The organism is Marinobacter guineae, assembly GCF_002744735.1.
Lineage (GTDB): Bacteria > Pseudomonadota > Gammaproteobacteria > Pseudomonadales > Oleiphilaceae > Marinobacter > Marinobacter guineae.
On the sequence record NZ_KZ319341.1, the window covers coordinates 576,715 to 634,385 of the forward strand.

Consider the following 57,671-nt stretch of genomic DNA (forward strand, 5'->3'; position numbering starts at 1 on the left):
TGCAGTGGTGGCCGATGAAGTGCGAAATCTTGCGCAAAGGGTTCAGGACTCCACCGATCAGATTCAGGGCACTATCGATCGGTTGCTCAATGCCATGAATACCGCTGTGAACCAGATGACCGGCAGCTCCGAGGATGCCGGCCGCTGCGTCGAGGAATCCGAGCAAGGCCGCCGCGCCCTGGAGGCCATTAACGAGGTGGTCAGCCGGATTGATCAGACTAATCAGGAGATCGCGAATGTGTCGGCGGATCAGGCCGCCGGCACCGACGATGTCCTGGCCAATGTTCAGGGCATTCGCGAAACCACCCAGAACATGGTGACCCAGCTTGCCGAGAGCGCCGAAATGAGCAAGCGCCTGAAACGGCTGATTGATTCCCTGGAAGAAGCGTCCTCAAAGGTCACGGTTTACTGAGGTTTATGGCACACTCTGCACTCGTTTGAACCGGCAGAGTAGTAGTCCATGAATCGTCTCCGCATCCTCTATGACCGCCTGATTTTTCCGCACCCGTTCATTATCCTCGCGGCCTTTGGCCTGTTACTGGCCCTCGCTGCCTTCAAATTCGGCGAGTTCCGCCTGGATGCCTCAGCCGAATCCCTGGTCCTGGAAAACGACCGCTCCCTCGAACAGTACCGTCAGGTAAACCGCCGGTTCACCACCTCCGACGACTTCCTGATCGTGACCTACACTCCGGAGGATGAACTCTTCTCCAAGGACGGCCTGGCCAGCCTGGCTTCATTGCGGGACGAACTGCAAAGTCTGGAAGCGGTGGGCTCCACCAACAGCATCCTGAACGTGCCCCTGCTCCACAGCCCGGAGCTGACCCTGGATACCGTGGACAGCCAGATCAAGACTCTCGACCAAAACGATGTGCCGCCGGAAACCGCCCGTAAGGCACTGCTGAACAACCCGCTCTACCCTAACCTGCTGATCAGTGAAGATGGCCGCACTACTGCCATCCAGGTGAACCTGCCCACACCGGATCGTTACTTTGAACTGCTGAGAAAACGTAACGACCTGCGAGACAAGGCCGACGCCGGCAAAGCCTCCGAAGCAGAACTTTCGGAGCTGGAACAGGTAAAACAGGAATTCATCGCCTTCACCGAAACCCTTGGCGTCGAGCGCGATGCCACCATACGGACCGTCCGCTCGATTCTCGATGACTACCGGGACGGCGCGGAAATTCACCTCGGTGGCGTGCCAATGATTGTGGCGGACATGATCCGATTCATTGAGAACGACCTCTCCACCTTCGGACTGGGGGTGCTTGCCTTCCTGCTGCTGACCCTGGCCATCATCTTCCGCCAGTGGCGCTGGGTGATAGTGCCACTTCTGTGTTGCGGGTTTACCGTGTGGCTGATGATCGGCTTCCTGGGCTGGGCCCAGTGGCCGGTCACGGTGATTTCCTCCAACTTCATTTCTCTGTTGCTGATCATGACCCTGTCGCTCACCATCCACCTGATCGTGCGCTACCGGGAATTCCAGCACGACGATCCCGGAGCCGGCCCCAGAGATATCCTTCGCAATACGGTAATGGCGATGATCAAGCCCTGCTTCTACATGGCCATTACCACCATCGTTGCTTTCGGCTCCCTCACCTTCAGCGGTATTCGCCCCGTGATCGACTTCGGCTGGATGATGACCCTGGGCCTGACCGTCGCCTTCCTGATTACCTTTATCGTGTTCCCGGCCCTGCTGACGCTGCTGCCACCTCCCCTGGACAGCCGGGTAACGTCCGATCGGATTCCCTTTACCGATGCCTTTGCCCGGTTCACCGAGCATTTCGGCAAAACGGTGCTGGTGGGTTCCGGGGTGATTGCGGTGCTTTGTGTGGTCGGCCTCAGCAAGCTGACCGTGGAAAACAGCTTTATCGACTACTTCAAATCCTCGACCGAAATTCACCAGGGCATGATCACCATCGACAACCGCCTGGGCGGCACCACACCGCTTGACGTCGTAATCACCGACGACCCGCCCCCGGAAGGCGCGGGCACAGGCGACCCGTTCGCCAGTGACTGCGACCCGTTCGTGGAAGACTGCGGCGAGACAGAGGAGTACCGCGACACCTGGTATACCTACCAGAAAATGGAAGAGCTGGAGGCTGTTCATACCTACCTGGAAGGTCTGCCGGAGACCGGCAAGGTTCTGTCCATCAACACCACCCTGGATATTCTGGCGAAAATCAATCAGGGCGAGCCCCTGGATGCCCTGGAACTGGCCTTCGTGCCGGCAGCGGTGCCGGATGACCTACAGGATGTGCTGCTAACCCCCTACATCTCCGAGGAACACGACCAGGCCCGCTTCAGCGTCCGCCTCCTGGAAACCATGCCCGACCTCCGCCGACAGGAACTGCTGGACCGCATCCGCAGCCACCTGACAACGGACCTGGGTTACAACGACGACCAGATTCTCTTCGCCGGCATGACGGTAATGTACAACAACATGCTGCAAAGCCTGTTCGATTCCCAGATCAAAACCATCGGCGTGGTCTTCGCCGCCATTATGGCGATGTTCCTGCTGCTGTTTCGTTCCCTGAAACTGGCATTGATCGGCATCGCCCCGAACCTCATTGCAGCGGGCTCGGTACTCGGCCTGATGGGCTGGCTGGGCATCCCGCTGGACATGATGACCATCACAGTGGCCGCCATCACCGTGGGCATTGCGGTGGACGACACCATCCACTACATCCACCGTTTCCAGACCGAGTTCAAAAAAGACGGCGACTACATCGCCACCATGCACCGCTGCCACCGCAGTATTGGCCAGGCCATGTTCTTCACCTCGCTGACCATTATCTCCGGGTTTTCGATACTGGTGCTATCCAACTTTATCCCGACCATCTACTTCGGGTTGTTCACCGGGTTTGCCATGTTCATGGCCCTGGTGGGGGCGCTTACTTTGCTTCCGCGCCTGATTGTTCTGGTTAAGCCCTTTGGCTCCAGCGGTGAGTCTGGATTGGGTTCCTAGCCTTTTGGTTCGGGGGTTGGGTTGGCGCGGCGGGCATAGGGTTCGCCGCGCTTCAGAATCCGGAGTGATAGGAAAGCGAAGTTCGTTCACATAGTGCCCTGGGCCTTTAAAAGAAATCTGCGATATTTGCCAGACTTGAAGAACAGTGGTGTTTGGCCCTCCCAAAAATGTTGGAGGCCAAGGATGGCCGGAAACAAGCGCACATGGACGTGCTCGTAGCGGTTTTTGGGAGGGCCAAACACCACTGTTCCTACCCCAAAACGATCAGGCTAAAAACAAAAAAAGGGCCACACCAAACGATGCGACCCTTCTCCAAAACAGCTAGCCCGAGGCTAGATCACTGCATGCCCTGGCCTTGGCCCTGCTGCTGTTGCATCATCTGACGCTGCTGCATTTGTTGCTGCATCTGCTTCATGCGCTTATCCAGCTCGTCACGCTGCTCCTGGGTAAACACCTTGTCTACCTTGGCCTGCATCAGAGTGGACAGGGCGGCAATCTCGCCGGTTACATCGCCCAGTTCCTCGGCACGCTCGCGGATCGCGTCTTCGTCAAAGTCTGACTTGATCTCACCCTGCATCTGCTGCTGCAGTGCACGGGCCTCCTGGCGGAGCTCACCGATTTCACCCTGCATCTCATCGATGATGGCGCGAATTTCGGTTTGCTGATCCTCAGACAGGCCCACCATTTGCGCCAGCTGATCAACCTGGTCTGGCTGGCCACCAGCGGCCTGTTGGGCCATGGCCGGGACCGAAAGGCTCAGGGCTACCAGGGCAGTACCAAACAGTTTTACAAGCTTCATAAAGTTCTCCGTTAACAGGGTGGCCACAACTTGAATACCACCGATATTTATTGGTTTCGATGTTCAGACCCTACACCCTAAAACATCCGCACTCGGTTTTTCACCCCGACCAGCCCTGTTTTTGTACATACTTCTCACTGTCCCCCGCCACAAACCGCCACACACGGGCATTCAAACAAATGTGAAAGTTTAGTCATTCCCCTTCATAATGGCGCCGATTACAGTCAGCCGGAGCAGAAACGATGGCAATTAACTGGTTTCCAGGGCACATGCACAAGGCCCGCAAGGAGATCAAACAGGTAATGCCGCAGATGGACCTCATCATTGAGGTGGTGGATGCGCGGATTCCTTTCAGCAGCGAAAATCCGCTGGTGCCGGCCCTGCGTGGCGAAAAACCGCTGATCAAGGTTCTTAACAAACGCGATCTGGCCGATCCGGAAATCACCGAGCAATGGCGGGCCTGGCTGGAAAAAGAGCGTGGCGTGCGAGCCATTACCCTCACCCACAATCAACGCACCGAGGCACTGTCTATCCTCAAGCTGGCCGAGGAGATGACGCCGGATCACGACCGCCAGAAAAGCGCGCTGCGGGTAATGATCCTGGGCATTCCCAATGTCGGCAAGTCCACCCTGATCAATACCCTGGCGGGACGGCCCGCCGCCAAAACCGGAAACGAGCCCGCGGTCACCAGGGCCCAGCAGGCCATCAAGCTGCCCAACAACATTCTTCTATACGATACCCCCGGCTTCCTGTGGCCAAAACTGTCTCCGGAAGCCTGCGGCTATCGCCTGGCAGTTACCGGCGCCATTCGCAGCTCGGTGCTGGATTTCGAGGACATTGCCATGTTCGAGGCCGAGTACCTGCTGGAGGTCTACCCGGAGCTGGTCAGAGCCCGCTATGGCTTTGATGAACTGCCGAAAGACGGGCTGGCGCTGATGGACGGTATTGCCGCGAAACGCCGGTTTTTTGGTCGGGGTGGCGTTCCGGATCTGCACAAGGTGTCGGAAGTGTTACTCAACGAATTCCGGGCCGGCACGCTGGGGCGTATTTCTCTGGAAACGCCGGAGATGGTTGAGCATGAAGCCCGGGAGGCAGCGGCAGCTGCCGCCGAGAAGGCCGCTCTCGATGAAGCCAAAGGAACAAAAAAGGGAGCCAGAAAAGGCCGCAGCGGCAAACACTGATCCAACCGTGAGTCCTACTCAAAACACCGCCCCTTACCAAGGTCAAATATCGCATCCGGCCCAAAGCGCCTAAACTGTTAAATAACGTAATTGATCGCAAGGTCGGCCATTTCGGCCGGCCGGTAAGGAGGAACTTATGAGACGCGTCGTCGTCACCGGCATGGGCATCGTTTCCTGCCTCGGCAACTCACTGGATGAGGTTAGAGACAGCCTGAAAAACGGAAAGTCCGGCATCCGCTTCAACGAAACCTATAAGGAAATGGGATTCCGCAGCCAGATTGCCGGCTCTGTGGACGTAGACACATCCGTTATCGACCGCAAGATCCGCCGCTTCATGGGTCCTTCCGCCATGTACAGCTACCTGGCCATGGAACAGGCAATTGCCCAGGCGGGCCTGACCGAAGACCTGATCTCCAACGACCGCACCGGCCTGATTGCCGGTTCCGGTGGCGCCTCCTGCTCCAGCCAGGTGGAAGCCACGGATATCATGCGTGCAAAAGGCGTCAAGCGTATCGGGCCCTATATGGTGCCGCGCATCATGACCAGCACGGTATCCGCCTGCCTGGCCACCGCCTTCAAAATTCGGGGCGTGAATTATTCCATGTCGTCTGCCTGTGCCACCAGTGCCCACTGTATTGGACATGCCATGGAGCAGATCCAGACCGGTAAGCAGGACATCGTGTTCGCCGGTGGTGGCGAGGAAGAAGACTGGAGCCTGACCATGATGTTCGACGCCATGGGAGCCCTCTCAACCAAATACAACGACGCGCCGGAAACGGCCTCCCGACCCTTCGATAGCGGTCGGGACGGCTTCGTCATCGCCGGCGGGGGCGGCATGGTGGTTCTGGAAGAACTGGAGCATGCGAAGAAAAGGGGTGCCAGTATTATTGCCGAGCTGACAGGCTATGGCGCCACCTCTGACGGCTATGACATGGTGGCCCCTTCAGGGGAAGGCGCTCAGCGCTGCATGAAGCAGGCCATGGCCACGATCCGTGGCAAGGTCGACTACATCAACGCCCATGGCACCAGCACCCCGGTAGGTGATGTGGCCGAGATGGGCGCTGTGCGAGCCACCTTCGGATCGGACATTCCCGCCATTTCCTCAACCAAGTCACTGTCAGGGCACTCCCTGGGGGCTGCCGGGGCACAGGAGGCGATTTACTCGCTGCTGATGTTGCAGAACGGCTTCATGGCCGGCACGGCAAACCTGGCAAATGTGGACGAGAAAATCGGCGATATTCCGTTAGTCGGCCCGCAAGGTCGGGAGGCAGAGCTTAACACCGTGATGTCCAACAGCTTTGGTTTCGGTGGCACCAACGCCTCACTGATCTTTGAAAAACTGTAAACCGTCACCTGTAAGGGCCCTCGGGCCCTTATTTTAAAATACGATATTCGAAGTTCATTCCGCTTGATCATTGGCAAAGACGGTCATCCGTATTAAGGTACATAGTTGATATGGATCAAATCGGACGGATTATCACGTATGGCTCAAGCAATTCCGTTTCGTCAGGCATCTCCCCTGAAGGCGTCTTGCCACCAGTGCAGCCTTAGCAACCTGTGCCTGCCCCTGGCAATTGAAGAGAACGATCTGGACCGGCTGGAAGATATTGTCCAGCAGGGGCGGATCTTCAACCGCGGCGAACACATCTTTGACCAGAGCACGCCTTATCGCTCCTGTTTTGCGGTGAAAAGCGGATCCATCAAGACGTCGATCATTACCGAAGGCGGTGAGGAGCAGGTCACCGGCTTTTTCATGCCCGGTGAACTGGTCGGCCTCGACAGCATTGGCAGTGAGAACTATGCCTGCACAGCCAAGGCCCTGGAGCGAACCAGCGTTTGCGAATTTCCGGTGGACAAACTGGAGGAGCTGACCGGCAAGCTGCCGGAACTGCAGCACCACATGTACCATCTGATGAGCCAGGAAATCCAGAACAGCCACCAGCTCGCCATGCTGCTGAGCAAGAATACGGCCGAAGAGCGCATCGCCGCCCTGCTGCTGTCGCTGTCCAGTCGATTCCAGCGCCGGCGCATGTCCGCCACCAATTTCAGCCTGCCGATGGCGCGAAACGACATTGCCAACTTCCTCGGCCTTGCCGTGGAAACCGTCAGCCGGGTGTTCACACGGTTCCAGAACCAGGGGATTATCAAGGCCCGTGGCCGGGAAGTTGAATTGCTGGATGTCGAGGCCCTGCAGCTGGTTACCCGCGAGTTCTCCCGACAGTCTCACCCCTGAGCTCAGCCAATAAAGCGCCCGCCCGGGAGTTATCCGGCGGGCTCTCGGGCCACTTCCCTGCTGTTAGCCTGTTTCAGCATTGACAGCTCATCCACCAGCCCGGAGCGCCAGGGCTGCTGTTTGATACCGAAAGTATTGCGGATCTTGGTGCAGATCAGTGTGGTATTCACTGGCTCAAGATGCCCCCAACCTGGCACCTCATCGACCACCCGGATACCCTCGGGGATACCCGGAAGCCCGGCAATGGCCAGCCCAAGCTCATACAGGTTGATTTCCTCGGCTCCGGCATATTGATAGGTGCCCCAGACTTCGGCCCCACAATCAATCTGCAACACCATCGCCGCCATAACCCGCGCCAGATCCCGGACTGCGACGGGTTGCCCCCGACAGCGCCCGGGCAGTGACAGGGTCTCGCCTGCAGCGGTACTGGCCTGCATCTTCCGGATGAACCGGGCCAGGCTCCAGCCGGTGCGCAGGATCATGTGCCTGGGCAGCAGAGTACGCAACGCCTGCTCACACTCCCATTGCCAGTTGCCCAACTCGTTCACCGGCTGACCGGGGTTGGAGGTGATGTAGCCACTTTGCTTGCGGCCGTCAAAGACATAGCATGAGGACAGCTGGAACAGCGCCATACCGTGATCACGGGCAAACTCGGCCATGGCCACTGGCAGCGAAAACGCCGCCATATGAGCGCCCTCAGGGTCCTTCTCGGCGACTTCTGGATCCGCCATCCAGAGCGCATTCACGATCAGATCGGTGTCCTCGGGAATCCAGTTTTCCAGCGCGTCGAGATCCGCGTTGGAGGGGTCGCTGACGAGCAACGGGCTGACGTGCAGGTGGGTTTCCCGCAGTCGCTCCAGCAAAATCTTCCCCAAGGGGCCGTAATCGTGAACTACAAGTACATGCACGCGGGTTCAATGCCTCCGGATATCACTGATGTGACGGTAGTCCCGAACCGGTCTGGCCAATGGCTTACCATTTCCGTTCCTTACACTGGGATTCAGCCTGAGATGACTTCTTTGCCATCCCTTTCAAGAGCATACAACAACAGGAACTGTCATGCTGAAACAACAGAGCCACATTGTGGCGCCAATTCCCGATGAATTGCGAACCCGCGCCCTGTATACCGTCAACGAACTGCGCGAGCGGGGCAAGGCCGACAAGGAAGCCATCGACAAACTTTTCAACCTGATCGTGGACATGACCGAACAAGGTCTGGATTTCTTTTTCCTTGAACCACTCCGGCGGCTGCACGCCAGCAGCATGATGATGGGCATGGCAAAAATGGGGATCAGCAGCATGCTCAAGGGCAGCAAGATGGTCGTTCACAAGGTACTGAAAAAACTGGACGACCGCAGCCTGGCTGCCATTCTCGACTTTATCGAGGAAATCATTCACGAGCCGGAGCAGACCTGACGGCCAGCCCGGCACGATCACCGGTATTGCCGCGTTACCCGCGCAGTGATACCGGTCAGAAGCTCATAGGAGATCGTGCCGGCACAGGCAGCCACCTCGTCAACACCGACCGTTCTACCCCAAAGCTCCACGCTATCTCCTTCTCTGGCCTCCGGGGCTCCAGTCAGATCGACCGCCAGCATGTCCATGGACACCCGGCCGATGAGCCGGATCCTCTGGCCGTTAATAGCGGCAGGAGTATTGGTTCCGGCGTGTCTTGGGTAACCGTCACCGTAACCAATGGCCACCATGCCCATCCGGGTGTCCCGGTCAGCCACCCAACCGGCACCATAGCCGACGGATTCTCCGGAGCGAACAACGCGAGTACTGATTAGCGGCGCTTCCAGCGACATGGCCGGCTCAAGGCCAAGGTCAGGGCCGGTCTTGCCAATCATCGGAGAGCCGCCATAAAGCATGATGCCGGGGCGACTCCAGTCATACAGGGGTTGGTCGGCAAGAAAATGGGCGGCCGAGTTACCAACACTTCTCATTAATCCGGGCCAGGGCGCAGTTGCCTGCTCAAAGACCGACGTTTGCTCGGCCGTCATGGTGCTTTCGGCATCGTCGGCACAGGCAAAATGGGTCACAAAACCCAGCAGCCTGTCACTGGCCCTCAGGGCTTCCAGTCGAGCCATCACCCCGGCCAGCTCGTCCGGATGAAATCCCAGCCGGTTCATGCCGCTGTTCACTTTCAGCCAGCATGCCGGCAGTTGATCAGAATTCTCCAGCCAGTCAAGCTGCTGGACACTGTGAAGCACCGGCTCAAAATCATGCTGCGCACATTCGGCCAGATCGGGACCGGCATGGACACCCTGAAGCAGCACAACAGGCTGTTCCAGCCCACTCTCACGAATGGCCACAGCCTCTTCCAGACAGGCCACCGCGAATTTTGGGACCAGGCTATCCAGGGCGGACGCCACCGGACCAATGCCGTGGCCGTAGCCATCGGCCTTTACCACAGCCATCACCTGAGTGCCGCCGGCACGCCGGCAGGCGGTCTGGTAATTCCGGCGAAGCGCCTCAAGATCAATCCGGGCGACGGTACTCCGGGGCATTAATACTCTCCACCGTAGTCGCTGTAATCGCCGTGGGCCAGATCCTCGAATTTGGTGTACTTGCCGATAAACGCTAGGCGAATGGTTCCGATAGGGCCGTTCCGCTGCTTGCCGATGATGATCTCGGCGATGCCCTTGTCCGACGTATCCTCGTTGTACACTTCGTCCCGGTAAACGAACATGATTACGTCGGCATCCTGCTCGATCGCACCGGATTCCCGCAGATCCGAGTTAACCGGGCGTTTGTTGGGCCGCTGCTCAAGACTCCGGTTAAGCTGCGACAGGGCAACCACCGGGCAACTCAGCTCCTTGGCAATCCCCTTCAGGGACCGGGATATTTCTGAGATCTCCGCCGTCCGGCCCTCGGTATTACCCGGCACCCGCATCAGCTGCAGGTAGTCGACCATAATCAGGCCAATCTTGCCGCCGTTCTCACGGGCTATACGTCGAGCCCGGGAGCGCAACTCGGTGGGGCTCAGGCCCGGCGTATCGTCAATATAAAGCGGTTTGTCCTTGAGCAGGCTGACCGCAGACGTCAGGCGGGGCCAGTCGTCTTCTTCCAGTTTGCCGCCCCGGACCTTGGTCTGGTCGATACGCCCGAGTGAAGAGAGCATACGCATGGCCAGTGCATCGGCCGGCATCTCCATACTGAACACCAGAACCGGCGTGCCGGTGCTGATCAGGGCGTTTTCAACAATGTTCATGGCGAAGGTGGTCTTACCCATGGAAGGACGACCGGCCACAATAATCAGGTCCGAAGGCTGCATACCCGAGGTCTGCTCATCCAGATCCTTGAAGCCGGTGGTCAGTCCGGTGGTTTGCTCACCGGATTCAAACAGCTCCTCGATCCGGCTCAGGGTCTTTGCCAGAATCGGGTTGATTGCCTGGGGTCCGGAACCTTCCTTGACCCGCGCTTCGGCAATCTGGAACACGTTCCGTTCGGCCTCATCCAGAATTTCGTTACTGTTCCGGCCCTGCGGGTTAAATGCGGAATCGGAAATTTTGCCGGAAACCTCCACCAGCTGGCGCAGGACAGAGCGCTCCCGAACAATATTGGCGTAGGCCTGGATGTTGGCCGCCCCCGGCGTCTTTTCCGCCAGTTCGGCCAGATAGGATAGCCCCCCGGCATCTTCAATATCTCCGGCCCGCTCCAGAAATTCGGCGAGGGTCACCACATCCAGCGGCTCACTTTCACTGGCCAGGCGCTCCACGGCGCCAAAAATCAACCGGTGATCCTGCCGGTAGAAATCGGCAGCCGATATAACTTCGGAAATCTCGTCGAACCGGCGGTTGTCCAGCATCAGGCCACCCAATACCGCCTGCTCTGCTTCAACAGAGTGGGGAGGAACCTTGATGCGACTGGTTTCGAGATCGGTACTCGCGGGCTTCAGATTGGGCTTGGCCATGAAAACATCTTCAGTTGGACGTCAAAACCACGACAGTTTAAGCGACCTGCCGCTGCAATGGGAGAGGGTTACCAGAAGATAACAGCATACCAGAAAGCAACAGGCCCGAAAGCCGCAAGATGCGGTTCGGGCCTGTTGGGTTGGCCGGTGAATGCCTTCGAAAAGGCAGTGCCGGCCACCGGCGCATTACCAAGGCCGGGAAATACCCGGCTCCGCTTTCAGGGAAAACGGATTACTCGGCAACAATCGCCAGCTTGATGCTAACTTCGACGTCTGAGTGCAGCTGAAGCTCGATCTCGTATTCGCCGGTCAGACGGAGCGGGCCTTCCGGCAGACGAACTTCGCTTTTCTCAACTTCGGTGCCACCGGCAGTGATCGCGTCAGCAATGTCACGCACACCGATAGAGCCGAACAGCTTACCTTCTTCACCAGCCTTGGAGCTGATGGTGAAGGAAGCACCTTCCAGAGCCTCGGCACGGGCCTGGGCAGCAGACAGCTTTTCAGCGGCTGCTTTCTCAAGCTCGGCACGACGCTCTTCGAACGCCTTCAGGTTTGCTTCGCTGGCAGGTACAGCCTTGCCATACGGAAGCAGGAAATTACGACCGTAACCGGCCTTAACCTTTACCTTGTCACCTAGGGAGCCAAGGTTTGCAACTTTCTCGAGCAGAATAACTTCCATCTCGTTAACCTCTTCGTGCTTTATTCAGCCGGTCCGGCAGGCTTTATACGCCTCCGGATATCCAGCCAGCTATCCACAAAAGCCAGAACCACTAACAGAATCATCAGGCTTGGGCCCAACAGAACCAGTGCTATATAAAACAGCGCCAACCACTGCCCACTCAGCTTTTTCAAACCAACAATGCCGTGAACCAGCGCCAGACTCGCCAAAAACAGCGGCGTTCCCGCAGCCCAGGCCAGCAGCATGGCGTTCAGCCCGAGAAACGGACCCACCACCATGGTTACCGCACACAACACCGCAATCGGGGGAGACAGCTTCAGGCTATGGAACTCCCTGCGGAATCCGCCCGGGTTATAAAGCCCGGCCTGCCACGCCCGCGCCAGCAATGTCATGCCCACACCTGTTGCCAGGTAGGTGCCTGCCATACTCGCGTTCATGGTGTCCCGAATTACCCTCTCAAGGTCGTCCCCGAGACTCTTCGCAATTTCGGCGTTGTACTGTTGGTAAAAGCTCACCCCGGCCTGGACCAGATCATCCAGCAGTCCGGGATAGATCACAGGCAAGATCAGCCCTGTGACGATTCCGAGAAAACTCCCTCCGAGAAGGGCCTTCTCCCAGGACTGCGTCGTCCGGATAAGCGCCGCCATCAGCATTACCTGAAGCAGTACCGCAAGAGCCGTCGGGTCTTGCCCGAAAATGCTCCAGCCGAGTGCCGGTAGCAATGCCCAGAGCCCGATACTGAGCCCCTGGCTGATGCCGAGCCTGAGAAAAACCAGGCCGACAACGGCTGCGCCAATCCAGAACAGCAGGGGTATTGCAGTGGTTACTGCTGCTACCCCGCCCGCCTGCAGGGGACCGCGCATTACATACTGTGCAAGTGCACGCATGGTCCCAAATCCTGTGTTTCTGTTACTTAGTTATCGTGGCTGTCCGAGTACGGCAGCAGTGCCAGGTAGCGGGCACGCTTGATAGCGGTTGCCAGCTGACGCTGATAACGTGCTTTGGTGCCGGTGATGCGGCTGGGCACGATTTTGCCGGTTTCAGTGATGTAGCCTTTCAGAGTGTCCAGATCCTTGTAATCGATCTCTTTAACACCCTCTGCCGTGAAGCGGCAGAACTTACGACGTCTGAAAAAACGAGCCATAACTTAACTCCTCAACTCCGGTTAATTACTCTTCTTCGTCCTGGGTTTCAGCCTGCTGACGTGGCTCGTCAGATTCAGCTGAACGACGCGGGCGATCATCGCCGCCACGACGGTCTTCACGGGACTCGGAAGCTTTCATCGGGGACAGGTCCGTGTCTGCACCATCGCGGCGCAGGATCATGTCGCGGATGATGGCATCGTTGAAACGGAAGTTGTGAGTCAGCTCGTCCATTGCGGCCTGCGAACATTCAACGTTCATCAGTACGTAGTGAGCCTTGTGAATCTTGTTGATCGGGTAAGCCAGGTGACGACGGCCCCAATCTTCCAGGCGATGTACCTGACCGCCATCTTCAGTGATGACGCCGGTATAACGCTCGATCATCGCGGGCACCTGCTCGCTCTGATCCGGATGTACCATAAAAACGATTTCGTAGTGACGCATGAGTTCTCCCTACGGTTTAAACAGCTTCCTTTTTACCGGCCAGATTGAAAAATTCGCGACCGACAAATGTGAAAGCAAGGAGTTGACAGCCTGAGCTGCCGGTTTCTTTTTGCTTTATCAATAAGGCTTTGCAAGAAAGGCTTGATCAAAAGCGAGACTTTGCACTACCAACATTCAGGCAATACAAAACCACCCCTTAGAAAAGGGGTGACGTATTCTAGGCGGGTGAGCCCCTGTGTGCAAGGGTTAACCAAGTCGCTGACGCAGGGCTTCGTATAGGCAAACACCCGTAGCCACGGACACATTGAGGCTGTCCACATGCCCCAGCATGGGGATATTGATCAGCTGATCGCAGTGATCGCGGGTCAAACGGCGCATGCCCTTGCCCTCGGCGCCCATCACCAGCGCCATCGGCCCCTTGAAATCGGCCTGGTAAAGCGTTGCATCCGCTTCACCGGCGGTACCGATCAGCCAGACCCCCTGTTCCTGGAGGCCCCGGAGGAAGCGGGCGAGATTGGTCACCCGAACAAACGGCACCGTCTCTGCAGCACCACACGCAACCTTGCGGGCTACCGGTGTCAGTGTGGCGGATTTGTCTTTCGGCACAATCACCGCCTGAATACCCACGGCATCGGCCGTACGCATGCAGGCGCCAAGATTGTGGGGGTCGGTTACCCCGTCAAGCACCAGCAGGAATGGCGGCTTGTCACTGCTGGCCAGCTGCGCCAGAAGATCATCTTCAGTCCACTCCCGGCTTTCACTGACCTCTGCCACAATCCCTTGGTGTACACCGCCAACCCGCTCGTCGAGTTCCTTGCGATGCACCACTTTCCAGCGCACACCCAGCGTATCCAACGCATCGGTAATGCTCTTGACCCGTTTGTCCTGCCTGCCGGTCTGAATCCAGACCTGCTGCAATCGTTCAGGCTCGCGCTTGAGAACCGCCTCAACCGCGTGCCAGCCAAACACAAACTCTCCGGACACTGATTCTGTTTCCTGTTACTTGCCCGAATTACGGGGCTTGCGCTGTTTGCTGGCGCCGGAAGACTTGCCCGACCCTTTGGCGGGCTTCTTCTTTGTCGCTTCTTTGGCCGCGTCCGCGACCAGTTGGTCCCTGGCACTGGCAGGCTTTCCACCCTTTTTGGGCTTCGCGCTCGCGGGCTTCCCCTGATCGCCCGAGCCTGAAGGGCCGCCGCCTTTCTTGCGACTGCCTTTCCCTCCCCGGCTTTTCTCGCCACGCTTGCCGTCCTTGCCACGGGTCTCGCGCTTGGACATGTCGAGGGCATCCCGGTCGGCCTGGCGCCGCTGCGGAGTGCTGATCAGCTCCAGATCGATTTTGCGATCTTCCATCCCCACGCGGACAACCCGTACACGGACTTCATCACCCAGACGGAAGCTTACCGCCGTCCGCTCACCAATCAGGCGGTGCTTGGCCGCGTCATGATGGAAATAGTCGCCACTGAGGGTGGAGACGTGAACCAGCCCTTCGATATAGATACCTGACAGATTCACAAAAAAGCCAAATGGCACCACGGCAGCAATAATGCCATCGTACTCTTGGCCTTCATGGTCCTTGAGAAACTCGCACTTGAGCCAGGCCATGACATCCCGGGTGGCATCGTCCGCCCGGCGCTCGGTCATGGACACGTGCTCGCCGAGCCGCTCCATGCTGGCATAATCGTAGGGGTATTCAGCGAGCTGGGGATCCGTAACCGGTGGTGTTACGACATCCTTCTTCACCTCGGGATTGTGAATGCGGGACTTGATCGCCCGATGCACGATCAGATCCGGATAACGGCGAATCGGCGAGGTAAAGTGGGTATAACTCGCAAACCCTAGGCCGAAGTGACCGCTCTCTTCCGGGCTATACACCGCCTGGCTGAGCGATCGCAACATGACCATCTGGATCACATTGGCATCAGACCGGTCGGCCACTTCCGCCAGCAAAGCCTGGTAATCGGACGAGGCCGGCTTGTCTCCGCCACCTAACTGCAGGCCCAACTCACCCAGGAACAGGCGAAGGGCATTCAGTCGTTCTTCCGAGGGGCCGTCGTGAACCCGGTACAGGGCGGGCATCTCATGCTTCTTGAGGAAGCGGGCCGTGGCCACGTTGGCGCAGAGCATGCACTCTTCCACAATCTTGTGCGCATCGTTGCGTTGCACCGGCACGATTTCCTCAATCTTGCGCTCCGCATCGAACACAATCTTGGTTTCGGTGGTCTCGAAATCGATCGCCCCGCGCTCGGTCCGCGCCCGGCGCAGCAACTTGTACAGGTCGTACAGGTTGTGAAGGTGCGGCAGAAGATCCGCGTACTGGGCCGCCAGTCGGTAACCCTGCTCGGCATCCGGCCGCTCCAGCATGTCGCTGACCTTGTTGTAGGTCAGCCGGGCATGGCTGCGCATCACCGCCTGATAAAAGGTATAGCCGCTGATGTTACCGGCCGCACTGATGGTCATGTCGGCCACCATACACAGGCGATCGACATCCGGATTCAGGGAGCACAATCCGTTGGAGAGTTTCTCCGGCAGCATTGGCACAACATGGTCCGGGAAGTACACCGAGTTGCCCCGGCGGATGGCTTCTTCATCCAGCGGAGACTCAGGCCGAACATAATGAGACACATCGGCAATCGCCACGACCAGACGATAACCGCCACGGGGACGAGGCTCGCAATAAATCGCGTCGTCAAAATCCCGGGCACTTTCATCGTCAATGGTGACCAATCGCATATTGCGGATGTCGACCCGGTTTGCCTTGTCTTTTTCGGCAACCTCGGAGGAAATTGACGCAGCCTGTTCCCCCACTGCAGGTGGCCAACTGTGGGGAATGTCGTAGGAACGGATGGCAACATCAATTTCCATTCCCGGCGCCATGTGCTCGCCGAGAATCTCGATCACCTTGCCCGTTGGCTGGGTGCGAACTGTGGGCTGGCGCAGAATTTCCACCACCACATACTGGCCGTGATACGCCTCGCCGGCATGCTCCTCCGGTATCAATACCTCGTGGTTGATCCGGGCATTCTCCGGAACAACGAAGGCGATACCACTTTCCTTGAAAAAGCGACCAACTGTCTGCTCGGTGCGGTGCTCCAGCACCTCAACAATGACGCCTTCCCGCCGACCGCGGTCATCGATCCGGTCAACCCGGGCAGCAACCCGGTCACCATGGAACACCTGGCGCATCTGGCGCGCAGTCAGGAACAGATCGGAGCCGCCATCGTCCGGCACCAGAAATCCGAAACCATCCTTGTGACCGGTAACCCGGCCCGTTACCAGATCAGCTTCTTCAATAGGAAGGTAAGCGCCACGGCGGTTACAGATGAGCTGGCCGTCTCTGCACATGGCAATAAGACGACGACGGAGGGCTTCGATCCCTTCCGGCGAGTTCTGTCCAAGCTCGGAACACAATGTTTCATGTGTTGCGGGAGCCCCGCGATCCTTAAGATGCGAGAGGATAAATTCCCGGCTTTGAATAGGGTTATCGTAATTTTGGGCCTCACGACTGGCGTGAGGATCCCGGTCTTTCTTATTTCTGGAAACCATTCGGATCCTTGCTTTACTTCTGCACCCCAACGGCACAGTCTGGATTCATTTGCAATGGAGTATAACGTCGGGATGTAGCTCCTGCCTATCAACCTGCCTCGAATAGGCACAAATACCTGCCATTCTTTTTGCAAAAAAACGTTTGACAGCCCCGACGGGAATTATTAAAGTACGCGCCATCGGTTGAGGGACAAACCTCAACGTTGGCAGAAACGTCTAGTTTTCAACAAGCTAACGATCTGCAAATCACCTGCCGAGGTGGTGAAATTGGTAGACACGCTAGCTTCAGGTGCTAGTGGGGGCAACCCCGTGGAGGTTCAAGTCCTCTCCTCGGCACCACTTCCTCCCTCAGGAAGTTGGTCAGAATTACTTTCCAGATTATATTGTCTTGATTGCCAGAAGGCCTTATCTGGCTGTCTCGCCGTAGCAACACCTCAACCCTTTGAACGCCCACTCCAACTACCCGGACGTCTATCGCTTGGGCCACAGTAACGATGGTGCCAACAGTCCCTGCGCAGCCGCAGATGCTCTGGTTCGGTCTACACCATCCAGGGCTCGTAGAATTGAACCTGATGGCCTCCATGCGCTTTGGCGGCTTCTTTAGCATTATGGGCATTGTGCATCATCTGGTCGATATTCTTGCCGTCATCGGGGAAAAGCGTTAGGCCAATACTGGCAGAAAGGTGGACTCGTTGAGAATCAACTTCAAACGCCTGCTCGAAGCTGGTCAAAAGTCCCTTGGCAGCTTTCTTTGCCCCGTCACTGCCGGTTTTCTTCAAGATCAGGGTGAATTCTTCTTCCTCTAGACGGGCGAAGGTGTCGATGGCCCTGACTTTGGCGCTGATACGTTCGGCCACTTGCTCCAGGAGCCGGTCCCCGGCCTCCTTTCCGAGCTGGTCTTCGGCTTGCTTGAAGCGGTCGAAATCGATCAATAACAGGGCAAAGGAGCTGCCCTCTCGTTGAGCCTCAAGAAAGGTCTGCTCGAGCCGATCGAGGAACAGTCGCCGATTGGGAAGGCCGGTTAGCGCATCAAAATTAGCGCTTCGCCAGACCTGAAAGTCTGTCTGTTTGCGCTCAGTGACTTTCCGCGACGTCTTGACGACAGCTTTCACTTCGTTGCGGTCGTTAAAAACGGGGACAAACTGGCATTCAAAATTGAAGGGTACGCCGTGATGAAATTCCCTGTGCTGAGTCTCGCCGGTGGCAACGGTTGTGGTGATTGCATCTAGCAACTCGGTGGCCAAGTCCAGAACCAGTTCAAGTGGAGTTGCGCCAATAACGTTCCGCTGCGACGCATTGACCAGGTCTGCTATCTCCGTTTCGACAAACAGGGGCTTGCCATTGGTATCAAATATGGCGGCGGGATCAATATAGGTTTTTAGCATGGTTTCTATCAGCCGCGTACCCTGTCCCTTGTGGGTTGAGAAGCTGGACACCAAGTTGGCAATCAGCCCGTCGATGGCCTCATTGAACCGCACCAGTTCATCGATGTCTTTTTCGGTGAGACTCCTCTGTTCATAGCCCCAAGCCCTGGTAACCCGGGCCCGGAGTTCTCGTATCATTTGAAGCATGGAAAAACCCTGTTGGAAACGGCGTGTTCCATGATCACTATCGAGGCCTAAGACTGGAAATTTGCCTTTGGCAAGAGCCTTTCGTGTTGCCTCGTCTTCGGGTTGGGAAGTGTCCAGGCCTTGGGTTACCAGCTCCAGCATCTCACGGGCTTGATCCTTAAGGGCGCGGCGACGTTTGCCTTGCAATTCCGGGGCGATTTTGGGCTCGGCGTCTTCCCAGTGCTCGAGCAGCTGCTCCATTTCCATCTGGATAAATTGCACCAGCTTCATAGCGATCGGCCTCCTCCGTGAAATATTATTAGCTCCCAACCTGGTTCCGTCATAATTTCCCGTTGGTCTCACGCTATCAGGAACAGCCGACTTCCGTATGTGCGGTAACGTACTGACAATGTTGTTCTTCTGAGCCTAGAATCCGAAACTGTGATAGCCCGATTCTCAGGAGCGATACATGGCAGGACCGCCAAACAACAACGAGCTATTCACTGACCTCACCGAGGCGTTAGCCATGGCCTGCTCAGTGGTTTGCGCGGCGGTCATTATCAAAGACGAAGATTCTCCGAGCCATTTCGTCGGTGACCCGGAGGCCGCGAAGCTGTTGATAACGCTCGACAGCGTTCAGGCAACATTGGCTGACGGTATTCCCCGGACAGAAACACCGCCATTCGACACGGCTCTGGCCGAAACCGCCTTCATCGCTGTTGAAGCCCTAAGCATCCCCCACCCACAATCACAGTCGTCAGTGATTGTGTTCGCGGGCAAGCACCTGATTGATTGCGAGCGCGCTGTGGCGCTGGTGCACGCCCTGACGACGGAAATCGCCAATGAACTGATGGCACCGTCTCCCACATAATTGGTATCCAGCTCGATGACGAAAGTAGACTTCTTGAGTGGATTGCCGCCTCTCAGGAAATTACTGAGTTGAAACGCGCCGAACAGGACCTCCAGCGAATTATTGACGCAGCGCCCACCGGGATGATCGTGATCAACAAAGTGGGCAGCATCACGCTCGCCAATACTCAAGCGGCGCTATTGTTTGGCTATTCGCCAGAGGAATTAATAGGCATGCCCGTCGACGCGCTCGTCCCATCCCTGGTCAGGTCACAGCATAGTCACTTGGGTGCAGATTTCCTGGAAGGCCCGGGGGCGCAACGGATGGGCCCAGAACGCGAAATAGAGGGCCTGCGCAAAGATGGAACCCAGTTTTCACTTGATGTGGGCCTGAGTTCCTATGGTGAAGGCGATGACTTTCGTGTTATCGCAGCCTTTTCCGACACCACTGAACTGAAACACGCACAGAAGGAAGTTGAACGTGCCGCTTTTGAGGACAGGCTGACTGGCCTTCTATCCCCGGAAGGCTTCGCCCAGCGCCTTGAAGAGCACCCCAGAAACAAGACTCTGCACCCGGCTAGCCCGATAGTGGTCGTCGACATCAAGGCGCTTGAGCATCAAACACGCGAAACCGTGGACATGACAACAAAGCTGCGCCACGCCACGCGATCCCCGAGCCCAGTTGGCGTCAATTGCTCACCAGCCAAAACGTGCTTGAGAAATAAAGGGTGCGCCAGCGCACAGACCTTGATCACGCATGCGCACAGGGTAATCAGGAAATTCTGCCGGTCCACGTTAAGGAAGCTTGAATGGCCGGAACGCCGCAGGGAAACCGTCATGATGACTGAGGGTTGTGAACGGGAGAGAAACTCCATAATCGAAACGCTGCCGGGCAAGGAGGGCCACCGGTTTGCCGCGAAGTGTCACAGAACCGCGCTCAATCAGGGCGATGTTCTCTGTGAGTCGAATCAGGACCTGCAAAAGGCGTACTTTCCGACATCCGGAGTCATTTCACTGGCTATGACGCTTGATGACCGGTCGCCGCTCGAATTGGGCCTGATCGGCCGCGACGGTATGCTCGGAGCTACGTTATCACTGGGCATCCTGGCTGCGCCCATGCGCGCGATAGTTCAGGTAGCCGGCGCCTCCCTGGTGATGGCGACGGCACAATTGGAACAGGAACTGCGTGCCAACGCGCGTCTGCTGGAGTTGGTGCATCACTACCAGTTTCGGTTGATGATGCAGACCTTACAGACCGCTGCCTGCATACATTTCCACGAGATCGAGCCCCGCCTGGCTCGGTGGCTGCTGATGACCCAGGAGCTGGGCCTCACCGATACGGTCCATCTCACCCACTCCCAGCTTGCCCATGCGCTTGGAGTTCGCCGAAGCGGAATTACCCTTGCCGTTTGCTCCCTGCATCGGCGGGGCCTGATCAGCCACTCCCGTGGCGAGATCCGCATTCTTGATCACGCCGGGCTTGAGAGCGCTGCCTGCGACTGCCATGCCACTCTCATCAACAGGTACCGCATGGTGTTCGGGAAGGACACCGGGGGCCAGACGACGAGCCGAAAATGACTACCTATGTTCGGCAGCTATCAGTCAACATCCGGCCAGCAACGTTGCGGCCCATGCCCAACGCAATTCGGGAAACGGGCGCTTCTGTCTTATCCAGATTCTGCAAAAAACAGAACTTCGCTATCCGGTTTCTGCAAAAAATACAGAGAACAATCTTCAGAATTAACGATTAAATTTAATTTTTATCTTTAAAAACAAGGAACTAAAAACCTAAATTTGAAACATTCTGCTGTTTATGGCCTGTCTCTTAAAGCTCAACATGTAGTGATCTGAACCATACTTGAACCAGTAAAACCTGTCGAAATTTCATCCATCGTACTGTTTCAAGAGAGATTCATCCGTGCGAGCGAACCATCCTGTCACCAACCGAAGCGTGCCTGTCAGTCAGGGCGCCAACATACTTTCGACAACAAACCCCAAGGGACAGATCACTCATATTAATGATGAGTTCGTTGAGATCAGCGGATTCTCGCGGGAAGAACTGATTGGTCAGCCCCACAACATTATTCGTCACCCGGATATGCCCCGGGCAGCCTACGAGGAGATGTGGCGAAGACTTAAAGCAGGAGAAACCTGGCTCGGCGCGGTAAAAAACCGCTGCAAGAATGGCGATCATTACTGGGTCAGAGCCTACGCGATTCCTGTGACCGGCAAGAACGGAGAAATTGTTGAGCTGCAATCGATTCGCTCAAAGCTATCCCCTGAGGCGGAATACCGGGCAGAGAAACTATACGCCAAACTGCGCCAGACCCAGCCGACCAAAGGCCCGGTCGAAGCAGCAAGCCTTCGCCGGGGGTTGTCATTGAATGTGAAGCTGATCATTGCGATGGCTCTTGTTCTTGCGGCGGCGGGCATCGCGCAGTTCTTCGCTACCTCCCTCTACGCCATTCTCGGAATCTGGTTTGGCGCACTTCTGATAACCGCCGCCGTTATTACCGGGCTCACCAGCCCATTGAGAAAATGCGTTCAGAGAGCCCGCGAAGTCATCAATGACAGCGTTGCAGAGCAGATTTTTACCGGACGAGTCGATGATATCGGCAGTCTGGAACTGGTTATAAGCCAACAGCAAGCAGAACTCGACGCCATCGTAAAACGGATGGACGATGTCATCGGTAAACTGGAAAGCGGTGCCGAGCACACAATTTCCCGAAGCAATGACGCTCATTCTGCCGTTCAGGAGCAATCCACTGCTACCGATACCATTGCCTCTGCCAGCGAAGAGATGTCCGCCACCTCCCGGGAAGTGGCGAGTAATGCGTCCGGCATGCTTGATCAGGTGCGCATGGCTAATGATCGGGTCTCCAGTGGCCAGGCCCTGACCCGGGAAACCCGCCACAGTATGGATGCGCTTTCCAAAGAGCTTTCCGAAGCTTCCCGGACCGTCGGCCAGTTAACTGAGGCAAGTAAGGGCGTCGCCCAGGCACTCAGCGTTATTGGTGAAATCACTGAGCAAACCAACCTGCTCGCACTGAACGCCTCCATAGAGGCCGCCAGAGCAGGCGACGCTGGCCGGGGTTTCGCAGTGGTAGCAGACGAGGTCCGTAGTCTGGCTTTGCGAACAAAAACGACAACGGAGCAGATCAACGCCACCCTTGGCCACTTTCACGAGACCGTTTCGAACGCCACCGAGTCCATGCAGCGTTGCGACAGCTACGCGCAAAAAACCGTTGAAAATGCCATCAGCTCCGAAAATACACTCGCAGAGCTGGTCACGTTTATAGAGCGGATTTCCGAGGCATGCGACGGCACCTCTGCCGCGGCAGAACAGCAGCACAACGCATCCTCTGAAATATCAGGGAAGATTGTCAGCATCAATGACCTTGGCGATACCGCCATGTCGGTAGTAAAAGAAGCTCAGGAATCCATGCACGAGCTGAAACGACAGATCGGTGAAGTTGCCGGGCTGGTTTATCGATTACGAGAGCGAAACAGCGCCTGACAACTCGCAAATGATTGATATCCAGGTATTGGGAAACGACAACACCATCGGTTGGCTGAAGCGGCAGCAAAAAGCGCTATCGGCTTCGGGGTTACATTGCCGGTATTCGCCTGCATCAGATGCCTTCGAGGTCAGCGAAGCACCTGACATGTGGCTTATTGACGCCGATGGCTGCGAAACGAAAGCCTTGAGGGGCATCCTCCAGGAACTGGCGTGCAGTCAATCTGGCACCGCGCCCGCCGTGGTCATGGGGAAGTCAATATCACTGGACAAAGCCCGCGACGCTGTTGGCGCTGGCGCACGTCGCTTTCTGGCAAAGCCCGCAACCTCCCGAATGCTGGCGGATACCTGCAGGGAACTGGGTATTTCTGACCTGCTGGCAACCAGAAGCGTCCTGGTTCTGGAGGACCGGGACGCTGTTCATAAAACAATCCATGCGGACCTCTCAAAGCAATCGGTGCAGGCAATCCGTGCAAATGATGCCAACTCCCTGTTTGACCTTCTCGCCAAATACAAGCCGGATGCGGTAGTGATAAGCCACTGCCCATGCGAAACAAACTATACCGACCTCATTGGCCTGTTGGGTTTTTTCCCAGGAAGCTCAGGCCTGCCAATTATTCTCATAGCAGAAGAAGTACAGGATTCTGACTTGAGAAAGTGCCTGGCACAGGGTCGAGCTAACCTCTACTGTGTCGACTACCCAAATTTGGGTCAGGTCATCCTGGAACAATTGAGTCAGCGCGCCGAGCAAAAAACGCCAGGCGGCCGGGTCTACGATATCCTGTATGAGCGGGAACAGGAGCATTTGGCTCTTAACCACCACGCCATTGTCAGCAAAACCAACCATCAGGGACAAATAACCGAAGTAAACAGACGCTTTTGCGATATCAGCCAGTACTCCGAACAGGAACTTCTCGGGAACAATCACCGTATCCTGAAATCCGGCCATCATTCACCCGAGTTTTACCGGGATCTCTGGAAAACCATATCCCGTGGCGACGTCTGGCAGGGTGAGATATGTAACCGGGCAAAGGACGGTACCCTGTATTGGGTGTCCTCTACCATTGTGCCCTTTCTGGACAACAGAAAGCGCCCATATCAGTTCATTGCTATCCGCAAAGATATCACGCACGTTAAAAAATCTGAGCAGTACGTGGAATTACAAAGCAAGCTTGCAAGTCTGGTCAGCGAGGTAAGCGCGGGCATTCTTTCCGGACACTGGGCTGATGCTCCGCTAACGCTTCTGGCTGCCCTCCAGCCTCTTAGCGAGTTTCTGGGGGTCAGCCATATCTCCATTAAAGTTCACCAGACTGATCACATTCTGCCAACCTGGCAGAGGTTTACAACAGACGCGAGCACGATCCCGACCATTTCCATTTCAGACACTAACGATACTGCGCCGCTGGAAGCCAATAACCAAAGATTTGAAACAACCCTACGGGCAAATGAGGCGGAAATAGGCTCCCTCGCGCTTTACGCAAAGGCCAGCAGACTGACTGAAGTCTTTTGCGAGCAGGGCCTGATTAACGTACTAGGTAACGTCGTTTCCCATTCCCTCGCCCGCTGGATATCGGAGTTCCATCAGGAACGCAGCCGCGAACGTCTGCGCAGGGCACAATCTTTTGCAAATATTGGAACCTGGGAGTGGAACCTCGATAACGACGAACTGTTCTGGACTGAGCGGGTCCCCATGCTGTTCGGGTACCCTGAGGGCGACCTCGAGACCTCTTTCGAGAACTTTATTGAAGCGATACATCCGGACGACAGGGACAGGGTACGGCAGGCGATACAGGCATCCATCGAACACGACGTTCCCTATCAAATAGAGCACAGGATTATCTGGCCCGACGGTGCTGTGCGGTGGTTACTCGAAACCGGAGCAGTCGTCCGTGGAACCGATGGCAACGCAAAACAGATGCTGGGCGTGGTGGAAGATATCACCGCGATGCACGAAACCAAGCAGCAGCTGGCACGTCAGACCGCGCTCTTGAACATGCTTCACGACTCCCTCACTGCATTTGTTCTGGAAGGCAAATTCAGGGGAACCCTCAACTCCATGCTCAGGAGTTTGCTCGAGCTTACGGACAGTGAGTTCGGCTTCCTGGCGGAGGTGCTTTTCACTCCTGGCGATGTCCCTTTTCTCAGAGTGCAGGCTATTACGGATATTTCCTGGGATCCCGAATCTGCCGAAATGTACAGCCGTGTCGGTACTGAAAAATTCGAATTCCATGACCTGGATAACATGCTGGGGGAATCCATTCGCCAAAGAGAAATCATAACCGTCAGTGCGTCTCAGTCCGAGGGGCTTTTTACCGGCCTTCCCAACGGGCACCCGGAAATCCGGACGCTTCTCAGTGTGCCTGTTTTTATCGGCGCCGAGCTGGTTGGCAACTTTGCGCTTGCGAACCGGCGTTCAGGTTATGACGCTTCGATTATCGAGTTTTTACGGCCATTCATGGCGACCTATGGCGTCATCATCAATTCCCAGAGAATGCTCGATATGGAGGAGGTGAACCGGAAGAGCCTGATCCGTGCAAAATTGCGGGCCGACCAGGCGAATCGCGCCAAATCCGAATTTCTATCCAGTATGAGCCACGAGCTGCGTACGCCTCTGAACGCCATTCAGGGCTTTGGGCAGTTACTGCAAAGCGACCCGAAGCTCAATGAAGATCAGCAAGACAGCATTGGTGAGGTCCTTTCCGCCAGCACCCATCTGCTAGCACTGATAAATGAAGTGCTGGACCTGGCCAGAATAGAGTCCGGCAAATTGGAGCTGTCCCTTGAAAACTTACCGGTCAGCTCAGTTATTCATGATGCGCTGATACTGATCAAACATTCTGCTGAACAGCGGGGCCTCACTATCACGACCTGTGGCATTGACAACTTCCACGTAACCGCTGACTGGACTCGTCTCAAACAGGCCCTGCTGAACCTCCTATCCAATGCAGTGAAATATAATCGGCTGAACGGGAGCATCGAGGTTGAAGCCAGGCGGTATCAGGAGTCCTGGATAGACATCCGGGTCTCAGACACCGGGAACGGCATTCCCGAGTCCCGCTTCCCGGATTTATTCCAGCCCTTTAACCGACTGGGAGCAGAGCTCAGCCATATTGAAGGCACCGGGATCGGGCTATCGCTGACTCGACAACTGGTCGAGCTAATGGGCGGCAGCATGGGTGTCACCAGTACCGTCGGCAAGGGCTCAACCTTCTGGATACGCTTGCCGGCTGAAAACCGCGACACATTTACCAACGGCTTGCCAACGCTCCATTCAAACCCTGCTCCGGATAACAGTGACGAGAATCTCCACGCAGGCGAATGCACGATACTCTATATTGAAGACAATCCTGCAAACCTGAAACTCGTTGAGCGAATTATTAATCGCCAACCCCGATTTACTCTAATCTCCGCAACCAGCGCGTCTGACGGCCTGAGACTCGCCAGCAACTATCCTCCGGATCTTATTCTGGTAGACATAAATCTGCCCGACATGGACGGTTTCTCGCTCCTTGGCAAACTGAAGTCTGTTAAACACCTGTGTGAGAAGCCCATGCTCGCGCTAACTGCAAACGCCATGAGCGACGATATGCAAAGGGCCAGGAATGCCGGTTTCGATGACTATCTGACCAAGCCCATCAATATCAACGAACTGATGAACACACTGGAAAAATATTTAGGGTAGCTCGCTCATGTACGCTTTTTCAGAAAAAAACCTTCATGAACAGACCATATTTGTCGTGGACGACGAACTGGTCAATCTGAAGCTGCTGGACAAAATCCTTACCTCGGCGGGCTACACGAACCTGGTTTTAATCAGCGACCCTGGACAGGTACTTAATGCCTATCTGGAACACCGCCCTGCTCTGATTCTCCTGGATCTGAATATGCCAGGCATTGATGGCTATCATGTCATGGAACAGCTGGCCGGGCTGGATGACCCCCTTTTGCCACCGATTATTATCCTGACCGCCCAGCACCAACAAGAGTATCTGCTGAAAGCTTTGGAAGCTGGTGCCCGGGATTTCATCAGTAAGCCGTTTGATCGGCGTGAACTACTGATGCGAGTCCGGAATTTCCTTGACGCTCACGTTGCTCACAGGCTAGTACGCAACCAGAAAGACCACCTGGAAATTCTGGTAGGCCAGCGGACGCGGGAGCTACAGGAAACCCGGCTGGAAATCATTCGCCGGCTGGGCCATGCAGCGGAATACCGCGACGAGGAAACAGGAAACCACATCATAAGAATGAGCAAAATGTGCGCCTTGCTCGCCAAAAAAGCAGGCTGGTCTGCGCAGCAATGCGACCTTATGCTTCAGGCCAGCCCGATGCATGACATCGGCAAAATCGGCATCCCCGACGCCATACTCCTGAAGCCGGGAAAGTTGGAGCCCAGCGAGTGGCAAACGATGAAAAATCACGCCGAAATCGGCGGCCGGCTTCTGGAGGGTAATGACAGCGACCTCATAGTCCTGGCACGGGAAATTGCCCTGAATCACCATGAAAAATGGGATGGAAGTGGTTACCCTCGCGGGCTCAAAGGTGAAGAAATTCCAGTTTCAGGAAGAATTGCGGCATTAGCCGACGTATTCGATGCGCTCACTTCCGTGCGCCCTTACAAAAAAGCGTGGTCTGTGGCCGATGCCGTGCAACTGATCAGAGATAATCGCGGCAAACATTTTGACCCGGAACTTACAGACCTGTTTCTTGAGGATATTGAGAGCTTCGTAGAAATAAAAAATGCCTATCAAGACTACCCGGAACAACTGCACCCATGAATCCTGAAAACCTGAAATGGATGATCAACGCGATTCCCGATGCCGCCATTCTGGTAAATCAGGAACAGCAGATTGTCGCTGCCAACCTGAAGGCTGCCGATCTTTTCGACAGGACGACGGAGAGTCTGGAGGACGCTCCGCTGGACATCCTGATACCTGAGTCCTCTGTCAAATCTCACCATGACCATGTCAGACGGTATTTTAGCCAACCCCAACAACGTCCCATGGGAACAGGTCTTCGCTTTCATGGCCAGCGGGAGGATAGCTCCACTTTCCCTGTAGACATTATGCTGAGTCAGTTCAGGGTTGAATCTCTTGACTACACCCTTGCCGTGATTCGTGACGACTCCGAAAGAGCGGAGGTACAAGCGATGCAAGAGAAGCTTCAATCTGCTAATGCCCGTCTGGCGAGAGCCCAGGAAGTCGGTGGCCTGGCCTGGTGGGAAACTAACCTGGAGACCGGTCAACTAATTTGGTCAACGACAGTTCCACAACTTCTGGGGCTGCAACCCGATGAGAAGCCTTCCTTCCCGGCCGCACAAAGTATGTGTGTCCCAGAAGACCGGCTGCAGTTCGACGCCTTTCATGGTCATTGGGGCGCCATTTCTGCCCGAACCGTTTGTTACAGAATTCGGAAGAAGGAGGGAGAAATCCGCTGGATCGAGGAAACAGTCCATCAAGAAGCGGACCATATCGTAATCGGCGTCATGCGTGACATAACAGACCAGAAGAATCTGGAAGAGAAATTACGAACAGAGTCGGTCACCGACGAGCTAACCGGACTGTTCAATCGAAAGCAGTTCAACCAGGATCTGAACAGCCGCTATTCTTCGTTTATCCGATCAGGAATTATATCCTCCATTGTCATGTATGACTTTGATCACTTCAAAAACATCAACGACGTATACGGGCATGCGATGGGAGACGAAGTTCTGAAACAGGCGGCTAGTCTGGTAGTGGACCAACTCAGACCGTCCGACAATGCTTACAGACTTGGTGGCGAGGAATTTGCCATTCTGCTCAACGGCACCGATACGGATGATGCCAAGACTTTCGCGGAACGGATCCGCAAATCAGTCGAAGCGGCTCGCTTCAAAATCGACGACGTGCGGACATGCGCCACTATCAGCCTCGGCATTGCAAAATTCCGAAGCGACGACCGCTGCTTCGAAGATGCCTTAAAAAGGGCCGACGGAGCACTTTATCGGAGCAAAGCCAATGCCCGAAACAATGTCAGCACATGCGACTAAGTCTGCCGCCCCAGTACATCGACATGAGAATTTTCATGCAGCCTGTCTTCGAATTCAAATTAAGGAGAAGCTGACGATGTGTACCAGTACTTTTTGCGTTTCATTGCCCCGGCATCCACCGACAGCACTTTTTCAGCATTTTGTTTAAGTGCGGTCAGGTTCTGAAGGGTTTCGCTGGGATACTCGCCAAAATGATCGTAATAATAGGATGAAAAGCGGCCAGCGTGGTTAAACCCCTGCCTCAATGCGTGGTCTGCAATCACTGGATTCTCGGAATGGTGACAGATCAACGATTCACGGGCCTTGATTAACCGGCGTGACTGACAATAGCCGTACGGAGTCATACCCGTGTACTTTCGCATAAGGTAATAAAGGTTTCTGAGGCTCAGGCCAGAGCCCTTGGCGATTGCCTCCAGATCTACAGTTGTCTTCAGGTTGTCGTTAATTAATTCGAAAGCCTGACAAAGCCGCCGATCTGTACCGATCAGAACCTTATTTTTTAACTCCCGGGTTTCGAGTCTTCCTTCGGAAAAGTAGTTGTTCAGCGCGTTCCCCAAAAGGCATGTTCGTTGATTGGCATGCTGGTGATCCCGAAAAAACGCCGTTTCCACCAGATAGGACTCAAGCAACTTTACCAACTCCGAATCACCATGCTGTGGAGGCCGGATGCCTTTCAGGAAAGTTGGCTGACTCAACTGAACAATCAATAAGTGTAACTCTGGAGACAGACGAGCACAGAATTCCACATCAGGATCGAGTATAAAAGGAACTCCTGGCGCACTGACAAAATGCTTACCATTAATATCGAAGTCTACCGTTCCGTGCAGGGGAAAAATAATCGCCGAGGTAGAGGCATTCGAACCACAAATACTAGATGCGGACTTCAGGTAGACACCGCAGACATTAATGCCACCGGCTTCCAGAAATGCCAGACGGGAGCAAAAACCCTGATGCTTACCGGCAAGATCAACTTCCATCGAAAGCCGCGGGCTGCGAGTCATGATCTGAAGAGAGGACAACCAGTCCTCAGGTATTTTGGTGGCCAATCGTAGGTAATGCTCAAGTACATAAAACTGGGTACTACACGCACGCATAACAGATAAGCCCCTTTAATGCGCATGCTAATTAACGCATGTCCCGGAAGCTTACAGAAGGGTACATTCTACCGATATCCAATTACTGCAATTATTTGCTTCTGCAATATAAATCTGCGCAGGCGAATAACACTGCCAGAGCTTCATTCCCAATATTTCAATCAATTACTCAAGCAAATCCACCAGGTACTGAGACAACCGCTGATAGCTGTACTCGACCTGCGCATAGGCTGAAGTTGGTAATTCATCGAGCTTCCGGCCACAGTCACCGGCGCCTTTATAACTCTTCAAAAACGCATCGCGAATAAGATTCGGCTGGTCAGGAACGAAGCCTGGCGCACCCACGACCTGATAATTCATCGCCCACTCAAAACTGCCATCGCCTGTCACCCGGCCCAGATCAGAAAGTGACGGATCCAGGAAACCGTAGCGCAACAGATGCAGGTTTGGCTGTTCCGACTCTGAAAAATCCCTGGTATCAAACTCAAGGAGCAGATCGGCGAAACCGGTTGGCTGAGGCTCAAAACCGGCAAAATCATAGCTCAGATAACCGGTAACCACCTGGTTTGCTCCCACAGCGTCCAACTGGGAATCGCAGGTTTCTATGCCAGAGGTCAGGGTTACAGCTTCTTTTTCGACACCGTCCTCGAGAATCCGATACCCGGGGAATTCCTGTGGTGCGTCAGATCCATCCGGAAGAGGAGTGTTGTCAGGAACAAGAGTGCGGGTAACGCCCCCGGCGTATTCCGCAACAAGCTCCACAAGTACGCCGCCATCTTTTGTCCAGCGATATTCAATTTCAGGATTGCCCGCCAGTTCGGTTGACCCCGCCGGAATGCCAACGTGCTGGTGGCAGGTGGTACTGGTCTCGAAATAGATTCGCTGGTTGTCCCAGTCGAAGATCAGGCGCTCATCGATACCCTCAAGATCGTAGTTCACCCGGCTCTGCCCGGAGAGCGCAACTGCCGGCAGCCACTGGGTTTCGAGGTTAGCCATGTAGCCGTTTACACGCACAAGCCTGGCCAGCTCCAGCATGGACGGCGCAAGGCAGCCATTCGCTGAGACCGAGAGCAGGCGACCGCTCTCGGTGTAATCGAAGTTCAACTCTGCAGAGATCTGCAGGCCGGAGCGGAGTGAGGGCAAGGTTCCCTGGCTGGAGGGTTCGGCGAAAATGGCCTGGCTGGTCAGCAGAACCGGATCCCGAAGCTCCACATTCACCTGGGGCAGTTCCAGTGCATCGACATCAACATTGGCGTATCCCCCCTGAGCAGCCGCATCAACCACGGCGATCACATCCCCGGCGTTCTGGACCACGGAAAGACCCAGCAGGAATGCCGCCTCCTTGCTGAGAAAGCGCTCTGTACCGTCACTGCCTTCCTTCGCCAGCAGCTCGTTGTAGGCGTCGGGAATCTGGCTGGCCATGAATCGGGCCAGCGCGCGGGCGTAGGCGTGGGAGCGGTCATCCTGCGCCAGGATGTAATCCCGCACCAGGTTCAGATCCGCCAGACTGGCAGCTGCCCCTGCCGGGGTTTCCAGGAAAGACCCCAACCCCACCAGGCCGCGGTACCGGGCCAGAGTGGTAAGGGGTGTAAGGTTCCGGACACCGGGAGGCGCCGACATCATATAGGCACTGGCGACCGGCACCTCCCCACTGCGGGTCTCTTCCAGAGTCTTGCCGGGCAGCGCCAGGGCATAGAGCGGATAGTCCCGGGGATCAATATCCGGACCTACTGCCGGCTCCAGAACCAGCTCTGAGATATCCAGTGAGAACTGGCCCCCCGGTCCGCTCATGGCGGTCGGTTCGCCGGAGCCAAGGGTGACTTCGCGGCCATTCTCCAGTTTGATAACCAGAGGCCCGGGGGTGAATTGGCTGTCGCTATCCATATCCAGCCAGACCCGGGCGTTGTTCAGGTAACCGTCGATGACCTTACCGGTATAGGGCGCAGGCTCACTGTACTCCACACCATCAAAATCGCGACCGTCCACGGGCAGCTGATCGGATTCCTTGCCGCAACCGGCCAGGGCGAGGGATAAAGCAGAAACAGAGAGGCAGAGTAGGCATTTCATCGCGGCAACCGTTTATCCTTGTTAGAGGTTGTGCCGCTACTTTAGGGGATGTGGTGGCCGGAGACCTTGATAGGTTTGGCAATTTGTAAAGTTTGGTAACAAGTCACGACGAGCAGCTGTAATGGGAAAAACCGCCAAGATCGAACAACTCTGACGGTTTCAGCCGGTAATATCGCGCCTCGACGGCATTCGACTGTTCGGCGTAGGGTTGAGTCAATACATCCTGCAGTGCTCTAAGTGGCCGGTAATCACCATCGGCCGCTCGCTGATAGGCAGGCACCACGAACCACTCGCGCATGGTGTATTTTGGATTCACGAGTTTCATGCTTCGGGAGAGTTCCTCGCGGAATTGGGAACCGCTGCTACCCGGGCCATCCCCGTCGATTCCAATTCGCGATTTCCACTCGGCAAGCCATTCTGACCAACGCTTGAGCAACGCGTCCGTGTCAGCCCCTCCCGCTTGATTCAGTGACCTGTAAAAGCTCTTTTCGATTGGCCCGATGTCGTCAGGTATTGATGAGAGTTCGCGAAAAAAGACGGTGTAATCCACGGGGGTTTGCGTCATCAGCATCATCAGCTCCCTGAAGAGTCCAGCGTCAAACGCGTCAAGCCCGAGCTTCGCTGCCCACATTTTCTGCAATTCCGCCTGCATCACTTCCGGGAAACCTTCCTGAATCTCCTCGAGCTCAGCCAGTTCGTCCTCGTGAGCGTTTAACAGAGGCTGCAGGGCTGAACAGAAACTCTTGAAGTTCCATTCTGCTGCCACGGGTTGGTTCAGAAAAGAGAAGTGCTGTCCGCCACCGGTCCATGGTTGGTAAAAGGGTTCAAATACTTCACAGAAGCCGAAGGGACCATAATCCAGAGTGAAGCCTCCGGCGGCGCAGTTGTCACTGTTGAAATTACCCTGGCAGTAACCAACCCGGATCCAGTTCGCGACCAGGGAGGCAAGACGGCTGCGGAACGCCCGCGCGAGCATCACGATTTTTGTGGGAGTCGCAAGTGTTTGGTCAATAACGCCGTTGTATTCCCGGTCAATCAGGTGCAGTACCAGTTGCTCGAGTTCTTCAGGCGCACCGGGGTGCTCCTGCTTTCGGGCCCTGCGACCGAAGAGTTCGAGTTGACCCACCCGAATGAAGGACGGGGCCACGCGGGTGGAGATGGCAACCGGCTCCGAAATGAGCTGGTCGGGATCCCGGGAATGGGAGCCCTCGGAGTACCAGGGGCGCCGCACCTTCTCCGTTTTCGATACATACAGACTCAAAGACCGGGAGGTCGGCACTCCCAACGCGTGCATGTGTTCCTGCGCCAGGAATTCACGAACGCTGGAACGCAGAACAGCCCGGCCGTCGGCGCCGCGACAATATGGAGTCCGTCCGCCACCTTTTAGCTGCATTTCCCAGCGCCGACCATTGATGACCGCTTCAAGTACCGAAATGGCACGGCCGTCACCATAGCCGTTGCCGGTCTGAAACGGGCACTGCTGGACGTACTCGGTGCCGTAAATGGAAAGCGCATAGCCACATGCCCAACCGACTTTGCTCATCGGCTCCGGGACGAGTGAAAGGTCTCCGGAGAACATACGGATAAAGTCAGCGAACTGGGCCAGGCTGTCGGCAAAGTTTAATTCGCGGAACAAACCTTCACTGTGAGCCACGTATTCAGGGGTCTCGATGGGCGTTGGCCTGACCGGAACGTAGTGCCCCGAGAATACCTGTCGTGGCCGGAAGTCAACTCCATCGGGCGTTGCATCCGGATCGCAGTTCAGACTATTCATCAGGGAATAGTCTGCCATCGGTGCAAGCTCTTCGAGGCTGGTCACTTCGAAGTTGTTTTCTCGTGGCAATTGATGACTCATCTGCGCCCCTCCTGATCCAAGGAAACAGGCAGTGCTAACACCGCCTTCGGCTGCCCCTTTGATCAGAACCCGAGGGTGACCAGAACCCCCGGGGCCATACTCAGAATGAGCGGGCAACGATTTCCTTCATGATTTCATTGGTGCCGGCATAAATCCGCTGCACCCGTGAGTCTGCCCAGGCCCGTGCAATCGGGTACTCCCACATGTAGCCGTAGCCACCGTGCAACTGAACACACTCGTCCATCACCTTACACTGCAGGTCCGTGGTGAGCTGCTTCAACATCGCCGCGGTGGGAATGTCGAGCTTTTTGTCCAGATGCAGTTCCAGGCACCGATCGGTGAATACCCGGGCGGCGGTGATTTCCGCTTTCATCTCCGCCATCTTGAAGCGGGTATTCTGAAAAGCAATCACCGGCTTGCCGAAGGCATTCCGCTCCTTGACGTAATCCAGGGTCCACCCCCAGGCAGCTTCAGCCGCGGCGACAGCCCCGAGGGCAACCTGCAGACGCTCGGCCGCCAGTTCCTGCATCAGCTGGAAAAAGCCCTGCCCCTCGCCGGGGCCGATCAGATTTCCTGCAGGCACTTTCACGTCCTGGAAAAACAGCTCGGAGGTGTCCTGGGCCTTCATACCCACCTTGTTCAGGTTCTGACCTTTCTCAAAACCTTCCCACGCGGTTTCCACCACGAACAGACTGATGCCCTTGGCGCCTTCCTTGGGATCAGTTTTGGCAACAACAATCACCACGTCCGCCAACTGTCCGTTGGTAATGAAGGTTTTCGAACCGTTCAGAACGTAATGGTCGCCGTTCTTGACCGCCGTGGTTTTCACGCCCTGCAGATCCGAACCAGCGCCGGGCTCGGTCATGGCGATAGCACCGATCATCTCACCGCTGGCCAGCTTCGGTAAATACTGGTTTTTGAGCTCGTCGGAACCATAATTAAGCACGTAGGGCGCTACAATGTCAGAGTGCAAGCCCCAGCCTATCCCCGTCAAGCCGGCCCTGGCCACCTCTTCGATCAACACCGCGCTGTAGCGGAAATCCGCACCTACACCGCCAAACTCTTCCGGCAGGCACGGGCAAAGGAATCCAAGCTCACCGGCCTTTTGCCAGAGTTCGCGGCTGACCTGGCCGTCTTTCTCCCACTGATCATGGTAAGGCACGGCTTCCTGCTCCAGAAACTTGCGGACAGAATCGCGAAAGCCTTCAAGGTCGGCGTCGAAGAGAGTACGTGGAATCATGGTGAACCTCGGTGAATAACCTGTGTTGTGATTGTCGTTCACCAAGTCTCTGCCCGGAGCCCGGTTTGCTCAATGATGAAAAGCATCAATCGGGCTGGCCAAAACCATCGCTCCGGGCCGCCTCAGCCCTTGCGCTTGTCCTCGGCACGGGCTTCGCCCCAGCGGGGCATCAGGTCCTGGGGCAGGTTCAGATGGTCGAGAATACGGGCGACAATGAAGTCCACCAGATCCCCGACCGATTGGGGTTTGTGGTAGAAGCCGGGACTGGCCGGCATGATCACAGCACCCATGCGAGTCAGCTTCAGCATGTTCTCCAGGTGCACCTCCGAGAAAGGCGCTTCCCGGGGAACCAGGATCAGGGGCCGCCGCTCTTTCAGGGCAACGTCGCCCGCCCGCTCAATCAGGTTGTTGCTGGCCCCGGTTGCCAGTGCCGAGAGCGTGCCGGTGCTGCAGGGACAAACCACCAGCGGGGCTTTTTCCCCGGAGCCGGAGGCTGGCGGTGCGAACCAGTCTTCCCGGCCGAACACCAGAACCTGGCCTGGCGTAGCGCCGGCATACGCCGAGAGGGTGTCCTGCATGGCGGGTGGCGTTCCCGGCAGTTTCAGATCGGTTTCCGTGGCAATCACTACCTGGGCTGCCCGGCTGACCATCACGTTCACCCGACACCCGGCCGACACCAGGCACTGCAACAGCCGCAAGCCGTACTGGGCGCCGGAGGCGCCGGTCAAAGCCAGATTAACAGTCGATACCCGGGTTTGGTCGTTGGTCATGAATTCCGCCACTCGTCAGTCAAATGAAGCCACCGGCCGTGCCGGATCAGCCACGGATACGCTCAAGCTCGGCAATGAGTTTACCGTGAATACCGCCAAACCCTCCGTTGCTCATGATCACAATGTGGCAAGGGCTGGGCAGATCTTCCAGTACTCGGGCTATCAGATTCTCCACAGAGGGCTCTACGCGGTGCAGAGCCGACCCGGGATTGTCTTGCTGCCAATCGGAAATCAGGGCCGGCAGCCAGTCCATGGCATTGAGATTGGCCCATAACACCCGGTCGGCTGCGTTGGCACTGGGCAGCAACGCCTGCTGATGCACGCCCTGCTTCATGGTATTTGAGCGTGGTTCAATCAGCGCCAGGATCGGTTCATCCCCAACCCGGTTGCGCAAGCCCTCAAGGGTGGTGGCAATGGCGGTCGGGTGATGGGCAAAATCATCGTAAATCCGCACGCCATCAATATCCGCCAGCAGCTCCATTCGCCGCTTTACGCCAGAGAACCGACACAGGGCGGCCACCGCATGATCGGGGGTTACACCCACATGACGGGCGGCGGCAATGGCAGACAAGGCATTGCGGACATTATGGAGGCCGGTCTGATCCCACTTCAGGGTGGCCACCGGCTGTTCATGGTGAATTACCATGAACCGGCTGCCGTCTTCAGAGAGCAGTTCTGCCCGCCAGTCAGAGGTGCGCGGAGTTTCACTGCCGATAGCGGTGTCCTGAACCGGGCTCCAGCAGCCCATGGCGAGGGCGTTATCCAGGTGCCCGTCGATCGCCGGCCGGATAATCAGGCCCTGGGAGGGAACGGTTCGGACCAGGTGATGGAACTGCCGCTCAATGGCTTCGACGTTCTCGAAAATATCCGCGTGATCGAACTCCAGGTTGTTCAGGATCAGGGTATGGGGCCGGTAATGGATGAATTTGGAGCGCTTATCGAAAAACGCGCTGTCGTATTCATCTGCCTCGATAACAAAGAAATCGCTGTTACCAAGGCGGGCCGACACCGGAAAGTCCCGGGGAACACCCCCTACCAGGTACCCAGGCTCAAAACCGGCCTGATCCAGTATCCAGAGCAGCATGGCGGTGGTCGTGGTTTTGCCATGGGTGCCCGCCACTGCCAGCACCCAACGGTGCCGAAGCACCTCCCGCGCCAGCCATTCCGGCCCGGACATATAGTCGATGTTGCGGTTGAGCACGGCTTCCACTTCGGCGTTGCCACGGGACATGGCGTTACCAATAAGCACAAGATCCGGCTGTGGCTCCAGATGGTCCGGGCTGTAACCTTCCATCAGGCTGATGCCCTGGGCCTCCAGCTGGGTGCTCATGGGTGGATAGACCCCCTGATCGGAACCGGTCACCGTATGCCCGAGTTCCCGGGCCAGAACGGCCAGACTGCCCATGAACGTGCCACAGATTCCAAGAATATGAATGTGCATTCGGCGACTGCCCTCTCCGTTGAAACCCGACAAGCCTCCCGTATCCGCCCCAGCCCGTCAAGAGCCACGCTATCCGCAATCCTGCTCATGAAAATTGGCAGCGTTTGGCGTATCATCTGCCCCATTGTCGAACCAGCAGGAGGCTCCAGCCCGAGATGGCCATCAAGAACGCATTTTACGCTCAGTCCGGCGGTGTCACCGCCGTCATCAATGCCAGTGCCTGCGGGGTTATCCAGACCGCCCGCAAGCATCCGGACAAAATCGGCAAGGTGTTTGCCGGACGCAACGGCATTCTCGGAGCGCTGAAAGAAGAGCTGATTGATACCAGCATCGAACGAGATGATGCCATTCAGGCATTGATTCACACGCCAGGCGGCGCCTTCGGCTCCTGTCGGCACAAACTGAAGAACATTACTGAAAATCCTCGTGAATATGAGCGCCTGATCGAAGTGTTCCGGGCCCACGACATTGGCTATTTCTTTTACAACGGCGGCGGGGATTCCCAGGACACTGCTTTCAAGGTGTCCCAGATTTCAGAAAAGATGGGGTATCCCATCACCTGCATCGGGATTCCCAAAACCGTAGACAACGATCTGCCGTTCACCGACTGCTGTCCGGGCTTTGGTTCGGTGGCCAAATACATTGCCACCTCCACAATGGAAGCGAGCCTCGACATCAAGTCCATGTGCGAGACCTCAACCAAGGTCTTCATCCTCGAGGTCATGGGGCGCCATGCCGGCTGGATTGCGGCCTCCGGCGGTCTGGCAGGCCAGGGAGAAGGCGAGCCGCCCCATATCATCCTGTTCCCGGAAATCCCGTTTAATCGAGATAGCTTCCTGGCCCGCGTGGACCACTGCGTCAAGGAGTACGGCTACTGTGTTGTCGTCGCCTCCGAAGGCGCTCAGTACGAAGACGGCCGTTTCCTGGCCGACGCCGGTGCCAAGGATGCCTTCGGCCATACCCAGCTCGGCGGTGTAGCTCCCGCCCTGGCCAACATGGTCAAGCAGGCCCTGGGTCATAAGTACCATTGGGCCGTGGCCGACTATCTTCAGCGCAGTGCCCGCCACATCGCATCAGCCACCGATGTGGAACAGGCCTACGCAGTCGGCAAGGCCGCAGTGGAAATGGCTCTGGATGGCAAACAGGCGCTAATGCCCACCATCGTTCGCGAACAGGCGAAGCCTTATCGCTGGAAGATTGGTGAGGCGCCCCTGAGTGAAGTGGCCAACCAGGAAAAGAAGATGCCGATTCACTATATTACCGACGATGGTTTTGGCATCACCCAGGATTGCCGGGACTATCTGGAACCCCTGATTTTCGGGGAAAGCTTCCCGCCGTTCGACAATGGGCTGCCGCGGGTTGCCAAGCTTCAGAATACTCTGGTCGAAAAGAAGCTGAAAACCGAGTTCCAGTTCTAGTCCAGGGTCTCAGCTCTTCCGGGACGCACAAAAAAGGGCCTGACAGATCAACTGTCAGGCCCTTTTCGATTTGCGGCCCACCAACGCGTCTTTAACGCGCCAGCTCCGCTTCGTGTTGACGCAGATAGGCCTGAAACTGGTCGAAACCGCCCACGTACCGATCCCCAACGAGGATCTGGGGCACGGTGTGCACCGGCCGGCCTATTTTGTCGGCAATATCCTGTTTACTCATGCCCTTCTCGATCATATCGACCCAGACATAAGGAATGTTTCTGGTCTCGCACAGGTCCCTTGCCCGAACACAGAATCCACAACTTGAACGGCCGTAAATCGTGACCTGCTCCATAAAGACCTCCGAAACGTCTATAGCGATAAATTTTGAGATTGGTAGAACAATGGTTGAATGATGACACGGCATACTGGAATTGAAAATTGATGCTTTGAATCGCCGCCATAGTAGCCAACCATATCTGGCTCACACTCCCGCGCCCCTGCGATACATCAAGCCAGCTGTCAGGTTCTGAGGCGGCTGAGCTCCCGCTCCAATACCTGCACCTCATTGTCCAGCGCCTGGCCACTGCCCTTGACCCGTCCGGCCAGCTCTCTCAGGTCGTTGGCGACATCGCCGATGTGGGTCAGGTTGCGATTGATTTCCTCACTCACAGAGCTTTGCTCTTCCGCCGCCGTGGCCACCTGGGTCACGTGCTCGACAATGGTTCCGATCCGGTCGACGACAGTGGCCAGCGAGTGGGCAGCTTCCTGGGTACCATCAACCGCCGAAGTAGCCCGGTCAACGCCACTCTGGATCACGGAGACGGCGCCGTTCACATCCTCCTTCAGGCCGTCGATCATGCCGCTGATTTCATCGGTGGATTCCCGGGTCCGGGAGGCCAGGGTTCGCACCTCATCGGCGACCACAGCAAAGCCTCGGCCCTGCTCACCGGCCCGGGCCGCCTCGATTGCCGCGTTCAGGGCCAGCAGATTGGTTTGCTCGGCAATGCCCCGAATCACATCGATGATCCGGTTGATGTCCTCACTGCGATTGGCAACGCGACCGATTGCCGTGCTGGCTTCGCCCATATCGCTGGCAACCGCACTCACACCAGTCACTGCGGAGGAGAGCGTATCCTGGGTGAACCGGATACCGTCCTGGGCCATCCGGGCGTTCTCGGCCGCCTCGCCGGCAAACCCGGCCACCTCACCTGCAGCCGCGGACATCTCGTTCATGGCGGTCACCACACTGTCGATATCCTGGTGCTGCCTGGCGGTTTGCCCGTCGGTCTCGTCCGCAATGGCGCCAACATCCCGCGCCTGCTTATGAACCTTGGCATTCACTCCCTTCAGATCGTTGATCATTTCCCTCAGTCGGGCGAGGAAGGCGTTGAATCCACCAGCGAGTTCAATCAATTCTGCGTGGGTGTCGATGTCCAGCTCATGGGTCAGGTCCCCTTCAGAACTGGCCAGATTCTTCATCCGGTCGCGGATCTCATCCAGCGGCCGTGTCACCGAACGGACCAGAAGCACCAGCGCAATAATGGCTACGACAACCACGCCGATACCCACCAGGGTTTGGCGGGTAGCCGTGGTGGCCACTTCACTGGACAGCAGACCGGTAATTTCGGACACGCCCGCAAGGGCCGCACCCCGGGGCAGTTCAATCAGCAGTGACCACTGGGTATCCGGCAGGCGAATGTCCACGGGGTAGGCGACTGCAAGGATTTCCCCGTCATCGTAGGTACCCTCGCGCTGATGCAGCTCGGAAAACGTATCCCCAAGGTCGGGAACCGCTTCCTGCAGGGGTCGGCCGAGACTTTCTTGGTAGTGGCTGGACGCGGCAATCAGACCCTGCCTGCTAAGAAGGGTTACCCGGGACTGACCGTCGAAAAGCGCCTGGCTGACTCCGGCAATGGTTTTTTGCAGGGTCGACAGGTTGATGTCTACGCCAACGACACCTGCAAAGGTACCGCCATCCAGGATCGGCACCACGAGACTGGTCATCAGCTCGGAATAGCCTTGGCTGATTTCGTAATCGTAGGGTTCCATGATGCAGGGAGATTTGGTATCCCGGGAGCACAGGTACCACTCGGCATCACGGATACCAAATTCATTCCTGCTATCCAGGTATTTGGTGGCCGGATCTTCGGTACGGCTGAACATTACATTGCCGTCTGGCCCCCGGTAGTAATAGATCTCCAGTGTGCCTTCGTCGCTGCTGTGGTCTTCAACGCCACCGGTAAAATAGCGGTCCTGACCATCGTACGCGTCGGGTTCAAACTGGGCGTAGACAGAACTCAGGCTTTTCTGCTCCTCCAGCACCGCCCCCACGGTCTCCTGAAGGGCTGTACGGCTGATACGACCGGAGCTGTCGGCCTGGATATTGCGGATAATCACGTTACGAACGACTTCCGGAGTCCGAAATGCCGTTGCAAACTGACCGCTCACCAGCTCGCCATATTTTCCGGCGGTTGCGCCAAGCTGATCCATCACAATACCCTGCACCGTATTCCGGGTTTCAGCCGTGAGCCGCTCCTCCATAGCCCCAAGTGACAACTGGGCAGTAACGACGATGCTGATGCCCATGATCAGGAGTAGTGACACAACGAGGGCATAGAGCTTGAAGCGAAGCGATAACTGTTTCATCTTAAAGCGAGACCTGCGGGGTATTGGAGATTCATTTCAACGTAAAGCAAGGAGAGCCTGGTGGCTTACCTGACGCTATTTGTGACCGCGTTCGCCGCCGCCACACTGCTGCCTGCCTACTCGGAAATTCTGCTTGGCACCATGGTCACCCAGGGTTATTCCTGGTGGTGGCTCTGGTTCTGGGCAACGCTGGGCAATACGCTTGGCTCGGTCGTTAATGGAGTTATCGGCCGGCAAGTGGATCGCTTTAAGCACAAACGCTGGTTTCCGATCAGCGAATTGCAGTTACACAAGGCGCGGAACCGTTTCAATCGTTATGGCCAGTGGTCACTGCTGATGGGCTGGCTTCCCCTGGGGGGCGACGCGCTGACCCTGGTAGGTGGCATCATGCGCGTGCCCTGGCTGAACTTCATTGTTCTGGTGGGTATCGGCAAGGGCGTCCGCTACGGCTTCGTGCTCTGGCTGGTGGCCGAAGCATCCGGGGCATCGTCGCCCTCGCCATAAAGGTATTTTCGCAACAGTGGCTCGCCATTAAACTCGGCGTTCAGAACAGCGATAAAGGTGTAAACCCCGATCAGCTTGCGATTCAGGAACACGAATTCCTTGGGAGGTACCCGGAAATACCGGCTGATAGCGGAACGGGCCGCCTGCCGGGCCACCCGGGAAGGCAGGTCGCTTTGCTTCCAGCGGTATTGGCCATGGCTGTTGACGGCATAATCCGGCCACGAATCCTTGTCACTGGACAGGGGTTCGAGTACCGACATGCACACCAAACCAAACTTCTGCAGAACTTCCTCCGGCCATTCCGTGCTCATGAATCGCAGCTTCACGCCACCGTCAATCACCGCCTGCAGATCGTTCTCATAGGAAGCCCTGATCATCTGGATCACCGGCTGGAGAAACTCGTCCGAGTAAGCCTGCACAGCCCCGAAATCGAGCAGGACGATACGATCATACCCGGGATCTTCGCCCTCCTCGCCGGCAATCCGGATACGGTAATTGCCGAAGTTGGGATCGGTCTGGATTTCTCCCCAGACAAACAGCTCCCGGAAAAACAGCTCCAGTGCTGCCTCCCCCAACGCACTGCGGCGCGCCAGAGGCAAGTCTTTGACGGGCTGGGAACTTACCGAGTGGCCATGCTCAAAGGTTGAGGCGATTATGTGCGCGGTTGAGAATTCCGGTAAAACCCTCGGCACGATAAACCGGGGATCGTCAGCAAGCATCTGGCGGAACTTTTCCGTCGTCTTTGCTTCCAGGCGGTAGTCCACCTCCCGGTGCATCATCTCCCGGACTTCTTCCAGCCAGTCGTTAAACTCCGGGCCGAAACTGACCAGCCTGGCGACCCGGAGCAACTGGGCGACAGCGTTCAGATCACTGTCCACCGCATCAGCCACGCCCGGGTATTGCACTTTCAGAACCAACTCAAGCCCGTCGCTTCGGCGCAGGGCGCGGTGCACCTGGCCCAGGGAGGCCGCGCCAATGGGCTCAGGATCCACCTCCAGTTCCGCCAGCCGTTCCTCGCCCAATTCGGCTTTCAGCACCCGCTCAATTGCCGGCCACTCCAGCGATGTCGTCTGATCTTCCAGGGTGTGCAGGGCTTCGGTCACTTCGTCCGGCAGGAAGTGCTCGCCATACAGGGCCATCACCTGGCCGATCTTGACCACGCTGCCTTTGAGCTGGCCCAGTTCGTCCACCAGGAAGCGCGCCTGGCTTGAAAGCATGGCCCGGTGGCGTTTGTCCCGGTTTTCCTTGCCGCTGAACCAGTTGGTCGCCATATGCGAGGCCATCCGCGTACCAGCATACAAACCGGCACGAGTCAGGCTTAAGCGGCGTTCAAAGCTGCCTGTCTTGATGCGGGAAACAGAATTTCCTGAACGTCTGGATGACATGAATGACCTGTATGGATCAGAGAGTTTCACCACTACTGGCGGCCTGGACCATTATACGGACAGTCCGGTGGGCTGACCTAACCGAGTCGACCGGGTTTGACCGGCCATGGGGCCAATGTACCGGGCCCGTCGCCAGTTTACATCTGGACAACAAAATCGTTTACGTTTCGATACAGTCTACACCGGAAAACCGTTCTACTATCTGGTCATACGTAAGGTCCGATATCGAATATCACAAGAAAAAGATCCGAACATGTCGCAAACTGCGAGAAAAACGCCGGACACGGAACTGTCCCAGTTCCGTGTCAAGGGCGAGATTCCTGTCCCGATCCTGATAAACTGGCTGACAACCGTTGCCGTTCCTCTGCTGTTCTTTTTTGCCTGGAGATCAAGCCTGCGGGACGATTCGGTCACGCCCCCGCTGCTGCTCGGCTTTGCCGTGCTGCTGACCGCCAACTCTCTCGTTTACTGGCTATCCGACAACAAGACCCTGCAGCGTCGTGGATTCATCACGCTGATTTCCATGCTGTTCACCTACCTGGCCGTTCATGCGGTGGAAGATGGCTCTGCCATTATCTGGCTGTTCGCTTACCCACCCATCATCTTCTATATCAGTGAGTCCCGGGTTGGCGTTGCGGCCTGCAGCGGGGGCTTTGCCGCTGTTATTTTCCTGTTCAGCCCGCTAGGCGACATGCTCTTTGAGCCCCCGTACAACGCCAGCTTCCGGTTAACCATGATCGCTGTGCTGGGCTTTGAAATGGTCACCTGCTACATCCTTGACCAGAGCCGCCGGCGCAGCAAGCTGGGACTGCTGAAACTGGCGGCAGAATTCGAGTATGCCGCCAAGCATGATGCACTGACCGGGCTGGCGAATCGACGGGAAGCCCTTGAACAACTTGATGCCGAATATCAACGCTACCTCCGGAATGCCCGCCCTTTTTCCGTCATGCTGATGGATATCGACCTGTTCAAGAGTGTCAACGATAATTACGGACATCACGTGGGAGATGAGCTGATCATCCTGGTTGCCCAGACCCTGCGCGAGCAATGCCGGAAGGTGGATACTCTGGCCCGGTGGGGAGGCGAGGAGTACCTGGTACTGCTTCCGGAGACGAGCCCGGACCAGGCCCTGCAGACCGCCAACCGGATTCGGCAGGCGATCGCGGAGGCCTCTGTCAGCACCGGACAGGGCGTGGCTCGGGCCACAATCAGTGTGGGCGTTGCAACAACTCGGGGATCCGAATCCATCGACCGGCTGCTCCAGCGATCAGACGAAGCACTCTACCAGGCCAAGACAGAGGGCCGAAACCGTGTCTGCGGATACAACAGCGAGGCGGCAGCCTGAGCTACCAGCCCTGATGAAACTCCACCGCTGAGTGGCCCAGCCCGCCGACCAACTGCTCCGCCAAGCGCTGCTGAACATCCGCCACTGTTACACCGGGTACAAAATCGCGGACCTGACACATGGCCAACCCGGCGTAACCGCAGGGGTTGATGCGTCGGAAGGGTTCCATATCCATGTCCACATTCAGGGCCAGCCCGTGAAAAGAACAGCCCCGGCGTACCCGAAGGCCGAGTGACGCAATTTTTGACGCGCCCACGTAGACACCCGGTGCATCAGGTCTTGGTGCGGATTCCACACCCAATCCGGCGAGGGTGCGCACGATGGCCTGTTCAATCTCGTCCACCAGGCCGCGGATACCCAGTTTTTTCCGGGACAGATTAATCATCAGGTAAATCACCAATTGACCCGGACCGTGATAGGTCACCTGGCCACCGCGGTCTACCTGAATCACCGGGATATCGCCCGGCGCCAGAATGTGCTCGGCCTTGCCCGCCTGGCCCTGGGTGTAAACCCGTGGATGTTCAAGACACCAGAGCTCATCGGCCACGGTGTCATCCCGGTTGGCGGTGAAGGTTTTCATGGCCTCCCAGGTTTCCAGGTAGGGTTGCTCTCCCAGAGATCGGACGATCAATTCAGCCATCAGGATCAGAGCACCATATGCACACGGCCACTGGCCTTGAGCTCTTCAAACAGGGCTTTCAGTTGAGTTTCTCCGGTCGCCACTATTTTCAGCTGCACCGATGAAAAGCGGCCCTTGCTGCTCTCATTCACCGATATATCGGTTTCGCAGATCCCTGGCGCGTGCTGTTCCACAACATCTACCACGAATTCAGTGAAATCCGGTGCAGAATTACCAATCACCCTGATCACGTAATCGCATGGAAACTCAATTTTTGGTACTTTCGGCTGACTCATGCCACCTTACTCCCGGGGACCAAAGTCACCCTACTGAAATAACTGAACGAAAAAGAGCTTTATGGCATCCCAGATGCGTTTGATGAAACCGCCCTCGGGAACATCGGTCAAAGCCAGTACTGGCTGGTCAACCAGCACTTCACCGTTGTACGACACCTTGACCCGTCCCAGCTCATCTCCCACTTTGATGGGTGCTTTGATTACAGAATCAAGGTCTACTGTCGATTCCAGGCTGTCCCTGGAGCCGCGGGGGATGGTGACGTAAACATCTTCCGCCATGCCGATCGAAATCTGGTCGGCCTGGCCGCCCCAGATACGGGCCTCAATCAATTCCTGTCCGGCCCGGAACAGGCGTTCACTCTCGTAGTAACGGAAACCATAATTCAGCATTTTCTGAATTTCCTGGGCCCGTGAATCGGTACTGCTGGTGCCCATAACCACTGCAATGAAGCGGGTATCGTTACGCTTGGCGGAGGCGACCAGGCAATAGCCCGCCTCTTCGGTATGTCCTGTCTTCAGGCCATCGACGCTGCTGTCGCGCCACAGGAGGCTGTTCCGGTTCGGCTGACGGATATTGTTGTAGGTAAAATGTTTTTCCGCATAAAGCGGATAGTTCTCCGGGTAATCGTTGATGATCGCCCGGGCCAGGATCGCGAGATCGAAGGCCGTCGAGAAATGATCCGGAGACGGCAGACCCGTAGCATTCTCGAAATGGGTGTCTTTCATGCCCAACAACTGCGCTTGCTGGTTCATGATATCAACAAAGGCACCTTCACTGCCGGCAACGAATTCGGCCAGCGCTACCGAGGCATCATTACCTGACTGGATAATCACCCCTCTGAGAAGATCCTCGACTGCAACCTGGGTACCTTCCTTTATAAAGGTGCGGGAACCTTCTGTTTTCCAGGCCTTGACGCTGATCGGGACCATGTCGGACATGGAGATTCGCCCTTCGTCCAACTCCCGCTCAACAATATAGGCGGTCATCATCTTGGTCAGGCTCGCCGGCGGCAGACGCTCATGGCTGTTCTCTTCCATGATAATCCGGCCGCTTTTCGGGTCCATCAGGACATAGGAGCTGCCGGCAATCTGGGGTGGCGACGGGATCAGCACCGATTGCGACATCACCTTGCCGGTCAGGGCGAGCATCAGTACAAAGACAACAGATAGTGTTCGGAAAGCAGATTTTAAGGCCATGGGTCCATTCGTTCGTCGTTAGGTGTGTTTCTTTTTCAGCGTCTTTTCTGGCTTGTTCAGTGTGAATCCGTCAGCAGGATGGACTGATCAAATCCACGGGCTTCCAGGAGACTCTGGGTCTTCCTGGCGGAATCTTCATCCCGGAATGGTCCCACCTGAACACGGTGAAACCTTCCGGAAGCGGTATCGACAGCTCTTACCCGCATCGGGTTCTCAAGTACCGCCCTAAGCTGGCTTAGCATCTTCTCGGCCGGGTCGCGGCTACTGAAGGAGCCCAGCTGCACAAAAAGCGAACGGTCCTCCATTGCCATCTCTCCACTGGCCCTCACCCGACTTTCGGCGGGTCCGGCGGCATCCACCGGCGAAAAGGGCTTGCCAGCAAGAAACATGGAGCCATCTGGCTTCACCGTAATCGCGGCGACCTCAACTCTTGCAGTGCCCCGGGCCTGGTAACCCAGCTTTTTGGCTGCGGCGTAGGAAAGATCGATAATCCGATCGCCATGGAAAGGCCCACGATCATTAACCCGGACAATCACCGAGCGACCGTTATCAAGATTCGTTACCCGGGCGTAGCCGGGGATCCGTAATGATTTGTGGGCCGCAGACATGGAATACATGTCAAAGGTTTCGCCGTTGGACGTCTTATGGCCGTGAAATTTCTCGCCATACCAGCTCGCCGTGCCCCTGGCTGTATAACCATTGTTACTGTCGACAACATGATACTGCTTGCCCCAGACCGTGTAAGGGGACTTGTTCCCGGCACGACGGGGTGTCTCGTATACCGGAACGGCGTCGTTGAGCCCGGAGGTATCAAAATTGCCCGAAGGTGCCCGGTCCTTCGTGAGGGTATAACGGGATGAATGATCCGTCTCGGGTGCAGAGGCGCAACCACTGAGGATCGCTGCCCCGAAAACCACCAGAACGAACAATATGGAAGGTTTGCAATTCACAGTCCGGATTTCCTCTTGACCACCTGGGCCGCCGTGATCAAAGTTCCGGCGGCATTATCCCATTGTAACGGGTTATCCGCGGCCTTCACCATTACCCGGCAGCCATGGTTGACAGCATTCCGGTCAGGCGCCGATCATTCGCCGGTGAGTATGGATCGACATCAACACTCCGAATGCGGCCATCAGGGTAACGCTGGAGGTCCCACCATAACTGATCAGGGGCAATGGCACACCCACCACGGGCAAAAGTCCACTTACCATCCCGACATTCACAAAGATGTAAATAAAGAAGGTCATTGTCAGTGCGCCGGCCAGCAGCCGGCTGAAGGAGTCCTGGGCCGTGGCGGCGATATACAGGCATCTGAGTATGATCAGGAAATACATGGTCATCAGAGCTAGCATCCCGATAAAACCGAACTCCTCCGCCAGCACGGCGACGATAAAGTCGGTGTGGCTCTCCGGCAAGAACTCCAGATGGGACTGGGTACCCTGCAGCCAGCCCTTGCCTTCAAACCCTCCGGAGCCAATCGCGGTTTTGGACTGGATAATATTCCAGCCGGCACCAAGCGGGTCACTTTGGGGATCCAGCAACGTCAAGACCCGCTGCTTCTGGTATTCCCGCATGACAAAAAACCACATCAGCGGTGCGGAAACGGACACCATGGCAACAAAGGCGGCGATCAGTTTCCAGCTGATACCGGCAAAAAACACCACGAAAATACCGGCCATCCCCACCAAAAGTGAGGTGCCCAGATCCGGTTGCTTCATGATCATGACCATGGGCATTAGAACTATTCCAAGCCCCACTGCCACGTGCCGGACCCGCGGAGGCAGATAGTGCCTGGAGAGATACCAGGCCGCCATCATCGGCACCACGAGTTTCATCAGTTCGGAAGGTTGAAAACGGGGCAGTCCCGGCAAAGCCAGCCAGCGCTGCGCACCCTTTGCCCCCACACCCACCAGAATGACCGCAATCAGCGAAATGACGCCGGCTCCGTAGAGCCAGGGCGCCCAGCGACGAAAAACCGACGGGTCCAGTTGCGCGAACACGAGCATCACCACGAAGGCCACACCCATTCGGATTCCCTGCGCTTTGACCACTTCCAGGTTCCTGTCAGCACCGCTATACAGCACGAACAGACCGCCGAAAACCAACAAAAGCAACAGTAACAGCAGGATCGGATCAAGATGCAACGCCGTCCAGATGCTCCGTTGCCGGCCCAGGGGATTGGTTGCGGTTGGATCCAGTAACGCCTTGAAAGCCATCAGTTCGCCACCTGCCCCTCAACGCCGCTGACCAGCGCACCCTCAGACTGTTCGGAATACTCTAGCAACCAGGCATCGAACAGAGCCCGGGCAACCGGTGCCGCCGTGCCGCTACCACTGCCACCATTCTCAACGATCACCGCCACCGCAATCTTCGGGTTATCCACAGGAGCAAAGCCGACGAAGAGAGCATGGTCCCTGAGTCGCTCACGGATTTCTTCCGCGTCGTATTCCTCATCTTCTGCCAGGCTGAATACCTGAGCCGTTCCGGTTTTGCCAGCCATCTTGTAGGGAGCGCCGCGGGCCGCACCCCGGGCGGTTCCTTTCCGCCCGTGCATTACCTCGACCATCGTCTCCACCACGTACTCCCAGTCATCGTGATTTTTCAGCTTGAGTGGCTCGTGGGTTTCCTCAGGCAAATATTCATCGACCGGGTGATCCCCCTTGATGTCCTTCAGCAGCCTCGGCTCCACCCACTTGCCCCGATTGGCTATCAGGGCGGTTGCAGTGGCCAGTTGCAGCGGTGTGGCAAGCATGAATCCCTGGCCTATACCAAAGTTCACGGAATCGCCCGGGTACCAGGGCTCATTCCTGACCGCCTGCTTCCAGTCCCGCGAGGGGAGCAAGCCACTCAGGGCGCCAGACACATCGAGGGCGGCGTCCTCTCCAAAACCAAACCGGGACAGATAGTTGTACATGGTGTCCACGCCCATCTCGACAGCTGCTTCGTAAAAATAGACGTCGCAGGATTCTGCCACGGCGTCTTTGAGATCCACCCAGCCATGGCCACCCCGCTTCCAGTCGCGCCAGAGCCGACCACCAGCATTCAGGCGGAAGTATCCGGGATCCCATATGGTGTAATCCCGAGTGACGGCCCCACTGTCGAGCGCGGCAACCGCAAGCATGGGCTTGAGCGTCGAGCCCGGTGGGTACTGCCCACGCAGAGCGCGGTTGAAGAGAGGTTTGTCCCTGCTTTCACTGAGCTTACGGTAATCCTTGACACTGATACCGGTGACAAATTTGTTGGCATCGAACCCCGGTACGCTGGCCAGCGCCAGGATACCTCCTGTGTCAGGTTCAATCGCGACAATGGCGCCCCGGCGCCCGTCCAGCAGCTCATGGGCACGTTGTTGCAACCTGAGATCGAGATGCAACTGAACGTCCTCACCGGGCACCGGGTTTTCACGCTCCAGAACCCTCAGGGTCCGCCCGCGGGCGTTGGTCTCAACATGTTGATAACCGACCTGGCCGTGGAGGATTTCCTCGTAAAACCGCTCGATACCTGATTTTCCGATGTAGTTGGTGCCCGCGTAGTTCACCGGGTCGATACGTTGCAGCTCATCCCTATTGATTCGGCCAACAAAACCAAGCGCATGGGCTGTCAGCTCGCTGTGCGGGTAATACCGCACGAGCTCGGCACTCACCTCCACACCGGGAAGTTCGTGGCGATGCACCGCCAGGCGAGCCATCTCCTGCTCATTGAGATCATAACGAAGGGGAATTTCCTGAAAGGGCCTCCGGGGTTCCTGAAGGCGGCGCCGGAAGCGCTCAAGGTCTTCCTCGGAAATATCCAGAATGGTGCCCAATTGCCCGAGAGTGTCATCCATGCCGTCAACACGCTCCGGCACCAGTGTGACGCTGAAAACCGGGCGATTCTCGGCCAGCAGGGTGTTACTGCGATCGTAGACAAGACCTCGGGGCGGGGGGACTGACTGGACCTGCACGCGGTTCTTGTCAGACAGGGTTGTGTAAACGTCATGCTCCACGATCTGGAGCTGATACATGCGCGCAATCAGGCCGCCAATTGCCAGCATAATGACCACCAGCATGACCACAGTCCGGCGCTGAAAAAGCCGGCGTTCTGCTGCAGTATCCTTGAATTCGCCCCAAGGCATAGAAGCCCCCTAAGCCCGGTGGTACGGGTGATTGCGGGTAATCGACCAGGCCCGGTACAGCTGTTCCGCGAGAACGATACGCACCAGGGGATGAGGTAAGGTAAGCGGCGAAAGGGACCACTGCTGATCAGCTCGCTTCCGGCAGTCTTCCGCCAGACCGTCGGGGCCACCAACCAGAAAGTTCACATCCCGGCCGTCCTGTTGCCAGTTTTCAAGCTGGCCGGCCAGTTTTTCGGTCGACCAGGGCCGCCCGCCAACTTCCAGCGCAATCACCCGGTCTTTCGGGCCCGTCGCTGCAAGAATGCCGTCACTTTCACGCTGCATCAGTCTGGGAATATCGGGATTCTTGCCCCGGTGAGCCAAGGGTATTTCCACCAGCTCCAGGGGCAACTCCGGCGGCATGCGGCGGGCGTAATCTCCGAATCCGGTACTGACCCAGTCGGGCATTTTCTGCCCCACACAGATCAGGCGTAGCCGCATGATTATTCGCTGCCTGCAACACCAAGATCCGGAGCATCGCGCCAGAACCGCTCCAGATCGTAAAACTCCCGCGTGGCAGGCATCATGACATGGACAACCACATCGCCAAGATCCACCAGAATCCAGTCACTGACGCCGGCACCTTCCACGTTGCTCGCGCGGACGCCCTGCTCTTTGGCTTCAACAACCACTGAATCGGCAAGGGATTTCACATGTCGGTTGGACGTTCCGGATGCCAGAACCATGAAGTCGGTGACACTGGTTCGGTCACGGACATCAATCACGCTGATGTCCTGTGCTTTCACATCTTCAAGCGCATTTACTACCAGGTCTTTCAGTTGCTCTGCCTGCATAATCACCCTGTTGGACGGGCGTTTGCCGGAATGGCCGCCCGAAATGTCATATTCAGACGCGATTGTAGCACTAAAAGTTCCCGTCTGGGCATGCGCCGTAAAGCCCCTGGCGGCGAATTTCCCACCAGACCGGATCGGGCACGAGGTAACGTGGCGAACGACCGTCACGAATACGCTCCCGGATTCCCGTGGCAGAGATATCCAGAAGCGGCGGATCCAGCTCAAGAAAAGCGCCACAGGGGCGGCAATGCAGGGCCTCAAGCCCTGTCACAGCCCGCTCCGCCAGCAACTGCGCCGGCTTGCCAGTTGGGTCCAGCGCCGGGCCCGGTCGGCGAACCACAACCACATGGGCAAGATCGGGAATTGCCTGCCATTCGCGCCAGCGATCAAAGCTGGCAAAGGCATCCGTGCCAACCACCATTACCAATGGCTCATCCGGGCCAAGTTCCGACCGTAACTGGCGAAGAGTATCAGCCGTGTAAGATGCACCCTCTCGCGCCAGCTCCCGGTCGTCAATTTGTAACTGAGGCTCCCCGGATACCGCCAGCCTGAGCATGTCCAGACGCTGGTCTGAAGACGCGCCAGTCTGCCCTCGATGCGGCGGAATATGACACGGCACGAGGCTGACGACCCCGACCCCGAGGCGGTCACTGATTTCAAGGGCCAGCCGCAGATGGCCATGGTGCACCGGATCAAAGGTTCCGCCATAAATCACATGCATGGGCATCAGGTCCGGATGTGCCCGTCGCCGAAGACAACGTACTTCTGGGACGTGAGCCCCTCCAGCCCCACCGGTCCGCGGGCATGGATCTTGTCAGTGGAGATACCGATCTCCGCGCCCAGGCCATATTCGAAGCCATCCGCGAAGCGTGTGGAGGCGTTAACCATCACCGAGCTGGAATCCACCTCAGTGATAAACCGGCGCGCCCGGGTGTAATTCTCGGTAACGATGCTGTCAGTGTGCTGCGAGCTGTAACGGTTGATGTGGTCAATAGCACCGTCCAGCCCGTCGACCACTCGCACGGCCAGAACCGGGGCCAGATACTCGGCTTCCCAGTCCGCCTCGGTCGCCTCGGCGAGGCCGTCAACGATGGCGCGGGTCTGCTCACAGCCGCGAAGCTCCACGCCTTTCTCGACGAAGGCCGGTACGAGAAGCGGCAGGATATCCTCGGCAATTTCACGGTCCACCAGCAGCGTTTCCATGGTGTTGCAGGTGCCGTACCGCTGGGTTTTGGCATTGACCGCCACCTTCAGTGCCTTCTCCGGATCAGCATGGCTGTCAATGTAGACGTGGCATACACCATCGAGATGCTTGATCACCGGTACCCTGGCATCCCGGCTGATGCGCTCAATCAGACCTTTACCCCCTCTGGGCACGATGACATCCACATACGCGGGCATGGTGATCAGCTCACCCACGGCGGCGCGGTCCGTTGTTTTGATCACTTGCACGGCCATTTCAGGCAGGCCAGCTTTCGCCAACCCCTCCGCGATACAGCGGGCAATCGCCTGATTCGAGTGGATCGATTCGGAGCCACCCCGCAGAATGGTGGCGTTTCCGGACTTCAGGCACAGACTGGCGGCCTCAACGGTCACATTGGGGCGTGACTCGTAAATGATGCCGACCACACCAAGGGGAACCCGCATCTTGCCGACCTGAATGCCCGAAGGACGGTATGCCATATCGGTAATGGCGCCAATAGGGTCCGGCAACGATGCCACCTGCTTCAGGCCTTCGATCATGGCATCGATCCGGGTGGGCGTAAGCTCAAGCCTGTCCAGCATGGCCGAATCGAGGCCGTTTTCCCTGGCCTGCTCCAGATCTTTGCCATTAGCCACAGCCAATATATCCCGTGCCGCATCCAGCGCCTCTGCGGTCGCCAGCAGGGCCTGGTTGCGCACGGCGGTGGTCGAGCGGGCCACCCCTGTTGCCGCTGCACGGGCCTGTTGCCCCACCTCAGCCATGTAAGCTGCAATATCCATTCAGTTACCTTTTCGTTTTCAAAGCGCTGTTTCAAAGCACAAATCAGGAAGTAAGTCCCTAACTTTACCTTTCCCGTTTCAAGTACGCACCCCAAACAGATATTATACCGCTGCGGTATGCCATACTCGGAAACCTCGGGAAGGTTTTTTCAGGGAGTTGAGAAAAAGGAAGGACACCATGGCCCAAATGGCCGAAAAATTCCTGTTAAGCAAGTTGTCACGGGCAGGCTTCGTGGCCCTGACCGCCATTGCGGTTCTGTGTGCCACACTGGGCGAACCCATGGTTGCGGCGGCGGCGGGCGCAGCCGCCGGTGTCGTGATTGCTGGCAAAACATTTCACCCCAGCCGGGTAAACCAACCCTGGCCGAGGGTTCAGCAGGCTTTCTTTCTGGTTCTCCTGCTGATTCTTCTGACCAGTTTCTGGACCGGCCCCTGGGTTCTGAGCCACTGGCTGTATGCCATCCCTCTGGTTGCTTTTGCGCTTGTTCCGCCTGCGGCAGCAGCACTCATTACCCTGGTCATCGTTGTTCTGGCCATGGTTGCAACCCAGTGGGCCGTTGGGCTGGCTGATCGCCACCAGATGATCAGCGCCTTTCTTCTGACCATACTTCTGTCTGCCCTGCTGGTTTTCCTGCGTGAATACAAAACCCGACAACTGGCGCCACTGCGCCGGACCGATGAACTGACCCAGGCCGCGAGCCGCGAATACCTCTCTGCCGATCTGCACAAGGAGATTCAGCGCAGCGAACGGGAAGGTACGGACATGTCCATTATCATGATCGGGCTGGACACCCACTTGAGCGATAATGATCCGGACGAGGATATCCGTTCGATCCTGCCACGCATCGGCCGCTACCTGCATTCCCAGATACGGGATTTTGATACCTATTACCGGGTGGCGGATCTCCAGTTCCTGGTTATTCTCCCGGGCATTTCCACCAGTGAAGCCATCGCCCGGGGCGAAACCGTGCGCAAGGGGCTGGCAACACTGCTGGAAAACCACGGCATGAATCTCACGGTCAGTACAGGCATCGCCGGGCTCAACATAGGTGATGACGCCAACACGCTTCAGCAAAGTGCTGCCAACGCCCTGCGCCGGGCCCAACAACAGGGGGGCAACCGAAGCCAGGCTTACAGCTCCTGGTCACAGCCGGCGCAACCGAGCCAGCCGCAGGCACAGACACAGGGGCCTGTTTCATGACTGAAACCCGTCTCAGAACCTGGACACACGCCTTCGGCTACAGCATCGCCTGCCTGTTTATTTTCACACTGGCCATGCAGAATCTCCGTTACGGCTTTTACGAGCTGTTTTACCTGGCCACAGGCATGGCGGCCCTGACCCTGGCCGGCGCCATTTACACCGTCATCTGCCGCCGGCACCAACTTTCAGCTCCGGGCCACCTGATCATTCTCTCCGGCCTGAACAGCGGCATGCTGGCCGCCTTGCTGACCATGGATGCGCCGGGCATTACCCACTGGGCCATGCCCCTGGTCGCACTGAACCTACTGGTTCTGCCATTGCGCCAGGGCCTGGCGCTGTCACTTCTGCTGCTGATTCCGATGTCGGTTATCCTGTTTCTGCAGCAGGCTCCGGCTGAAGCAATCACTGTCATCGGGGGGCTCTTCATTCTGCTCTCAGTTGCCGCGCTGTATATCTGGCATTACGATCATATGGCGCAGTCCGCCGAGGATCTCGCCATCACTGATCCGGTCACCGGCGCGCATAATTCCCGTTTTCTGGACGAAACCCTGCAAAAGGAAATCAGCCGGGCAATCGCCACCGGGCACCCCCTGTCCGTGATAGACCTGAGCATCGATTACGCGGACGAAGTTGCCGACCTGCACGGCAAGGACCAGGTTCAGGGACTGTTCCGGCACATGACCGGACACCTGTTTGGCGTTATCCGTGCTGGCGACACCCTGTATACCCTGAATGACTCCGAGTTTTTCCTGATACTGCCATTCACCCCGGAAGAGGGGGTGCGAGTGATTGCCGAACGCATCCGCCGGACCATAGCCGAGCAGAAATGGCCGGTGGTTGGCAAGGCAACCGTCAGCCTGGGTTGCACCACCCGAGGCAGCGGCGACACCCGGACCGACACACTCCGTAAGCGGGCCCATCAGGCCATGGAAGAGGCACGCAGGCGAGGCCCGGATTCAGCCTGGTTCAGCCCCGGAGAAACCATCGAGACATGAGCAATGCCTGGCTTAACGAACTGTCGGCCTGGCTGAGCATGCATCCAGGCTGGCTGGCATTGGCTCTTTTTACCACCGCCTTCACTGAATCCCTGGCCATTGCCGGCATCATTGTTCCTGGCGTCGCTATCCTTTTTGCGGTGGCCTTGCTGGCAGGTGAGACCGGGATGCCGTTGCCAGAGGCACTGATCTGGGCAGGCCTGGGCGCAGTCGCGGGCGACACCTTGAGCTTTGGCCTCGGGCGCCTGATGCAAGGACGACTGACCACCGTCTGGCCGCTGAGACGCTACCCGATGATCATCGACAAGGGTGAGCGCTTCTTTAATCGCCACGGTGGCAAGAGTGTCATTATCGGACGTTTTGTAGGGCCGGTACGGCCAGTAATCCCTCTGATTGCCGGGGCGCTGATGATGCCATGGCATCGCTTTCTGGCATTCAACATCGGGTCGGCAATCGCCTGGGCGCCGGCGTACGTTTTCCCCGGTTTCCTGGTGGGCAGCGCCCTGGCCAGCGAAATCCGACCTCCGGCCCATTTTTATGCGGTCACCGGCATCAGCCTTTCTGCGCTGGTCGTCGTCTATTTCGTACTCTTGCGATTTCAACTCGGGCTCGGGGAAGAGAGCCGCTTTTACCAATGGCTGAAACAGTGGATGGGGCAGTACGATACCACTCACCGTTTCTGGCGCCTCTACACCAACCAGCGACCAGCACGGGAGGGGGAATTCCCGCTGGCCTCCTTCATGCTCGCGCTGGGTGCCACCGCCCTGCTGCTGATCTGGGGCCAACTGGCCACGACAACCCATTTGCTGGAGGGATTCAATCAGGCAACCCTGCTCTGGTTTGAGCAACTGCGCCAACCGTTGCTGGACGGTCCGTTCATTGCCATCACCCTGCTGGGCGACCCGCCTGTTCTTATTGCTGCCGGAGTCCTGGCCTGCGCGGTGCTACTGTTCAGAGGCTACTATGCCGCCGCTGTTCACATCATGGTTGCTGCCCTGATGACCGTAATACTGGTATGGGGCCTAAAATCCACGCTCGGCATTCCCCGGCCGGATGAAGTCCTGAGCCCGCCGGATTCCGGCGCCTTCCCCAGCGGCCACACGGCCGGGATCACGCTGATGGTTACCTTGCTGGCCAGTTTTGTTGCAGGCGAAACCCGGAATCGCAAGCGCTGGCAATCATACGTCACTCTGTCACTTCCACTGGTGCCTGTGGCCCTGAGCCGGCTTTACCTGGGGGTGCACTGGTTTACGGATGTTATCGGTGGACTTCTACTCGGCCTTGCCGTAACCGGAGCGGTGAGGGCCAGTTACAGCCGGTATGATCGGGTGCCCCTGACACCGGATGTGTTCGTCGCGATTGCTACCGTACTGTGGCTGGTGTTTGCAGGAACCTACATTGCCCTGTGCTGGGAGGAGGCCATCATGAACTTACGGCCGACAGGTCCGGGGCTCTAGCCCTCCTCCAGCGCTTCCAGCAGTCCCTGCAGGCGGCTGAGCCGCTCCAGCGGATCCTGCAATTCCACGAGTTTCTGCTTCTCCTGCTTGTCCAGTGGCAGCAGTTCCGTCAGGCGCCAGCCAACATCCCGGGCATCGTCGTAGTCAATATCCATATTCAGGTCCCGGATAACCGGATGCCGGAACAGCGCCCGGAGCACCGAAGGCAGCTCGCCAAAATGCGGGGGCACCTCACTCTCCGCCTCTTCAATCAGGCACTCCACATCACCGACATTGAGCCCGTCTTCCTGCTGCCAACTGCGGACCACCGACACCTTCGACGCTCCCTCAACGGTGATTCCCAGCAGCCCGTTTTCAAGCTGCTGAAAATCAATGAT

Annotated in this window: 49 protein-coding genes and 1 tRNA gene (2 of these 50 only partly in view); 19 read left to right on the forward strand and 31 right to left on the reverse strand. The window is 57.0% G+C overall.

What is annotated here, in order from left to right; genetic code table 11:
* Window positions 1-412, forward strand: the 3' portion of a protein-coding gene (locus CLH62_RS17060) for a methyl-accepting chemotaxis protein (RefSeq protein ID WP_099619375.1). Its footprint begins 809 nt before the window's first position; only the last 412 of its 1,221 coding nucleotides appear in the window; its start codon lies beyond the left edge, outside the window; its stop codon occupies window positions 410-412.
* 48 nt (window positions 413-460) lie between these two features.
* Window positions 461-2,965 carry an efflux RND transporter permease subunit gene (locus tag CLH62_RS17065; RefSeq protein ID WP_099619376.1) on the forward strand — a complete coding sequence of 835 codons (2,505 nt, stop codon included), beginning with the start codon at window positions 461-463 and terminating at the stop codon, window positions 2,963-2,965.
* 337 nt (window positions 2,966-3,302) lie between these two features.
* Here the strand turns inward: CLH62_RS17065 and CLH62_RS17070 are convergent, their stop codons facing one another.
* A complete protein-coding gene (locus CLH62_RS17070; RefSeq protein ID WP_211285818.1) occupies window positions 3,303-3,764 on the reverse strand; it encodes a Spy/CpxP family protein refolding chaperone in 462 nt (153 codons plus the stop codon).
* 242 nt (window positions 3,765-4,006) lie between these two features.
* On the opposite strand from CLH62_RS17070, the gene ylqF reads away from it, so the two are divergent.
* The 3 genes from ylqF to fnr all read left to right on the forward strand — a co-directional run bounded on the left by ylqF (window position 4,007) and on the right by fnr (window position 7,178).
* Complete coding sequence (gene ylqF / locus CLH62_RS17075; protein WP_099619378.1) at window positions 4,007-4,945, forward strand: ribosome biogenesis GTPase YlqF; 939 nt, start codon at window positions 4,007-4,009, stop codon at window positions 4,943-4,945.
* 136 nt (window positions 4,946-5,081) lie between these two features.
* A complete protein-coding gene (gene fabB / locus CLH62_RS17080) occupies window positions 5,082-6,290 on the forward strand; it encodes a beta-ketoacyl-ACP synthase I (RefSeq protein ID WP_099619379.1) in 1,209 nt (402 codons plus the stop codon).
* A 138-nt stretch (window positions 6,291-6,428) separates the two neighbouring features.
* Window positions 6,429-7,178: a fumarate/nitrate reduction transcriptional regulator Fnr gene (fnr, locus tag CLH62_RS17085; protein WP_099619380.1), complete on the forward strand. Its 750-nt coding sequence runs from the start codon at window positions 6,429-6,431 to the stop codon at window positions 7,176-7,178.
* Between the two features lie 29 nt (window positions 7,179-7,207).
* On the opposite strand, the gene CLH62_RS17090 is transcribed toward fnr, so the two are convergent.
* Complete coding sequence (locus CLH62_RS17090; protein ID WP_099619381.1) at window positions 7,208-8,086, reverse strand: sugar nucleotide-binding protein; 879 nt, start codon at window positions 8,084-8,086, stop codon at window positions 7,208-7,210.
* A 151-nt stretch (window positions 8,087-8,237) separates the two neighbouring features.
* Between CLH62_RS17090 and CLH62_RS17095 the strand changes: the two genes are divergently transcribed.
* A complete protein-coding gene (locus tag CLH62_RS17095) occupies window positions 8,238-8,594 on the forward strand; it encodes a hypothetical protein (protein ID WP_099619382.1) in 357 nt (118 codons plus the stop codon).
* A 17-nt stretch (window positions 8,595-8,611) separates the two neighbouring features.
* On the opposite strand, the gene alr is transcribed toward CLH62_RS17095, so the two are convergent.
* The 8 genes from alr to rnr all read right to left on the reverse strand — a co-directional run bounded on the left by alr (window position 8,612) and on the right by rnr (window position 16,902).
* A complete protein-coding gene (alr, locus tag CLH62_RS17100; RefSeq protein WP_099619383.1) occupies window positions 8,612-9,688 on the reverse strand; it encodes an alanine racemase in 1,077 nt (358 codons plus the stop codon).
* Window positions 9,688-11,094, reverse strand: a complete 1,407-nt coding sequence (gene dnaB / locus CLH62_RS17105) for a replicative DNA helicase (protein WP_099619384.1) — start codon at window positions 11,092-11,094, stop codon at window positions 9,688-9,690. Before dnaB ends, alr begins: the two co-directional genes overlap by 1 nt.
* Before the next feature lie 232 nt (window positions 11,095-11,326).
* On the reverse strand, window positions 11,327-11,773 hold the full coding sequence (gene rplI, locus CLH62_RS17110; RefSeq protein WP_099619385.1) for a 50S ribosomal protein L9: 447 nt from the start codon (window positions 11,771-11,773) through the stop codon (window positions 11,327-11,329).
* A 20-nt stretch (window positions 11,774-11,793) separates the two neighbouring features.
* A complete protein-coding gene (locus tag CLH62_RS17115; RefSeq protein WP_099619386.1) occupies window positions 11,794-12,660 on the reverse strand; it encodes a YybS family protein in 867 nt (288 codons plus the stop codon).
* Window positions 12,661-12,686: 26 nt separating this feature from the next.
* Window positions 12,687-12,917: a 30S ribosomal protein S18 gene (gene rpsR / locus CLH62_RS17120; RefSeq protein WP_007154918.1), complete on the reverse strand. Its 231-nt coding sequence runs from the start codon at window positions 12,915-12,917 to the stop codon at window positions 12,687-12,689.
* A gap of 25 nt (window positions 12,918-12,942) precedes the next feature.
* Entirely contained in the window at window positions 12,943-13,359 is a 417-nt protein-coding gene (gene rpsF, locus CLH62_RS17125) for a 30S ribosomal protein S6 (protein ID WP_099619387.1), read from the reverse strand.
* Window positions 13,360-13,605: 246 nt separating this feature from the next.
* Window positions 13,606-14,343, reverse strand: a complete 738-nt coding sequence (rlmB, locus tag CLH62_RS17130) for a 23S rRNA (guanosine(2251)-2'-O)-methyltransferase RlmB (RefSeq protein ID WP_099619388.1) — start codon at window positions 14,341-14,343, stop codon at window positions 13,606-13,608.
* Window positions 14,344-14,358: 15 nt separating this feature from the next.
* Window positions 14,359-16,902 (reverse strand): ribonuclease R, encoded by a 2,544-nt coding sequence (gene rnr / locus CLH62_RS17135; RefSeq protein ID WP_099619389.1) that lies wholly within the window; start codon window positions 16,900-16,902, stop codon window positions 14,359-14,361.
* Between the two features lie 252 nt (window positions 16,903-17,154).
* On the opposite strand from rnr, the gene CLH62_RS17140 reads away from it, so the two are divergent.
* Window positions 17,155-17,241: transfer RNA gene (locus CLH62_RS17140), tRNA-Leu, on the forward strand.
* Between the two features lie 200 nt (window positions 17,242-17,441).
* Here the strand turns inward: CLH62_RS17140 and CLH62_RS17145 are convergent.
* Window positions 17,442-18,743 (reverse strand): sensor domain-containing diguanylate cyclase, encoded by a 1,302-nt coding sequence (locus CLH62_RS17145; RefSeq protein ID WP_099619390.1) that lies wholly within the window; start codon window positions 18,741-18,743, stop codon window positions 17,442-17,444.
* A 178-nt stretch (window positions 18,744-18,921) separates the two neighbouring features.
* Here CLH62_RS17145 and CLH62_RS17150 point away from each other — a divergent pair, with 178 nt between their 5' ends.
* The 6 genes from CLH62_RS17150 (at window position 18,922) to CLH62_RS17175 (ending at window position 28,843) form a co-directional block, all read left to right on the forward strand.
* Window positions 18,922-19,323, forward strand: coding sequence for a hypothetical protein (locus CLH62_RS17150; RefSeq protein ID WP_099619391.1), 402 nt, complete (start codon window positions 18,922-18,924; stop codon window positions 19,321-19,323).
* A 68-nt stretch (window positions 19,324-19,391) separates the two neighbouring features.
* Complete coding sequence (locus CLH62_RS17155; protein WP_099619392.1) at window positions 19,392-20,879, forward strand: PAS domain S-box protein; 1,488 nt, start codon at window positions 19,392-19,394, stop codon at window positions 20,877-20,879.
* A 340-nt stretch (window positions 20,880-21,219) separates the two neighbouring features.
* Window positions 21,220-22,818, forward strand: a complete 1,599-nt coding sequence (locus tag CLH62_RS17160; protein WP_099619393.1) for a methyl-accepting chemotaxis protein — start codon at window positions 21,220-21,222, stop codon at window positions 22,816-22,818.
* Window positions 22,819-22,828: 10 nt separating this feature from the next.
* Window positions 22,829-26,500: a PAS domain-containing protein gene (locus CLH62_RS17165; RefSeq protein ID WP_143752379.1), complete on the forward strand. Its 3,672-nt coding sequence runs from the start codon at window positions 22,829-22,831 to the stop codon at window positions 26,498-26,500.
* A 7-nt stretch (window positions 26,501-26,507) separates the two neighbouring features.
* Window positions 26,508-27,593 (forward strand): HD domain-containing phosphohydrolase, encoded by a 1,086-nt coding sequence (locus CLH62_RS17170; RefSeq protein ID WP_099619395.1) that lies wholly within the window; start codon window positions 26,508-26,510, stop codon window positions 27,591-27,593.
* Window positions 27,590-28,843, forward strand: a complete 1,254-nt coding sequence (locus tag CLH62_RS17175) for a sensor domain-containing diguanylate cyclase (RefSeq protein ID WP_099619396.1) — start codon at window positions 27,590-27,592, stop codon at window positions 28,841-28,843. Before CLH62_RS17170 ends, CLH62_RS17175 begins: the two co-directional genes overlap by 4 nt.
* Window positions 28,844-28,902: 59 nt before the next feature.
* Here CLH62_RS17175 and CLH62_RS17180 read toward each other — a convergent pair whose 3' ends face one another.
* The 6 genes from CLH62_RS17180 to mpl all read right to left on the reverse strand — a co-directional run bounded on the left by CLH62_RS17180 (window position 28,903) and on the right by mpl (window position 37,310).
* Window positions 28,903-29,889: an AraC family transcriptional regulator gene (locus CLH62_RS17180; protein WP_170005821.1), complete on the reverse strand. Its 987-nt coding sequence runs from the start codon at window positions 29,887-29,889 to the stop codon at window positions 28,903-28,905.
* Window positions 29,890-30,102: 213 nt separating this feature from the next.
* Entirely contained in the window at window positions 30,103-32,004 is a 1,902-nt protein-coding gene (locus CLH62_RS17185; RefSeq protein ID WP_099619398.1) for a hypothetical protein, read from the reverse strand.
* Between the two features lie 103 nt (window positions 32,005-32,107).
* The gene (locus CLH62_RS17190; protein WP_099619399.1) at window positions 32,108-33,859 is read right to left on the reverse strand and encodes a protein adenylyltransferase SelO; all 1,752 of its coding nucleotides are present in this window, start codon (window positions 33,857-33,859) and stop codon (window positions 32,108-32,110) included.
* 100 nt (window positions 33,860-33,959) lie between these two features.
* Window positions 33,960-35,099 carry an acyl-CoA dehydrogenase family protein gene (locus CLH62_RS17195; RefSeq protein ID WP_099619400.1) on the reverse strand — a complete coding sequence of 380 codons (1,140 nt, stop codon included), beginning with the start codon at window positions 35,097-35,099 and terminating at the stop codon, window positions 33,960-33,962.
* A 122-nt stretch (window positions 35,100-35,221) separates the two neighbouring features.
* Entirely contained in the window at window positions 35,222-35,869 is a 648-nt protein-coding gene (locus tag CLH62_RS17200) for a flavin prenyltransferase UbiX (RefSeq protein ID WP_099619401.1), read from the reverse strand.
* Between the two features lie 46 nt (window positions 35,870-35,915).
* The gene (mpl, locus tag CLH62_RS17205; protein WP_099619402.1) at window positions 35,916-37,310 is read right to left on the reverse strand and encodes a UDP-N-acetylmuramate:L-alanyl-gamma-D-glutamyl-meso-diaminopimelate ligase; all 1,395 of its coding nucleotides are present in this window, start codon (window positions 37,308-37,310) and stop codon (window positions 35,916-35,918) included.
* Window positions 37,311-37,465: 155 nt separating this feature from the next.
* On the opposite strand from mpl, the gene CLH62_RS17210 reads away from it, so the two are divergent.
* Window positions 37,466-38,728, forward strand: a complete 1,263-nt coding sequence (locus CLH62_RS17210; protein ID WP_099619403.1) for a 6-phosphofructokinase — start codon at window positions 37,466-37,468, stop codon at window positions 38,726-38,728.
* A gap of 91 nt (window positions 38,729-38,819) precedes the next feature.
* Here CLH62_RS17210 and CLH62_RS17215 read toward each other — a convergent pair whose 3' ends face one another.
* On the reverse strand, window positions 38,820-39,074 hold the full coding sequence (locus tag CLH62_RS17215) for a GrxA family glutaredoxin (RefSeq protein ID WP_099619404.1): 255 nt from the start codon (window positions 39,072-39,074) through the stop codon (window positions 38,820-38,822).
* Between the two features lie 167 nt (window positions 39,075-39,241).
* Window positions 39,242-41,368 (reverse strand): methyl-accepting chemotaxis protein, encoded by a 2,127-nt coding sequence (locus tag CLH62_RS17220; RefSeq protein ID WP_099619405.1) that lies wholly within the window; start codon window positions 41,366-41,368, stop codon window positions 39,242-39,244.
* A 60-nt stretch (window positions 41,369-41,428) separates the two neighbouring features.
* Between CLH62_RS17220 and CLH62_RS17225 the strand changes: the two genes are divergently transcribed.
* Window positions 41,429-41,872: a YqaA family protein gene (locus tag CLH62_RS17225; RefSeq protein WP_099619406.1), complete on the forward strand. Its 444-nt coding sequence runs from the start codon at window positions 41,429-41,431 to the stop codon at window positions 41,870-41,872.
* On the opposite strand, the gene CLH62_RS17230 is transcribed toward CLH62_RS17225, so the two are convergent.
* On the reverse strand, window positions 41,812-43,257 hold the full coding sequence (locus CLH62_RS17230; RefSeq protein WP_099619407.1) for an ABC1 kinase family protein: 1,446 nt from the start codon (window positions 43,255-43,257) through the stop codon (window positions 41,812-41,814). The genes CLH62_RS17225 and CLH62_RS17230 overlap by 61 nt on opposite strands.
* A 253-nt stretch (window positions 43,258-43,510) precedes the next feature.
* On the opposite strand from CLH62_RS17230, the gene CLH62_RS17235 reads away from it, so the two are divergent.
* A complete protein-coding gene (locus tag CLH62_RS17235; RefSeq protein WP_099619408.1) occupies window positions 43,511-44,602 on the forward strand; it encodes a GGDEF domain-containing protein in 1,092 nt (363 codons plus the stop codon).
* A 1-nt stretch (window position 44,603) separates the two neighbouring features.
* Here CLH62_RS17235 and lipB read toward each other — a convergent pair whose 3' ends face one another.
* The 10 genes from lipB to CLH62_RS17285 all read right to left on the reverse strand — a co-directional run bounded on the left by lipB (window position 44,604) and on the right by CLH62_RS17285 (window position 53,641).
* Window positions 44,604-45,242 carry a lipoyl(octanoyl) transferase LipB gene (gene lipB, locus CLH62_RS17240; protein WP_099619409.1) on the reverse strand — a complete coding sequence of 213 codons (639 nt, stop codon included), beginning with the start codon at window positions 45,240-45,242 and terminating at the stop codon, window positions 44,604-44,606.
* Window positions 45,243-45,247: 5 nt separating this feature from the next.
* Window positions 45,248-45,517: an HP0495 family protein gene (locus CLH62_RS17245; RefSeq protein ID WP_099619410.1), complete on the reverse strand. Its 270-nt coding sequence runs from the start codon at window positions 45,515-45,517 to the stop codon at window positions 45,248-45,250.
* 30 nt (window positions 45,518-45,547) lie between these two features.
* A complete protein-coding gene (locus CLH62_RS17250; RefSeq protein ID WP_099619411.1) occupies window positions 45,548-46,714 on the reverse strand; it encodes a D-alanyl-D-alanine carboxypeptidase family protein in 1,167 nt (388 codons plus the stop codon).
* A gap of 56 nt (window positions 46,715-46,770) precedes the next feature.
* Window positions 46,771-47,664, reverse strand: coding sequence for a septal ring lytic transglycosylase RlpA family protein (locus CLH62_RS17255; RefSeq protein ID WP_099619412.1), 894 nt, complete (start codon window positions 47,662-47,664; stop codon window positions 46,771-46,773).
* Window positions 47,665-47,787: 123 nt separating this feature from the next.
* Entirely contained in the window at window positions 47,788-48,930 is a 1,143-nt protein-coding gene (gene rodA / locus CLH62_RS17260) for a rod shape-determining protein RodA (protein ID WP_099619413.1), read from the reverse strand.
* Window positions 48,930-50,825 carry a penicillin-binding protein 2 gene (gene mrdA, locus CLH62_RS17265; protein ID WP_099619414.1) on the reverse strand — a complete coding sequence of 632 codons (1,896 nt, stop codon included), beginning with the start codon at window positions 50,823-50,825 and terminating at the stop codon, window positions 48,930-48,932. The genes rodA and mrdA overlap by 1 nt, the downstream gene beginning before the upstream one ends.
* 9 nt (window positions 50,826-50,834) lie before the next feature.
* Window positions 50,835-51,305: a 23S rRNA (pseudouridine(1915)-N(3))-methyltransferase RlmH gene (rlmH, locus tag CLH62_RS17270; RefSeq protein ID WP_099619415.1), complete on the reverse strand. Its 471-nt coding sequence runs from the start codon at window positions 51,303-51,305 to the stop codon at window positions 50,835-50,837.
* A 2-nt stretch (window positions 51,306-51,307) separates the two neighbouring features.
* Window positions 51,308-51,658 carry a ribosome silencing factor gene (rsfS, locus tag CLH62_RS17275; RefSeq protein WP_099619416.1) on the reverse strand — a complete coding sequence of 117 codons (351 nt, stop codon included), beginning with the start codon at window positions 51,656-51,658 and terminating at the stop codon, window positions 51,308-51,310.
* 70 nt (window positions 51,659-51,728) lie between these two features.
* Window positions 51,729-52,379: a nicotinate-nucleotide adenylyltransferase gene (nadD, locus tag CLH62_RS17280; RefSeq protein ID WP_099619417.1), complete on the reverse strand. Its 651-nt coding sequence runs from the start codon at window positions 52,377-52,379 to the stop codon at window positions 51,729-51,731.
* 5 nt (window positions 52,380-52,384) lie between these two features.
* Window positions 52,385-53,641 carry a glutamate-5-semialdehyde dehydrogenase gene (locus CLH62_RS17285; protein WP_099619418.1) on the reverse strand — a complete coding sequence of 419 codons (1,257 nt, stop codon included), beginning with the start codon at window positions 53,639-53,641 and terminating at the stop codon, window positions 52,385-52,387.
* A gap of 178 nt (window positions 53,642-53,819) precedes the next feature.
* Between CLH62_RS17285 and CLH62_RS17290 the strand changes: the two genes are divergently transcribed.
* Genes CLH62_RS17290 through CLH62_RS17300 form a run of 3 tightly spaced genes read left to right on the forward strand, consistent with a single transcriptional unit; the run spans window position 53,820 to window position 57,294 of the window.
* Entirely contained in the window at window positions 53,820-54,842 is a 1,023-nt protein-coding gene (locus tag CLH62_RS17290; RefSeq protein ID WP_099619419.1) for a GGDEF domain-containing protein, read from the forward strand.
* Window positions 54,839-55,837: a GGDEF domain-containing protein gene (locus CLH62_RS17295; RefSeq protein WP_099619420.1), complete on the forward strand. Its 999-nt coding sequence runs from the start codon at window positions 54,839-54,841 to the stop codon at window positions 55,835-55,837. Before CLH62_RS17290 ends, CLH62_RS17295 begins: the two co-directional genes overlap by 4 nt.
* On the forward strand, window positions 55,834-57,294 hold the full coding sequence (locus CLH62_RS17300; RefSeq protein WP_099619421.1) for a bifunctional DedA family/phosphatase PAP2 family protein: 1,461 nt from the start codon (window positions 55,834-55,836) through the stop codon (window positions 57,292-57,294). Before CLH62_RS17295 ends, CLH62_RS17300 begins: the two co-directional genes overlap by 4 nt.
* Here CLH62_RS17300 and CLH62_RS17305 read toward each other — a convergent pair.
* A protein-coding gene (locus tag CLH62_RS17305) for an LON peptidase substrate-binding domain-containing protein (RefSeq protein ID WP_099619422.1) crosses the window boundary here: on the reverse strand, window positions 57,291-57,671 show its 3' portion. The gene runs 198 nt beyond the window's last position; only the last 381 of its 579 coding nucleotides appear in the window; its start codon lies beyond the right edge, outside the window; its stop codon occupies window positions 57,291-57,293. The two genes, CLH62_RS17300 and CLH62_RS17305, sit on opposite strands and share 4 nt — an antisense overlap.

Bases quoted from the DNA above. Each gene is read 5' to 3' on its own strand.
- CLH62_RS17065 (WP_099619376.1), top strand. From the start codon at position 461: ATGAATCGTCTCCGCATCCTCTATGACCGCCTGATTTTTCCGCACCCG.
- CLH62_RS17070 (WP_211285818.1), bottom strand. From the start codon at position 3,764: ATGAAGCTTGTAAAACTGTTTGGTACTGCCCTGGTAGCCCTGAGCCTT.
- ylqF (WP_099619378.1), top strand. From the start codon at position 4,007: ATGGCAATTAACTGGTTTCCAGGGCACATGCACAAGGCCCGCAAGGAG.
- fabB (WP_099619379.1), top strand. From the start codon at position 5,082: ATGAGACGCGTCGTCGTCACCGGCATGGGCATCGTTTCCTGCCTCGGC.
- fnr (WP_099619380.1), top strand. From the start codon at position 6,429: ATGGCTCAAGCAATTCCGTTTCGTCAGGCATCTCCCCTGAAGGCGTCT.
- CLH62_RS17095 (WP_099619382.1), top strand. From the start codon at position 8,238: ATGCTGAAACAACAGAGCCACATTGTGGCGCCAATTCCCGATGAATTG.
- alr (WP_099619383.1), bottom strand. From the start codon at position 9,688: ATGCCCCGGAGTACCGTCGCCCGGATTGATCTTGAGGCGCTTCGCCGG.
- dnaB (WP_099619384.1), bottom strand. From the start codon at position 11,094: ATGGCCAAGCCCAATCTGAAGCCCGCGAGTACCGATCTCGAAACCAGT.
- rplI (WP_099619385.1), bottom strand. From the start codon at position 11,773: ATGGAAGTTATTCTGCTCGAGAAAGTTGCAAACCTTGGCTCCCTAGGT.
- CLH62_RS17115 (WP_099619386.1), bottom strand. From the start codon at position 12,660: ATGCGTGCACTTGCACAGTATGTAATGCGCGGTCCCCTGCAGGCGGGC.
- rpsR (WP_007154918.1), bottom strand. From the start codon at position 12,917: ATGGCTCGTTTTTTCAGACGTCGTAAGTTCTGCCGCTTCACGGCAGAG.
- rpsF (WP_099619387.1), bottom strand. From the start codon at position 13,359: ATGCGTCACTACGAAATCGTTTTTATGGTACATCCGGATCAGAGCGAG.
- rnr (WP_099619389.1), bottom strand. From the start codon at position 16,902: ATGGTTTCCAGAAATAAGAAAGACCGGGATCCTCACGCCAGTCGTGAG.
- CLH62_RS17145 (WP_099619390.1), bottom strand. From the start codon at position 18,743: ATGAAGCTGGTGCAATTTATCCAGATGGAAATGGAGCAGCTGCTCGAG.
- CLH62_RS17150 (WP_099619391.1), top strand. From the start codon at position 18,922: ATGGCAGGACCGCCAAACAACAACGAGCTATTCACTGACCTCACCGAG.
- CLH62_RS17165 (WP_143752379.1), top strand. From the start codon at position 22,829: ATGATTGATATCCAGGTATTGGGAAACGACAACACCATCGGTTGGCTG.
- CLH62_RS17170 (WP_099619395.1), top strand. From the start codon at position 26,508: ATGTACGCTTTTTCAGAAAAAAACCTTCATGAACAGACCATATTTGTC.
- CLH62_RS17175 (WP_099619396.1), top strand. From the start codon at position 27,590: ATGAATCCTGAAAACCTGAAATGGATGATCAACGCGATTCCCGATGCC.
- CLH62_RS17185 (WP_099619398.1), bottom strand. From the start codon at position 32,004: ATGAAATGCCTACTCTGCCTCTCTGTTTCTGCTTTATCCCTCGCCCTG.
- CLH62_RS17190 (WP_099619399.1), bottom strand. From the start codon at position 33,859: ATGAGTCATCAATTGCCACGAGAAAACAACTTCGAAGTGACCAGCCTC.
- CLH62_RS17195 (WP_099619400.1), bottom strand. From the start codon at position 35,099: ATGATTCCACGTACTCTCTTCGACGCCGACCTTGAAGGCTTTCGCGAT.
- CLH62_RS17200 (WP_099619401.1), bottom strand. From the start codon at position 35,869: ATGACCAACGACCAAACCCGGGTATCGACTGTTAATCTGGCTTTGACC.
- mpl (WP_099619402.1), bottom strand. From the start codon at position 37,310: ATGCACATTCATATTCTTGGAATCTGTGGCACGTTCATGGGCAGTCTG.
- CLH62_RS17210 (WP_099619403.1), top strand. From the start codon at position 37,466: ATGGCCATCAAGAACGCATTTTACGCTCAGTCCGGCGGTGTCACCGCC.
- CLH62_RS17215 (WP_099619404.1), bottom strand. From the start codon at position 39,074: ATGGAGCAGGTCACGATTTACGGCCGTTCAAGTTGTGGATTCTGTGTT.
- CLH62_RS17220 (WP_099619405.1), bottom strand. From the start codon at position 41,368: ATGAAACAGTTATCGCTTCGCTTCAAGCTCTATGCCCTCGTTGTGTCA.
- CLH62_RS17230 (WP_099619407.1), bottom strand. From the start codon at position 43,257: ATGTCATCCAGACGTTCAGGAAATTCTGTTTCCCGCATCAAGACAGGC.
- CLH62_RS17235 (WP_099619408.1), top strand. From the start codon at position 43,511: ATGTCGCAAACTGCGAGAAAAACGCCGGACACGGAACTGTCCCAGTTC.
- lipB (WP_099619409.1), bottom strand. From the start codon at position 45,242: ATGGCTGAATTGATCGTCCGATCTCTGGGAGAGCAACCCTACCTGGAA.
- CLH62_RS17245 (WP_099619410.1), bottom strand. From the start codon at position 45,517: ATGAGTCAGCCGAAAGTACCAAAAATTGAGTTTCCATGCGATTACGTG.
- CLH62_RS17250 (WP_099619411.1), bottom strand. From the start codon at position 46,714: ATGGCCTTAAAATCTGCTTTCCGAACACTATCTGTTGTCTTTGTACTG.
- rodA (WP_099619413.1), bottom strand. From the start codon at position 48,930: ATGGCTTTCAAGGCGTTACTGGATCCAACCGCAACCAATCCCCTGGGC.
- mrdA (WP_099619414.1), bottom strand. From the start codon at position 50,825: ATGCCTTGGGGCGAATTCAAGGATACTGCAGCAGAACGCCGGCTTTTT.
- rlmH (WP_099619415.1), bottom strand. From the start codon at position 51,305: ATGCGGCTACGCCTGATCTGTGTGGGGCAGAAAATGCCCGACTGGGTC.
- rsfS (WP_099619416.1), bottom strand. From the start codon at position 51,658: ATGCAGGCAGAGCAACTGAAAGACCTGGTAGTAAATGCGCTTGAAGAT.
- nadD (WP_099619417.1), bottom strand. From the start codon at position 52,379: ATGCATGTGATTTATGGCGGAACCTTTGATCCGGTGCACCATGGCCAT.
- CLH62_RS17285 (WP_099619418.1), bottom strand. From the start codon at position 53,641: ATGGATATTGCAGCTTACATGGCTGAGGTGGGGCAACAGGCCCGTGCA.
- CLH62_RS17290 (WP_099619419.1), top strand. From the start codon at position 53,820: ATGGCCCAAATGGCCGAAAAATTCCTGTTAAGCAAGTTGTCACGGGCA.
- CLH62_RS17295 (WP_099619420.1), top strand. From the start codon at position 54,839: ATGACTGAAACCCGTCTCAGAACCTGGACACACGCCTTCGGCTACAGC.
- CLH62_RS17300 (WP_099619421.1), top strand. From the start codon at position 55,834: ATGAGCAATGCCTGGCTTAACGAACTGTCGGCCTGGCTGAGCATGCAT.